The 57,000-nt window shown below is 63.9% G+C and carries 52 protein-coding genes (2 of these 52 only partly in view); 33 read left to right on the top strand and 19 right to left on the bottom strand.

All coding sequences use genetic code 11. The annotated features are described in order from the left end of the window. Positions 1-526 carry the 5' portion of a hypothetical protein gene (locus BLR85_RS28350; RefSeq protein ID WP_139188278.1) on the bottom strand. 59 nt of this gene lie to the left of the window's left edge, so only the first 526 of its 585 coding nucleotides appear in the window; the start codon lies at positions 524-526; its stop codon lies off the left edge, out of view. Here BLR85_RS28350 and BLR85_RS00605 point away from each other — a divergent pair. Genes BLR85_RS00605 through BLR85_RS00615 form a run of 3 tightly spaced genes read left to right on the top strand, consistent with a single transcriptional unit; the run spans position 525 to position 4,860 of the window. Further along, a complete protein-coding gene (locus BLR85_RS00605) occupies positions 525-1,253 on the top strand; it encodes an ABC transporter ATP-binding protein (RefSeq protein WP_093147345.1) in 729 nt (242 codons plus the stop codon). The genes BLR85_RS28350 and BLR85_RS00605 overlap by 2 nt on opposite strands. After that, the gene (locus BLR85_RS00610; RefSeq protein WP_244520564.1) at positions 1,250-3,622 is read left to right on the top strand and encodes an ABC transporter permease; all 2,373 of its coding nucleotides are present in this window, start codon (positions 1,250-1,252) and stop codon (positions 3,620-3,622) included. The genes BLR85_RS00605 and BLR85_RS00610 overlap by 4 nt, the downstream gene beginning before the upstream one ends. 5 nt (positions 3,623-3,627) lie before the next feature. Beyond that, the gene (locus tag BLR85_RS00615) at positions 3,628-4,860 is read left to right on the top strand and encodes an efflux RND transporter periplasmic adaptor subunit (protein WP_093147350.1); all 1,233 of its coding nucleotides are present in this window, start codon (positions 3,628-3,630) and stop codon (positions 4,858-4,860) included. 57 nt (positions 4,861-4,917) lie between these two features. Here the strand turns inward: BLR85_RS00615 and BLR85_RS00620 are convergent, their stop codons facing one another. The 3 genes from BLR85_RS00620 to BLR85_RS00630 form a co-directional block, all read right to left on the bottom strand. After that, on the bottom strand, positions 4,918-5,346 hold the full coding sequence (locus tag BLR85_RS00620) for a universal stress protein (RefSeq protein WP_093147353.1): 429 nt from the start codon (positions 5,344-5,346) through the stop codon (positions 4,918-4,920). 11 nt (positions 5,347-5,357) lie between these two features. Continuing rightward, a complete protein-coding gene (locus BLR85_RS00625) occupies positions 5,358-7,994 on the bottom strand; it encodes a TRAP transporter permease (RefSeq protein ID WP_093147357.1) in 2,637 nt (878 codons plus the stop codon). A gap of 231 nt (positions 7,995-8,225) precedes the next feature. Beyond that, positions 8,226-9,188, bottom strand: coding sequence for a TAXI family TRAP transporter solute-binding subunit (locus BLR85_RS00630; RefSeq protein ID WP_093147361.1), 963 nt, complete (start codon positions 9,186-9,188; stop codon positions 8,226-8,228). 632 nt (positions 9,189-9,820) lie between these two features. Between BLR85_RS00630 and BLR85_RS00635 the strand changes: the two genes are divergently transcribed. The 8 genes from BLR85_RS00635 to BLR85_RS00670 all read left to right on the top strand — a co-directional run bounded on the left by BLR85_RS00635 (position 9,821) and on the right by BLR85_RS00670 (position 17,983). Beyond that, positions 9,821-12,721, top strand: a complete 2,901-nt coding sequence (locus BLR85_RS00635) for a monovalent cation/H+ antiporter subunit A (protein WP_093147365.1) — start codon at positions 9,821-9,823, stop codon at positions 12,719-12,721. 1 nt (position 12,722) lies between these two features. Continuing rightward, on the top strand, positions 12,723-13,139 hold the full coding sequence (locus tag BLR85_RS00640; RefSeq protein ID WP_093147370.1) for a Na+/H+ antiporter subunit C: 417 nt from the start codon (positions 12,723-12,725) through the stop codon (positions 13,137-13,139). Then, positions 13,136-14,671 (top strand): monovalent cation/H+ antiporter subunit D, encoded by a 1,536-nt coding sequence (locus BLR85_RS00645; RefSeq protein WP_093147375.1) that lies wholly within the window; start codon positions 13,136-13,138, stop codon positions 14,669-14,671. Before BLR85_RS00640 ends, BLR85_RS00645 begins: the two co-directional genes overlap by 4 nt. Before the next feature lie 3 nt (positions 14,672-14,674). After that, on the top strand, positions 14,675-15,178 hold the full coding sequence (locus BLR85_RS00650) for a Na+/H+ antiporter subunit E (RefSeq protein ID WP_093147379.1): 504 nt from the start codon (positions 14,675-14,677) through the stop codon (positions 15,176-15,178). Continuing rightward, the gene (locus BLR85_RS00655) at positions 15,175-15,444 is read left to right on the top strand and encodes a K+/H+ antiporter subunit F (RefSeq protein WP_093147383.1); all 270 of its coding nucleotides are present in this window, start codon (positions 15,175-15,177) and stop codon (positions 15,442-15,444) included. The genes BLR85_RS00650 and BLR85_RS00655 overlap by 4 nt, the downstream gene beginning before the upstream one ends. Positions 15,445-15,453: 9 nt before the next feature. After that, on the top strand, positions 15,454-15,837 hold the full coding sequence (locus tag BLR85_RS00660) for a Na+/H+ antiporter subunit G (RefSeq protein WP_093147387.1): 384 nt from the start codon (positions 15,454-15,456) through the stop codon (positions 15,835-15,837). Between the two features lie 128 nt (positions 15,838-15,965). Continuing rightward, a complete protein-coding gene (locus BLR85_RS00665; RefSeq protein WP_093147392.1) occupies positions 15,966-16,901 on the top strand; it encodes a carbon-nitrogen hydrolase family protein in 936 nt (311 codons plus the stop codon). A 137-nt stretch (positions 16,902-17,038) separates the two neighbouring features. Further along, positions 17,039-17,983: an aldo/keto reductase gene (locus tag BLR85_RS00670; RefSeq protein WP_093147396.1), complete on the top strand. Its 945-nt coding sequence runs from the start codon at positions 17,039-17,041 to the stop codon at positions 17,981-17,983. A gap of 73 nt (positions 17,984-18,056) precedes the next feature. Here the strand turns inward: BLR85_RS00670 and BLR85_RS00675 are convergent, their stop codons facing one another. Beyond that, positions 18,057-19,271: an acyl-CoA dehydrogenase gene (locus tag BLR85_RS00675; RefSeq protein WP_093147400.1), complete on the bottom strand. Its 1,215-nt coding sequence runs from the start codon at positions 19,269-19,271 to the stop codon at positions 18,057-18,059. Between the two features lie 186 nt (positions 19,272-19,457). Here BLR85_RS00675 and BLR85_RS00680 point away from each other — a divergent pair, with 186 nt between their 5' ends. Continuing rightward, a complete protein-coding gene (locus tag BLR85_RS00680) occupies positions 19,458-19,697 on the top strand; it encodes an Lrp/AsnC ligand binding domain-containing protein (RefSeq protein ID WP_093147404.1) in 240 nt (79 codons plus the stop codon). On the opposite strand, the gene BLR85_RS00685 is transcribed toward BLR85_RS00680, so the two are convergent. The 6 genes from BLR85_RS00685 to BLR85_RS00710 all read right to left on the bottom strand — a co-directional run bounded on the left by BLR85_RS00685 (position 19,694) and on the right by BLR85_RS00710 (position 26,537). Continuing rightward, positions 19,694-20,425 carry a lysophospholipid acyltransferase family protein gene (locus BLR85_RS00685; RefSeq protein ID WP_170844407.1) on the bottom strand — a complete coding sequence of 244 codons (732 nt, stop codon included), beginning with the start codon at positions 20,423-20,425 and terminating at the stop codon, positions 19,694-19,696. The two genes, BLR85_RS00680 and BLR85_RS00685, sit on opposite strands and share 4 nt — an antisense overlap. Positions 20,426-20,781: 356 nt before the next feature. Continuing rightward, positions 20,782-21,684 (bottom strand): ABC transporter substrate-binding protein, encoded by a 903-nt coding sequence (locus tag BLR85_RS00690; protein WP_425284458.1) that lies wholly within the window; start codon positions 21,682-21,684, stop codon positions 20,782-20,784. 88 nt (positions 21,685-21,772) lie between these two features. Continuing rightward, the gene (locus BLR85_RS00695) at positions 21,773-22,783 is read right to left on the bottom strand and encodes an ABC transporter permease (RefSeq protein WP_093147873.1); all 1,011 of its coding nucleotides are present in this window, start codon (positions 22,781-22,783) and stop codon (positions 21,773-21,775) included. After that, on the bottom strand, positions 22,776-24,284 hold the full coding sequence (locus BLR85_RS00700) for a sugar ABC transporter ATP-binding protein (RefSeq protein WP_093147877.1): 1,509 nt from the start codon (positions 24,282-24,284) through the stop codon (positions 22,776-22,778). The genes BLR85_RS00695 and BLR85_RS00700 overlap by 8 nt, the downstream gene beginning before the upstream one ends. A gap of 52 nt (positions 24,285-24,336) precedes the next feature. Next, entirely contained in the window at positions 24,337-25,482 is a 1,146-nt protein-coding gene (locus tag BLR85_RS00705; RefSeq protein ID WP_093147413.1) for a Gfo/Idh/MocA family protein, read from the bottom strand. A gap of 2 nt (positions 25,483-25,484) precedes the next feature. Beyond that, positions 25,485-26,537, bottom strand: a complete 1,053-nt coding sequence (locus BLR85_RS00710) for a sugar phosphate isomerase/epimerase family protein (protein WP_093147417.1) — start codon at positions 26,535-26,537, stop codon at positions 25,485-25,487. 186 nt (positions 26,538-26,723) lie between these two features. Between BLR85_RS00710 and BLR85_RS00715 the strand changes: the two genes are divergently transcribed. Together BLR85_RS00715 and BLR85_RS00720 are read left to right on the top strand one after the other, a co-directional pair. Beyond that, complete coding sequence (locus BLR85_RS00715; RefSeq protein ID WP_093147421.1) at positions 26,724-27,770, top strand: LacI family DNA-binding transcriptional regulator; 1,047 nt, start codon at positions 26,724-26,726, stop codon at positions 27,768-27,770. A 60-nt stretch (positions 27,771-27,830) separates the two neighbouring features. Next, positions 27,831-29,153, top strand: coding sequence for a cytochrome-c peroxidase (locus tag BLR85_RS00720; RefSeq protein ID WP_093147424.1), 1,323 nt, complete (start codon positions 27,831-27,833; stop codon positions 29,151-29,153). Between the two features lie 172 nt (positions 29,154-29,325). On the opposite strand, the gene BLR85_RS00725 is transcribed toward BLR85_RS00720, so the two are convergent. Beyond that, a complete protein-coding gene (locus BLR85_RS00725) occupies positions 29,326-30,882 on the bottom strand; it encodes a CRTAC1 family protein (RefSeq protein WP_093147428.1) in 1,557 nt (518 codons plus the stop codon). Further along, the gene (locus tag BLR85_RS00730) at positions 30,879-32,138 is read right to left on the bottom strand and encodes an ROK family transcriptional regulator (RefSeq protein WP_093147432.1); all 1,260 of its coding nucleotides are present in this window, start codon (positions 32,136-32,138) and stop codon (positions 30,879-30,881) included. Before BLR85_RS00730 ends, BLR85_RS00725 begins: the two co-directional genes overlap by 4 nt. Before the next feature lie 221 nt (positions 32,139-32,359). Here BLR85_RS00730 and xylF point away from each other — a divergent pair, with 221 nt between their 5' ends. The 5 genes from xylF (at position 32,360) to xylA (ending at position 38,281) form a co-directional block, all read left to right on the top strand. After that, positions 32,360-33,385 carry a D-xylose ABC transporter substrate-binding protein gene (xylF, locus tag BLR85_RS00735; RefSeq protein ID WP_093147435.1) on the top strand — a complete coding sequence of 342 codons (1,026 nt, stop codon included), beginning with the start codon at positions 32,360-32,362 and terminating at the stop codon, positions 33,383-33,385. An 83-nt stretch (positions 33,386-33,468) separates the two neighbouring features. Further along, positions 33,469-34,764 carry a sugar ABC transporter permease gene (locus tag BLR85_RS00740; protein WP_093147439.1) on the top strand — a complete coding sequence of 432 codons (1,296 nt, stop codon included), beginning with the start codon at positions 33,469-33,471 and terminating at the stop codon, positions 34,762-34,764. A 3-nt stretch (positions 34,765-34,767) separates the two neighbouring features. Then, positions 34,768-35,541: an ATP-binding cassette domain-containing protein gene (locus BLR85_RS00745; RefSeq protein WP_093147443.1), complete on the top strand. Its 774-nt coding sequence runs from the start codon at positions 34,768-34,770 to the stop codon at positions 35,539-35,541. Continuing rightward, positions 35,541-36,980: a xylulokinase gene (gene xylB, locus BLR85_RS00750; protein ID WP_093147447.1), complete on the top strand. Its 1,440-nt coding sequence runs from the start codon at positions 35,541-35,543 to the stop codon at positions 36,978-36,980. The genes BLR85_RS00745 and xylB overlap by 1 nt, the downstream gene beginning before the upstream one ends. After that, a complete protein-coding gene (xylA, locus tag BLR85_RS00755) occupies positions 36,977-38,281 on the top strand; it encodes a xylose isomerase (RefSeq protein WP_093147452.1) in 1,305 nt (434 codons plus the stop codon). Before xylB ends, xylA begins: the two co-directional genes overlap by 4 nt. A 109-nt stretch (positions 38,282-38,390) precedes the next feature. Here xylA and BLR85_RS00760 read toward each other — a convergent pair whose 3' ends face one another. Beyond that, complete coding sequence (locus BLR85_RS00760; protein ID WP_212635002.1) at positions 38,391-39,749, bottom strand: metal-dependent hydrolase family protein; 1,359 nt, start codon at positions 39,747-39,749, stop codon at positions 38,391-38,393. 94 nt (positions 39,750-39,843) lie between these two features. Further along, complete coding sequence (locus BLR85_RS00765) at positions 39,844-40,701, bottom strand: helix-turn-helix domain-containing protein (protein WP_093147460.1); 858 nt, start codon at positions 40,699-40,701, stop codon at positions 39,844-39,846. Between the two features lie 152 nt (positions 40,702-40,853). Here BLR85_RS00765 and BLR85_RS00770 point away from each other — a divergent pair, with 152 nt between their 5' ends. From BLR85_RS00770 to BLR85_RS00805, 8 genes are all read left to right on the top strand, one after another. After that, positions 40,854-42,248: a family 4 glycosyl hydrolase gene (locus BLR85_RS00770; RefSeq protein WP_093147463.1), complete on the top strand. Its 1,395-nt coding sequence runs from the start codon at positions 40,854-40,856 to the stop codon at positions 42,246-42,248. Continuing rightward, entirely contained in the window at positions 42,248-43,132 is an 885-nt protein-coding gene (locus BLR85_RS00775; protein WP_093147466.1) for a carbohydrate ABC transporter permease, read from the top strand. Before BLR85_RS00770 ends, BLR85_RS00775 begins: the two co-directional genes overlap by 1 nt. Positions 43,133-43,137: 5 nt before the next feature. After that, a complete protein-coding gene (locus BLR85_RS00780; RefSeq protein ID WP_093147470.1) occupies positions 43,138-44,046 on the top strand; it encodes a carbohydrate ABC transporter permease in 909 nt (302 codons plus the stop codon). Then, positions 44,046-45,176 (top strand): ABC transporter ATP-binding protein, encoded by a 1,131-nt coding sequence (locus BLR85_RS00785; protein WP_093147474.1) that lies wholly within the window; start codon positions 44,046-44,048, stop codon positions 45,174-45,176. Before BLR85_RS00780 ends, BLR85_RS00785 begins: the two co-directional genes overlap by 1 nt. An 18-nt stretch (positions 45,177-45,194) precedes the next feature. Then, entirely contained in the window at positions 45,195-46,457 is a 1,263-nt protein-coding gene (locus BLR85_RS00790) for an ABC transporter substrate-binding protein (RefSeq protein ID WP_093147478.1), read from the top strand. A gap of 73 nt (positions 46,458-46,530) precedes the next feature. Next, complete coding sequence (gene pglA / locus BLR85_RS00795; RefSeq protein WP_093147481.1) at positions 46,531-48,042, top strand: polygalacturonase PglA; 1,512 nt, start codon at positions 46,531-46,533, stop codon at positions 48,040-48,042. Next, entirely contained in the window at positions 48,036-49,133 is a 1,098-nt protein-coding gene (locus BLR85_RS00800) for a glycoside hydrolase family 88/105 protein (protein WP_093147485.1), read from the top strand. Before pglA ends, BLR85_RS00800 begins: the two co-directional genes overlap by 7 nt. A gap of 92 nt (positions 49,134-49,225) precedes the next feature. Further along, positions 49,226-50,485, top strand: coding sequence for a pectinesterase family protein (locus BLR85_RS00805; protein WP_170844409.1), 1,260 nt, complete (start codon positions 49,226-49,228; stop codon positions 50,483-50,485). Between the two features lie 86 nt (positions 50,486-50,571). Here BLR85_RS00805 and BLR85_RS28965 read toward each other — a convergent pair whose 3' ends face one another. Further along, entirely contained in the window at positions 50,572-50,733 is a 162-nt protein-coding gene (locus BLR85_RS28965) for a hypothetical protein (RefSeq protein WP_170844410.1), read from the bottom strand. 192 nt (positions 50,734-50,925) lie between these two features. Here BLR85_RS28965 and BLR85_RS00815 point away from each other — a divergent pair, with 192 nt between their 5' ends. After that, a complete protein-coding gene (locus BLR85_RS00815; protein ID WP_093147497.1) occupies positions 50,926-51,204 on the top strand; it encodes a hypothetical protein in 279 nt (92 codons plus the stop codon). 222 nt (positions 51,205-51,426) lie between these two features. Beyond that, the gene (locus BLR85_RS00820; protein ID WP_170844411.1) at positions 51,427-51,756 is read left to right on the top strand and encodes an AraC family transcriptional regulator ligand-binding domain-containing protein; all 330 of its coding nucleotides are present in this window, start codon (positions 51,427-51,429) and stop codon (positions 51,754-51,756) included. Here the strand turns inward: BLR85_RS00820 and BLR85_RS30410 are convergent. Beyond that, entirely contained in the window at positions 51,699-51,938 is a 240-nt protein-coding gene (locus tag BLR85_RS30410; protein WP_170844412.1) for an integrase core domain-containing protein, read from the bottom strand. The genes BLR85_RS00820 and BLR85_RS30410 overlap by 58 nt on opposite strands. Between BLR85_RS30410 and BLR85_RS00830 the strand changes: the two genes are divergently transcribed. Then, a complete protein-coding gene (locus BLR85_RS00830) occupies positions 51,894-52,211 on the top strand; it encodes a c-type cytochrome (RefSeq protein WP_280138456.1) in 318 nt (105 codons plus the stop codon). The genes BLR85_RS30410 and BLR85_RS00830 overlap by 45 nt on opposite strands. Positions 52,212-52,428: 217 nt before the next feature. Here BLR85_RS00830 and BLR85_RS28970 read toward each other — a convergent pair whose 3' ends face one another. Then, complete coding sequence (locus BLR85_RS28970) at positions 52,429-52,602, bottom strand: hypothetical protein (RefSeq protein WP_170844414.1); 174 nt, start codon at positions 52,600-52,602, stop codon at positions 52,429-52,431. A 188-nt stretch (positions 52,603-52,790) separates the two neighbouring features. Beyond that, positions 52,791-53,228: a porin gene (locus tag BLR85_RS00835; protein WP_093147508.1), complete on the bottom strand. Its 438-nt coding sequence runs from the start codon at positions 53,226-53,228 to the stop codon at positions 52,791-52,793. Between the two features lie 357 nt (positions 53,229-53,585). On the opposite strand from BLR85_RS00835, the gene BLR85_RS00840 reads away from it, so the two are divergent. The 3 genes from BLR85_RS00840 to metG all read left to right on the top strand — a co-directional run. Further along, positions 53,586-54,692 (top strand): AI-2E family transporter, encoded by a 1,107-nt coding sequence (locus BLR85_RS00840; RefSeq protein WP_093147512.1) that lies wholly within the window; start codon positions 53,586-53,588, stop codon positions 54,690-54,692. Between the two features lie 109 nt (positions 54,693-54,801). Beyond that, positions 54,802-55,434, top strand: coding sequence for an ImuA family protein (locus BLR85_RS00845; RefSeq protein ID WP_093147515.1), 633 nt, complete (start codon positions 54,802-54,804; stop codon positions 55,432-55,434). Positions 55,435-55,536: 102 nt separating this feature from the next. Continuing rightward, on the top strand, positions 55,537-57,000 hold the 5' portion of the coding sequence (gene metG / locus BLR85_RS00850; RefSeq protein WP_093147518.1) for a methionine--tRNA ligase. 255 nt of this gene lie beyond the right edge of the window; only the first 1,464 of its 1,719 coding nucleotides appear in the window; its start codon is at positions 55,537-55,539; its stop codon lies off the right edge, out of view.

The following is a 57,000-nucleotide window of genomic DNA, read 5'->3' on the forward strand; positions in this document are numbered from 1 at the left end:
CATTCTTGACCGGCTTGGAACGGAACACCCGGCCCTCGACACGATACACGTTGAAGGAACTCAGGCTGTGTCCGTCCTTGATCAGGTCCCCAATAAGCGGAACACATTTGCTCTGCCGTTCCACGATCACGTCATGGGTGGCTTCACAATAATCGAAAGTATCTTTGTCAACGAGGGCAAGGAGCATTGCAATCCACCATTTGCTTGAAAAATCCGACAGCGATTTACGTAAGGTAACACAGTTCTGCCACTGGCGACAGGAAAGGCCGAAACTGCGCAATTCGGACCCGTCGCGCCGGGCAATACCAAGGATCATGGCAAGCAAAGTCGCGGGTACCGGTGACGGTCGCGGGCAGTGATGTCGCGACCGTAATTGCCGCGTCCTGGACGCCGCGCCGACCAGGCGACATGGCAGCCGGCTCGCAAAAGCCCGCACGGTCAGGCGAAAACGCCCGTCCCTGCCCCCGCAGCGGCCTTGCCAGACGCCCGGCAAGCCCATACCTCTTGCATAGGGAGGTCCGGTCATGCCGAAACCGTCCGATACCAAAGCGCTGCCCGCCTTCCGCACCGCCGGGCTGACCAAGACCTATGGCGAAGGGAAAGCCGCCGTGCACGCGCTTCGCGGAGTCGACCTCGAAGTGCCCACGGGCGAGGTCGTCGTGCTGCTGGGCCCTTCCGGGTCGGGCAAGTCCACGCTTCTGAATATTCTCGGCGGACTGGACCGGGCCACCAGCGGCGATGCCTATTTCACGGACCACGAGCTGACCGCCATGGCCGACAGGGAATTGACGCTCTACCGGCGCGACCATGTCGGCTTCGTCTTCCAGTTCTACAACCTGATGCCGTCGCTCACCGCGGAAGAGAACGTGGAACTGGTTACCGAGATCGCCCATAACCCGATGGATCCGGGCAAGGCGCTGGACCTGGTCGGCCTTGGCGAACGGCGGCACCATTTCCCGGCCCAGCTTTCGGGCGGCGAGCAGCAGCGTGTCGCCATCGCCCGCGCCATCGCTAAGCAACCCGACGTGCTCTTTTGCGACGAGCCCACCGGCGCGCTCGATTCCACCACTGGCCGCGCGGTGCTCAAGGTGCTGGCCGATGTCAATGAAGCGCTCGGCACCACCGTACTCATGGTCACCCATGCCGCCGCAACCGCAGCCATGGCCCACCGTGTCATCCATTTTGCCGACGGCGCCATCCGCGACGTCGTACGCAACGCCGAGCGCCTCCCACCGGAGGAGATCGTCTGGTGAGACTGCTTTCTCCCCTCGACCGCAAGCTCCTGCGCGACCTCTGGCGCATCAAGGGACAGGCCGGCGCCATTGCCGTCGTCATCGCGCTCGGGGTGATGACGCTGGTGATGATGAGCGGCATCGTGAACACGCTGGAGGAGACCCGCGACGCCTATTACGACCGCTACCGGCTGGCTGAGGTTTTCGCCCCCGTCGAGCGCGCGCCGGAACGCACGCTTAAGCGGCTGGCCGAGATCCCCGGGATCTCCGCCGTCGAAAGCCGGGTGACGGGCATGGCGCTGGTAGAGATACCCGGCGAGCTGATCCCGATCCGGGCGCGCGCGGTTTCGCTGCCCGAACACGGCCCGGCACGGCTCAACGACATCTTCCTCGCCGAGGGGCGGATGCCCAACCCCGACCGCGCCGAGGAGGTGCTTCTGCTCAAGGGCTTCGCCGATGCGCGCGGCCTCAAGCCCGGCGCGCGGCTCTCGGCCACGATGAACGGCGCGCGGCGCGGCTTCCATGTAACCGGCCTCGCCCAGAGCCCGGAATTTCTCTACACCACCGCGCCCGGCGAGTTGATCCCCGACGATGCCCGCTTCGCCGTTCTGTGGATGAGCCGGGCCTCACTGGCCGCCGCCTACGACATGGAGGGCGCTTTCAACGAGGCGCTGATCGGGCTGGAGCGCGGGGCTTCCGAGGCCGCGGTGCTCGACGCGGTGGATCGCGTACTCGACCCGCTGGGCGGGCTCGGCGCTTATGGACTGGCCGACCAGCAGAGCAATTTCTTCATCTCAGAGGAGATCCGGGGCGCGCGGTCCACTTCGGTCTCGGTGCCACCCATCTTTCTCGGCGTCTCGGCCTTCCTGCTCTATATCGTTATCAACCGCATCGTGCAGGCCGAGCGCGAGGAGATCGGGCTGCTCAAGGCCTTCGGCTATACCGACTGGGAGGTCTCGGCGCATTACCTCAAGCTGATGCTGGTCATCGCCATCGGCGGCGCGATCCTCGGCTCCGGCCTCGGCATTGTCTCGGGCCGCGCCATGGCGGGTGTCTACCAGGAATATTACAAGTTCCCCTTCCTCGTCTTCGAGCTGGAACCGCGCAGCTTCGTGACGGGCCTCGCCATCTCGGTCATTTCGGCCTGCGCGGGCGGCTTCGGCGTGCTGCGTGGGGTGTTTCGCCTCGCCCCGGCCGTGGCCATGCGCCCGCCTGCCCCGGCCGATTACAGCAGCACCGGGCAGGCCGCCGGCCTCTCCCGCCGCCTGCTGGACCAGCCAGGCCGCATGGTGCTGCGCCGGGTGCAGCGCCAACCGGGGCGCATGTTCGGCGCCGCCATCGGCATCGCCACCGGCATGGCGCTGTCTGTGGGCATGATCGGCGTTCAGGTCGGCTTCAACCAGACGATCGACCTCTCCTTTTCGGTGCTCGACCGGTCCGACGCTCAGATCACCTTCACCCATGCCATGTCGGACAAGGTGATCTACGAGCTCGCCCGCCTGCCCGGTGTCGAGGAGGTCGAACCGATCCGCTATGTCTCGGTCCTGTTGCGGCACGATTTCCATGACCATCGCGGCGCGATCAACGGCCAGCTCTCCGAACCACGACTGGCCCGCGCAATGGATGCAAAGCAGCGCCCCCTGCCCCTGCCAAAGGAAGGGATCGTGCTCTCGACAACACTGGCGCGCGTACTCGATGCGAGCCCGGGCGATACGATCACCGCCGAGATCCGCGAGGGTCGCCGCCCGGTGCTGTACCTGCCGGTGGTCGCCGTGGCCGACTCCCTGCTGGGCTCACCAGCCTACATGAATATCGACGCGCTGAACGGCGCCCTGAACGAGCCCGGGCGTGTCTCCGGTGCCTATCTCAGGATCGACGAGGAGGCCGCGGAGTCGGTCTTTCGCGCCGTGCGCGACATGCCCGGCGTGGCCGGGATCGGGCTGAAGGAGGACATGCGGGACGCGATCCAGTCGATCATGGATAGCGGCATGGGCGCGATGCGCTTCATCATGCTCGCCGTCGCCGGCATCGTCACCTTCGGCATCGTCTACAACGCGGCCCGCATCGCCTATGCCGAGCGCGCGCGGGACCTCGCCAGCTTGAGGGTGATCGGCTTTTCCCGCGCCGAGGCAGCCTTCGTGCTGCTGGGCGAGTTGGGGCTGATCACACTCATCGCGCTGCCGATCGGCGCGCTGATGGGCTATGCCATGGCGGCGCTGGTTTCCGCCGCCTTCTCGACCGAGGTCTACTCGATCCCGCTGATGTTCGATGCCCACACGGTCGGAACCGCCGCGCTGGCGGTGCTGGTCTCGGCAGCGCTGTCGGGCTGGCTGGTGAAGCGGGATCTTGACAGGATCGAACTGGTCTCGGCACTGAAGACACGGGAGTAAGGGGTATGGCGTCAAAGAAGACATCCCGCAGGCTGATCACCTTCGTGGTCCTCGCAGCGCTGGCCGGCGCGCTGGTCTGGGCGTTTCGCCCGCAACCAGTGCTCGTGGACATGGCCGAAGTAACGCGCGGCCCGATGATGGTGACCATCGACGAGGAGGCGCGCACCCGCGTCCATGAACCCTATGTCGTCTCCACCCCGGTGGCTGGCCGCCTGATGCGGGTCGAGGTCGAGCCGGGCGACATGGTCGCGCGCGGCACGACCGTGGTGGCGCAGATGCTGCCGATCAACCCCTCCGCGCTCGACATCCGTACTCGCGAACAGGCCCGCGCCGCGGTGACGGCAGCCGAGGCCGCCCTGCGCGTGGCCCGCGCCGATCTGAACAAGGCCATCGCCGATAACGACCTCGCACAATCGGACCTTGAGCGCGCCGATCGGCTCACAACCAGTGGCACGCTTTCACAAGCCTCGCTGGAACGCGCGCAATCTGTCGCCCGCGCGGCACAGGCCACGCTCGACACCTCCGAGGCCGCCATCTCGATGCGCGAAGCCGAGCTCGACACCGCCCGCGCCCAGCTCATCGGTTTCGACGATCACGGGCTGGCCGCCGCGCTCCAGATCACCCGCGAGAGCGCCACGCCGCTCTTCGCCCCGGCGTCGGGCCGCATCCTGCAGGTGATGCAGAAAAGCGAGACCACTCTGCCCGTCGGTACGCCGATCATGGAGATCGGCAATATCGAGGACGACCTGGAGGTGGTGGTCGAGCTGCTCTCCACCGATGCGGTGCAGGTCGATGTAGGCGACCGGGTGATCATCGACAAATGGGGCGGGGCGGAACCGCTTTCGGGCGAGGTCGTTCGGGTGGATCCGTGGGGCTTCACAAAGTACTCCGCGCTCGGCGTGGAGGAACAGCGGGTCAATGCCCGCATCCGCTTCACCGACCCGCCCGCGACGCGGGCCGCGCTCGGGCATGGCTACCGGGTGGAGGCGCGTATCGTCGTCTGGGAAAAGGAAGATGCCATCATCGTACCGGCCAGCGCGATCTTTCGTTCCAACGGCGGACATGCGGTCTTCGTGGTGAAGGACGGGATCGCGGAGCTGCGCGCGGTGGAACTCGAGCGTTCCAACGGGCTGCAAAGCTCGGTCCTGTCAGGGCTGGCGCCGGGCGAGACGATCATCCTTTATCCGGCACCGGGGCTCAGCGCGGGCACCACGGTCGCCCGCAGAATGGAATCCTGACAGCCCACCTGTCTTCTTCTGTTACGCCGGAGAGAACCTCTTCGACGCTGCTTCCGTTCAGCCACGCACAACGAAGACCGATTGCTTGGCGTGGCGGACGACCCGGGCAGCGTTCGGGCCCAGAAGGTAATCCTCCAACTCCGGCTTGTGAGAGCCGAGCACGATCATGTCCGCCCCGATGCGATCGGCGGTCTTGAGGATATTGTCGTAGATATGCCCCTTGATCACGGTCAGGTCGTACCGGATTTCCTCCGGTACTGTCTCTGCCGCCCATTCGCGGAAGCGCCGTTCCTCGTCCGCGACCATTTTCTTGGTCTGGTCGGCAGAGAAGTAGGAGCCGACGACGGACATGCCGAAATCCGGGATGACATTGATGATATGGAGCCCGGCATCATAGGCACGGGTGAGGCGGAACGCGGCCTCGGCAACACGATTTGCGGAGACCCCATCGTTCAGGTCGATGGCAACGAGGATGGATTTGTACATCTTTCAGGTCCTCAGAAGGCGGGCTGTGTCGCCCGCGGGCGCTGGATCAGGACAATCCCGGCCAGCAGCAGCAGAGCGGGAAAGAAGAAGATCTCCTTGGGCATCCGATCGTTTTCGATCTGGACTTCGCTGATCACGACCGGCGTATCGCCGTAGAAATCATACTGGTTCGCCAGCTCCTCGAAGAAAGGTGTACCAAAGAAGGGCTCTTCTAGCACCAATTGATCGCCTTCCGGCAAAATTTCCAGGCCCTGGGCTTGCAAGGCTGCATCCGCGTCTCCGGAGACCGCCGGGATGACGATGGTGGAACTTCGCGGGTCGCTCGTATCGTAGTCCGGCCCCTCCACGACGAGGCGGATAAACGCGCCATCCTCCTGTTCGGCCATGGCCGAGACCGCCGCCTCGCCGGCGACGTGGGAGTATTTCTCCGTGACCTGGTCGAGGAAGTAACCGGGTCGGAACAGCATGAAGGCGATGAAGAGCAGCACCACACTCTCCCAGACACGCGACTTGGCAAAGAAATAGCCCTGTGTTGCGGCGGCAAAGAGCAGCATGGCCAAAAGGCTGACGCAGAAGACCAGAACCGCCTTGAGCGGCCCGACATTAATCAGCAGCAGGTCGGTATTGAAGATGAACAGGAAGGGCAGAAGCGCCGTCCGGATCGAATAGAAGAACGCCGTGAGGCCCGTGCCCAGCGGATCGCCGCGCGAGATGGCCGCCGCCGCGAAACTGGCAAGCCCAACCGGTGGTGTCACATCCGCCATGATCCCGAAATAGAACACGAAGAGGTGCACCGCGATCAGTTCCACCACGAGGCCGGACTGGGCCCCGACCGTCAGGATCACCGGAACCATGAGCTGGCTGACCACGATGTAATTGGCCGTGGTCGGAAGGCCCATGCCGAGAATCAGCGACAGGACGGCCACGAGGATCAGCAGGATCATCAGGTTCCCGCCCGAGATCACTTCGATCACCTGGCCGATCACCTGGTGGGCGCCGGTCAGCGAGATGGTGCCGACGATGATGCCGACAGCACCGGTAGCAACGCCGATCGAGGTCATGTTGCGGGCACCGGCAATCAGACCCTGGACGAAATCGCCGAAGCCTTCGATCACCTCGTTGCCGATCGCCTCGCCCCGGAAGAACGCCTTGAGCGGGCGGTGGGTGACGGCGATGAAAATCATCGCGATTGTCGCCCAGAAGGCCGAGAGCGCCGGCGACAGCCGGTCGAGCGTGGCGGTGTCGACCATCAGGTTCCAGACCAGAACGAAGATCGGCAGGGCGTAGTACGAGCCGCCGATCATCGTCGGCGTGAGCCGCGGGGCCACCGGCGCCTTTTCGGGGTCGTCCACCTCGATATCGGGGTATTTCGCCGCGACATAGACCAGCGCCAGATAGGCGACGCCGAGAATGCCGACCGAGAGGTAGAGCGATGTGCCGGCCATCACCGGGTCGAGCAGCGAGCGCAGCAGGATCACAGCATAGGTAATGACGCCGAGACCGAGGAAGCCGGTAAGGAACAGCAGCGCAATAAGCAGAACGCCGAGCTTGCGGCCCTGTTTCTCAAGCCCCTGCAACCCGAGCTTCAGGCTCTCCAGGTGCACGATATAGAGCAGCGCGATATAGGAGATTATCGCCGGCAGGAATGCGTGTTTGACCACGTCGATATAGGGAATGTTCACATATTCGACCATCAGGAAGGCCGCGGCCCCCATGACGGGGGGCGTGATCTGACCGTTGACCGAGGAGGCCACCTCGACGGCGCCCGCCTTGTTGGCCGGGAAACCGATGCGCTTCATCAGCGGAATGGTAAAGGTGCCGGTGGTCACCGTGTTGGCGATGGAAGAGCCGGAAATCAGGCCCGTCATCATCGAGGAGAGCACCGCGGCCTTGGCCGGGCCGCCGCGCAGGGCGCCCAGAAGTGCGATCGCGACCTTGATGAACCAGTTGCCCCCGCCGGCACGGTCGAGCACCGCGCCGAAGAGCACGAAGAGGAAGATCATCGTCGTTGAAACGCCGAGCGCCACGCCGAAGACGCCTTCGGTCTGCATCCAGTAATGGCCGAGTGCCTTGGAAACCGAGGAGCCGCCGTAATTGGTCAGCTCGCGCACCCATTGGGAATACCCCCCGAAGAAGGTGAAAGCGACAAAGACCGAGGCGATGACCACCAGCGGCAAGCCGAGCGAGCGATAGACGGCGATCATCAGCACGACCACGCCCATGGCGGAGATGGCGACATCGGTCGGGCTCCACAATCCGGGGCGGTCGGCGATGTCCAACCGGAAGACCACCAGATACAGCGTGGCGATCAGGCCCAGGGCGACGAGCAGCCAGTCATACCAGGGGATGCGGTCATGGTCGGACTTGCGAAGCGGGAAGGCGAGCGTCGCCAGCGTCAACGCGAAGGCCAGGTGGATGAAGCGGGCCTGCGTGACCAGCAGGGCGAAAAACGACATGCCGGTAAATTGGGCCAGCATGCCCGGCACGCGCGAGGCGATATAGAGCTGGAAGACCGACCAGGTGATGCAGATGCCGAGGAACAGGCGCGCCTGCCAGCCTCCCGGGTCGCGCGCACCGGTATCGGCTTCGGCGACGATATCATAGGCGGCGTCATGCGCGGCGCTTTGATGGGTGTCCTTGTCGGTCATGTGCGTCCCCGTTCGCGAGATTTGTGTGTCACGGGCGTTGTGCCCTTGCGGCGATCACGCCGGGTTCGGAGATATTTCAGGGTCTTGCCCCGGTTCCGCGTTGCGGGTCTCCCCCGGTAATTTCTTCAAAAGACTGAAAAGCTGTCGCCGGATTTTGCGCATTGAATTGCGTTTGTGCGGGGGCGCGCGACGTTCGGCGCCCCCGCAGATATCAGGAAGGTGCCACGAGGTTTACTCGATCAGGCCAAGTTCCTTGTAGGCCTTCTCGGCGCCCGGATGCAGCGGGGCGGAGAGGCCGTCCTTGACCATTTCCTCGGCCTTGAGGTTGGCGAAGGCCGGGTGCAGGCCGCGGAAGGCGTCGAGATTTTCCATCACCGCCTTGGCGACGACATAGGCAACTTCGTCCGAGACATCGGCGGAGGTCACGAAAGTGGCGCCCACACCGAAGGTCTTGGTGTCCTTATCGGTACCAGCATACATGCCGCCGGGGATGGTAGCGACACGGTAATAGGAGTTTTCGGCCACGAGTTTGTCGATCGGCTCGCCGACCACGTCCACGAGTCTCACGTCGCAGGTGGTGGTGGCTTCCTTGATGGCGGCGGCCGGGTGGCCGATGGTGTAGATCATCGCGTCGATATTATTGTCGCAGATTTCCTTGGCCATCTCGGCGCCCTTGAACTCGGTAGCGAGACCAAGGTCATCCATGCCGATGCCAAAGGCGGCCATGACCACTTCCATCGTTGCGCGCTGGCCGGAACCGGGGTTACCCACGTTGACGCGCTTGCCCTTGAGGTCTTCGAATTTCTCGATGCCGCTGTCGCCGCGAACCAGCAGCGTGAAGGGCTCGGGATGGACAGAGAACATGGCGCGCAGCTCGGGGAAGGCGTTGCCCTCGAACTTGGAGGTACCGTTCAGCGCGTGGTATTGCCAGTCGGACTGGGCGACGCCGAATTCCAGCTCACCCTGCTTGATCGTGTTGATGTTATAGACGGAACCGCCGGTGGATTCCACGGCGCAGCGGATGCCGTGCTCCTTGCGGTCCTTGTTCACGAGACGGCAGATCGCGCCGCCGGTCGGATAGTAGACGCCGGTCACACCACCGGTGCCGATGGAGATGAATTCGTCCGCAAATGCCGCAGCGCCGGAGATTGCAGTGGTGGCGGCGACGAGCGCGCCGACGAGGTGTTTGTTCATGTAATGTCTCCCTGTCGAAGAGCCGCAACAGATCGCGGCCTGACGAAGAGTGAAACGAGTGATTTAAGAAGGTCAAGGCAGTCGGGCGCAGTAAATTGCTCGCAGAAAGCCGCCTGGCGCGCCGTGGTGGCGAAACAATGCGCCACTTCTTACGCTAGGTAAAGCTTTTTGAGGACGGTGAAATCCGGCGAGATGTAGGACGATTAAATCCTGCCGATATGCCTTTGGGCCGCTCCGGAACGAACAGACACGACATCTGCTCACGGCGTGCATCGCGACCGGAGCCCCCCCCGCGCCCACCGATCCCCGACTACCGCTCCATATGGTCGCAGCAAAGCAAATGCACAAAATTTAGGCAACCAGCATATCGATCGCGGACCCGCCGCAGCGCCGTCTGCACATCAGGTTGCCGCTGCAGGCGATTGAGAAGAGGAAATTAGCGCGTCCGGGCGGCTAACGGCTTTCAACCGTTTCGGGCGCTTGTCCGGCAGAGCGGCCAGTCTCCCGCAACCTGCCAAGTCTTTCATTTGCTCTTTTCGACCGAACTACCTACATATTTTTGCAACGTGATGCGGCGGTCACTGGCCCGGGCGTGAAAAAGGCCGGAAAAGGCGGGAAGACAGGGGGAGAAAGTGACAGAGCAGTCGGATGCGACACTCGCATTGATCGCGGCATTGCCATTTATCGGCGCGTTGTTCCCGGGATTGATGATCCGCGTTGGGCGCAATGCCTGTGCGCTGTCGGCGGGATGGGCGACGCTGTCGGCGCTGATCCTGCTGATGATCCATTCCACCGTCATCTGGCGCGGCGAGGTCGTGGTCTATCGCATCGACTGGATGCCGATGCTGGGGCTGAACGCCAATTTCCGGCTGGACGGGCTGGGGCTGCTCTTTGCCACGATGATCCTCGGGATCGGGCTGCTGATCATCCTCTATGCCCGCTTTTACCTGAGCCGCGAAGACCCGATGGGGCAGTTCTACACCTACCTGATGCTGTTCCAGGGCGCGATGCTGGGCATCGTGCTCAGCGACAACATCCTGATGATGGTGATTTTCTGGGAGCTGACCTCGCTCTCCTCCTTCCTGCTCATCGGCTATTGGAAACATAACAGGGCGGGCCGACAGGGCGCGCGAATGGCGCTCGCGGTGACCGGTTTGGGCGGGTTGGCCCTGATCGGGGGCATGTTGCTGCTGGGCAATGCCGCCGGGTCCTATGACCTGTCCGTCATTCTGACCAAGCGGGAAGAGGTTCTTGCCTCGCCCTATTTCGCGCCGATGCTGATCCTGATCCTGCTCGGCGCCTTCACCAAATCGGCGCAATTCCCGTTCCAGTTCTGGCTGCCGCACGCGATGGCCGCGCCCACGCCGGTTTCGGCCTACCTGCACTCGGCGACGATGGTGAAGGCAGGGCTGTTCCTGATGGCGCGGCTTTGGCCCGTTTTCGCCGGGACCGATCTGTGGTTCTACCTGGTGGCGACGACGGGCCTCATCACCATGCTGATCGGCGCCAAGATCGCGATTTTCAAGGACGACCTGAAGGCGCTGCTGGCCTACTCGACGGTCAGCCACCTCGGGCTCATCACCATGCTGCTGGGCTTCGGCACCACGGCGGCGGCGACGGCGGCGGCGTTTCACATCATCAACCACACGATCTTCAAGGCCGCGCTCTTCATGACCGCCGGCATTGTCGATCACGAGGCGCATACGCGCTCGATCAAGCGGCTCGGGGGCTTGCGGGTGCTGATGCCGATCACGGCCACGCTCGCGATCATCACGTCGCTCTCCATGGCGGGCCTGCCCTTCTTCAACGGCTTCCTGTCCAAGGAGCTGATGCTGGAGGAAGCCGCGCATACCTCCTGGCTCGGCAATCCCTGGCTGGTGCCGGTTCTGGCGACGCTCGGCGGGCTGTTCTCGGCCGCCTATTCCTTCCGCTACATTGGGCACGTCTTCCTTGGGCCGGAGCGTAAGGACTACCCCTCTCATCCGCATGACCCGCCCTTCGGCATGTGGGCCGCGCCCGCACTGCTGGCGGCGATGGTCGTCGTGATCGGGGTGATCCCGCAGGCCGTTGTCGGCGGGTTCCTGAACGTGGTGGCCGATGCGATCACGCAGGAGCACCTGCACCTGCACAAGCTCAAGATCTGGCACGGCTTCACGCCGGCGCTCGGCATGAGCGCCATCGCCACGCTGGGCGGCCTCGCCGTGTTCTATTTCTTCACACCGCTGGAGCGGATCTGGGTGGCCACGCCCAAGCCCGACGCCAAGCGCATGTACGACGCGCTGGTGATGTTCCTGCATCGCAACCTCGGCCGCATTTCCAACAACCTGCATGACGGCCGCCTGACCAAGTTCCTCGGCATCTTCGGCGCGACCACGGTTGCGCTCGGGCTCTTTGCCTATGTCTCGGGCAGCCACACGCCGGGCACGCGCGAGATGATCGCGCCAACGCTGGTGGATTACATCGGGACAATCCTGCTGATCGCCTCCACCATGGCGATCATGAACTATCACCGCTCGCGCCTGCTGGTGCTGGTGCTGATCGGGATCAACGGGCTGATCGTGTCGGTGATCTTCGTGCGCCTTTCCGCGCCCGACCTCGCCATGACGCAGGTCACGGTCGAGGTGGTCACGCTGATCCTCATGCTGCTGGCGCTGCACTTCCTGCCCAAGCATACGCCGCGCGAGTCGAACTGGTCGCGGCGCTCCCGCGACGCAACCATCGCCGGCGCGGCAGGCTTGTCCGTCGCGGCGCTTTCCTGGGCGCTGATGACGCGCGATTTCGAGACGATTTCCGGCTATTACCTTAAGCACGCCAAACCCGATGGCGGCGGCACCAACGTGGTCAACGTGATCCTCGTGGACTTCCGTGGCTACGATACCTTCGGCGAGATCATTGTGCTCGGCATCGCAGCACTGCTGATCTTCGCGCTGGAAGAGGCGCTGATGGATGGCCGGGCCAGCCGCAAGCTGGCCAACTGGATCCACGAGATGCGCTATTCCAAGGACCGCCACCCGCTGATGATGGTGGTCGCAACCCGGATGATGATGCCGACCTCGCTCATGGTGGGCGTCTACATCTTCCTGCGCGGGCATAACGATCCGGGCGGCGGCTTCATCGCCGGTCTCGTGGTCGCCATCGCGCTGTTGATGCAATACATGGCCTCGGGCTTCGCCTGGGCGAGCGACCGGATACAGTTCCCCTATCACGCCTTCATCGGCTGGGGCGTGCTGACCGCAGGCATCACCGGGATCGGCGCCTGGTTCAACGGTTTCCCCTTCCTCACCTCGGATTTCGGCTATGTCCACCTGCCCCCCATCGAGGAATTCGAGCTGGCCACGGCGATGGCCTTTGACCTCGGCGTCTTCCTTACCGTGGTCGGCGCTGTGATGCTGGCGATCTACTCGCTCTCGCGCATTGCCCGCCGCACCGGGGAATCGGTGAACGTTTCGCCGATGGATTACGACCCCTCCACGGTCGACCCGTTCGAAGAGGGCCACATTCGAAACGTCAGAACCACCGGGGAGGAGCGCTGAGATGGAAGCCCTACTCGCCATCGTGATCGGGTTGCAGACAGCCGGCGGCCTCTACCTTGTCCTGCGACGCCGGACCTTCTCGGTCATCATCGGAACCGCGCTGCTGACCTATGCGGTCAACCTGTTCCTCTTCGCCTCGGGCCGGCTGGCCATCGACATGCCGCCGATCTACACCCCCGGGGTCGAAAACTATACCGACCCCCTGCCCCAGGCGCTGGTGCTGACCGCGATCGTCATCTCCTTCGGCATGACAGCGGTGGCGGTGCTGATCGCGCTCGGCGCCTACCTGGAATCCGATATTGACCATATCGACCTGCGGCGCGATCCGAACGATCTCGACCTCGATCCCGACGAGATCCCGTGGGAACAGGATCCGCGCGATCCGGGCCTCGAAGCACCGAGGGGGGATTTCGGATGACCCCCAATCACTGGATAATCCTGCCCGTCGTCATGCCCGCGATCATGGCCGCCGTCATGGCCATGGCCATGCGCCACGACGTGGTTCTGCAACGGGTCTTCTCGCTGACCGCCACGGTGGCGTTGATCGCCATTTCGGCGGGGCTCTTCATCTCGACGCTGGACGGCACGATCCACACCTACCAGCTCGGCGACTGGGTGCCGCCCTTCGGCATCGTGCTGGTGCTGGACCGGCTCTCGGCAATGATGCTGCTGCTGACCTCGTTGCTGGCCGCGGGCGTGATCCTCTATGTCGCCGGTTCCGGCTGGGACACGCGCGGCTGGCATTTCCACGCGCTTTTCGCCTTCCAGGTCATGGGCGTGAACGGCGCGTTCCTGACCGGCGACGCCTTCAACCTCTTCGTCTTCTTCGAGATCCTGCTCATCGCCTCCTATGGCCTGATGATCCATGCCGGCGGCGGCGTCCGGCTCAGGGCGGGACTGCAATACGTGGTGATGAACCTTGCCGGCTCAACGCTGTTCCTCTTTGCCATGGGCACGCTCTACGCGGTAACCGGCACGCTCAACATGGCCGACATGGCGCTCAGGGTGCGCGAGCTGGACCAGGGCGACCAGGCGCTGTTGCGGGCTGGCGCCACGATGCTGCTCGTCGTCTTCGGCATCAAGGCCGCGGCCTTCCCGCTGCAATTCTGGCTCCCGGGCACCTATGCCAACGCGCCCGCGCCGGTTGCCGCTTTCTTCGCCATCATGACCAAGGTCGGCGCCTATGCGATCCTACGGATGTATTCGCTCGTCTTCTCGCCCGAAAGCGCGGCCATCGGCAGTTTCTTCCTCGACCTTCTGCTGCCCGCCGGCCTGCTGACGCTGTTCTTCGGCGCCATCGGGGTGCTCGGCGCCAAGCAACTGCCGCGGCTCGCCTCCTTCTCGGTGCTGGCCTCGATGGGCACGCTGCTCATCGCGCTCTCCATCGGCACCCAGACCGGGCTGACGGCGGCGCTGTTTTACCTGATCCACTCCACCTTCGCCGCCGCCGCGCTCTTCCTCGTGCTCGACCTGGTGGCCGACAGCCAGGGCCCGACCATCCGCGCCCCCGGCGGGCTGGTTGCCGCACTGTTCTTTGCCGCCGCCATCGCCGTGGCCGGTATGCCGCCGCTTTCGGGTTTCGTCGGCAAACTGCTGATCCTCGATGCAAGCCGCGACGCGCCCCAGATGGCGCTGATCTGGAGCATGATCCTGGGCAGCTCGCTGCTGATCATCGTCGGTTTCGCCATGCGCGGCAGCCGCTATTTCTGGAAACCCCTCGATCCCGGATTTGCCAATCCCGAGAATCTCGACCCCGACGGAAACCCGGTCGCCGCCCACCCGATCCGGCCGCTGGCGATCACCGCCGGCTTTGTTCCGTTTGCCCTGCTGGTGCTGCTGACCATCGCCGCCGGGCCGATCACCGCGGTCCTGTCCGACACGGCCGCGCAATTGCTGGAGCCCGACAGCTATATCGAGGCCGTCCTTGGCCCGCAGTCCGGGGAGCACTGAGCCATGATCCGCAAGATCCTCTATCGCCTCTTCCCCCACCCGCAGCTGACCTTCTTCCTGCTGCTGATCTGGCTGCTGCTGGTCAACAACCTGACGGTGGGCAATGTCGTGCTCGGCCTGATCCTCGGCGTGCTGATCCCCGGCATCACCCAGCCCTTCTGGCCCAACCGGCCCAAGGTCGCCCGCCCGCTGAAGGCGGCGCAGTATATCCTGCTGGTGTTGTGGGATATCTGCGTGGCCAATGTCGCGGTGGCCCGGATCATCCTGTTCAAGACCAACGCGAACACACACAGCCAATGGATCGTCGTGCCGCTGGACCTGCGCTCGCCCGAGGCCATCACCGTGCTCGCCGGCACAATCACCATGACGCCGGGCACCGTCACCGCCATGCTCTCCGCCGATGCCCAGCACCTGCTGGTGCATTGCCTCGACAGCGAAGACCCCGACGCGGTGCGCGACGAGATCAAGCACCGTTACGAACGCCGGCTGAAGGAGATCTTCGAATGATCCACTACGCGCTGCTCTTCGCATCCGGGTGCTTCTCCATCGGCATGCTTCTGAATCTCTGGCGGATCCGTTTTGCCCCCGGCGTGGTGGATCGCATCCTCGCCCTCGACACGCTGGTCGTGAACGCCATCGCGCTGCTCAATGTCTATGGCATCATGCAAGGCACCGCGGTCTATTTCGAGGTCTCGCTGCTCATCGCCATGTTCGGCTTCGTGTCCACCGTCGCCTATTGCCGCTTCATCCTGCGCGGCAACATCATCGAATAGGAGGAAGCGATGGAAATTTTTGCCGAAATCGTGATTTCCCTCATGCTGGTCATCGGCGGCCTGTTCGGCCTGCTAGGCAGCTTCGGCCTGATCAAGCTCGACGACACGATGCGCCGCCTGCATGCGCCCACGAAGGCCACGACTTTGGGGGTCGGCGGGGTGCTCATCGCCTCCATGCTCTATTTCGCCGTGTTCATGGGAGACGTGTCCTATCACGAGTTGCTGATCACGGCCTTCCTCTTCATCACCGCGCCCATCACCGCGAATTTCGTCGCCAAGGCCCATATGCATCGTGACGTGAAAGAGCGGGACCTTCCGCGGACCGGCGGCAGATATGGCTGGGCCGGCTATGACGAGATCGGCGACGAGGAACAGCCCATCGACACGAAGTGACGGTTTTCGCAGCTTGCGACGATCCGGGCCGGCCGAATCCGGGGCCCGGTCCCGGAAACTATTCGCGATCATAAAAAAATGGTAAGGAGGTCCTCTTTCAAAACAAGAAATATCGGAGGGGATGTCTCATGAAGGTCGCGATTGTCCAGGAGCCACCAGTCTATCTGAACCTGCCAGAAACCATGGAGCGGGCCGTTCAATTGGTGGAACAATCCGCCCGGGAGGGGGCCAAGCTGATGGTGTTTCCGGAGGCGTGGTTTCCCGGCTACCCGACCTTCGTCTGGCGGCTATCGCCCGGCGCGGGCATGGGCAAGACGGACGAGCTGTTTGCCCAGCTGCAGGCCAATTCCATCGATCTGAGCCGCAACGGCATGGCGCCGCTTCAGGCGGCCGCGGCCGAGAACGGGATGGTGATCGTCGCCGGCTACCAGGAACTGGACGGGGCGGTGAGCGGCTCGACGCTGTTCAATTCCTGCGTGATCATCGACGCCGACGGGACGATCGCCAACAATCACCGCAAGCTCATGCCGACCAACCCGGAGCGCATGGTCTGGGGGTTCGGCGATGGCTCTGGCCTCAACGTGGTCGAGACAGCGGTGGGACGCGTCGGAGCGCTGCTGTGCTGGGAAAACTACATGCCGCTGGCGCGTTTCGCGCTCTACGCCCAGAATGTCGATATCTATGTCGCACCGACCTGGGACAGCGGAGACACCTGGCTGGCGACCATGCAACATATCGCGCGCGAGGGCGGCTGCTGGGTTCTCGGCTGTGCGACTTCGCTGGAAGTATCTGATATTCCAACTGACATTCCGCATTACGACGAGCTGTTTCCCAACAAGGGCGAGTGGGTCAATCCCGGCGACGCGGTTATCTATCGCCCCTTCGGAGGCCTTGCCGCGGGCCCGATGCACAAGGAGAAAGGCTTGCTTGTCGCCGATATCGACGTGGACGCCGCTCGGGCGTCACGGCGGAAATTCGACGTGGCCGGCCATTATTCGCGCCCGGATGTATTCAGCCTGTCGGTCGACCGAAGCCGGAAGCTGCCAGTCGCCTTCGAAGACTAGGGCAGGCGCGCCGGGCACAGGCTCGGCAGATCGGGTTTTCCTCCCTGATTGACCCCTTGCGCATCTGACAGATCGACTCCACTCGTGCAAAGGTGGCAGAACGAAGCCACGTAACGAAATCGGTCTGGGAGCATGGCATGGCGATCGAATTGACGACTCTGGATGGAACAGCAATTTCCGCATTCTGTTTTGGCGCCATGCAATTCGGCATCGGGGCGGACCGGGCGGCCTCGGAAGAGATGTACGCCGCCTGCCGGGGCGCCGGCATCAATTTCTTCGATACAGCACATGGCTATTCCGACGGCCTCTCCGAGACCTGGCTCGGGGACATGGTCCGGAGCGAAAGGGACGCCGTCTTCTTTGCCAGCAAGGTCGCGGTCTCCGGTGGTTCGGGACGGAAAAACATCCTGGCGCAATTCGACGAGAGTTGCCGCCGGCACAAACTTGAGTGCGTGGATGGTCTGTACCTCCACCGCTGGGATGCACAGACACCGCTCGAAGAGACGTTCGAGACCCTCGCCGGCCTGAAAGAGGAGGGGAAAGTCCGCTACATCGGCGTTTCCAACTTCGCGGCCTGGCAGGTCATGAAGTCGGTCGCGGTCGCCGAACGGTTCGACCTCAAGATCTCGCTTCTGCAGCCGATGTACAACCTGGTGAAGCGGCAGGCCGAAATGGAGCTTTTGCCGATGGCGGCGGATCAGGAGATCGCGGTTGCGCCCTACTCTCCGCTCGGCGGCGGATTGCTGACGGGGAAATACCGCGGCGGCGCAACCGGGCGGCTCGATACCGATCCCAGCTACAAGATCCGCTATGGCGAACAATGGATGCGCGACGTTGCCGTGGCATTGACCGATCTTGCCGAGGAGATGGGACAGTCCCCGGCAACGCTCGCGGTGGCTTGGGTGGCCAGCCATCCCGCCGTGACGGCGCCGATCATCAGCGCCCGTTCGCTCGATCAGCTGAAACCGTCGCTGGCCGCGGTCGGGTTTGAAATGGATGCGGCCTTGCGCGCGCGGATGACGGCGCTCACGCCGACACTCGAACCCGCGACAGGCCGCCTGGAAGAAGCCGCAAAGACATAACGCGATTATCCGACGGCCCAACCAGCGCAAGCTTCGCTTTCATTGGGCCGCCGGTGATCTGTCCTCAGATGGTTTAAACGAAGGCCTGAATGCCCGTCTGCGCCCGACCTAAGATCAGCGCGTGGATGTCATGCGTGCCCTCGTAGGTGTTGACCGCTTCGAGATTCATCACGTGGCGGATCACGCCATATTCGTCCGAGATCCCGTTGCCACCGAGCATGTCGCGCGCCTCGCGGGCGATGGCCAGCGACTTGCCGCAATTGTTGCGCTTCATCATAGAGACAAGCTCGCCCGGCGCGCGATGCTCGTCCATCAAGCGGCCAAGCCGCAGAACACCCTGCAGGCCGAGCGCGATCTCGGTCTGCATGTCGGCGAGTTTCTTCTGGATCAACTGGTTGGCGGCGAGCGGGCGACCGAACTGCTTGCGGTCGAGCGTGTACTCGCGCGCCATGTGCCAGCAGGCCTCCGCCGCGCCCAGGGCGCCCCAGGCGATGCCGTAACGCGCCCGGTTCAGGCAGCCGAACGGGCCTGCCAGCCCGCTGATTTCCGGCAGCAGGTTCTCCTCCGGGACGAAAACCTCGTCCATCATGATCATGCCGGTGACGGAGGCGCGCAGGGAGAACTTGCCCTCGATCTTCGGCGTCTCCAGCCCCTTCATGCCGCGCTCCAGCAGGAAGCCCTTGATCTTGCCGTCATGCGCTTCGGACTTAGCCCAGACAACACAGATATCGGCGATGGGCGAGTTGGTGATCCAGTTCTTGGAGCCCGAGAGCAGGTAACCGCCGTCCGTCGGCTTGGCGCGCGTCACCATGCCGCCCGGGTCGGAGCCGTGATCCGGCTCGGTCAGCCCGAAACAGCCAACCAACTCGCCGGTGGCCAGTTTCGGCAGGTATTTTTGCCGCTGCGCCTCGGTGCCATAGGCAAAGATCGGGTGCATCACCAGCGAGCTTTGCACCGACATCGCCGAGCGATAGCCTGAATCGACCCGCTCCACCTCGCGCGCGACCAGCCCGTAGGAGGTGTAATTCGTCCCTGCCCCGCCATATTCCTCGGGGATCGTGCAGCCCAGCAAGCCCAGCTCGCCCAGCTCCGTCATGATCTCGCGGTGAAAGATCTCGTGCCGGTTCGCCTCCAGCACCCGCCGCGCCAGCCCGTCCTGGCAATAGGCGTGGGCGGCGTCGCGGATCATGCGTTCTTCCTCGCTCAACTGCTCGTCGAGCAGGAACGGGTCCTGCCATTGCAGGTCCGCGGGGCGCGCACGCGCTGTCTCGGGGGTGTTGCTCGCCATGTCTCCTCATCCCTCTGCTGGCACATCCGAATCCCTCGTGCTTACGGCCAAAGCGATCCGGTTTCCATGCCGCTCTTTTCACGGGAGAGAATGTCCCGCAAAGAGGGTGGCAGAGACCCGGTTTTAAGCTGCGCCCCCCGTGGTGCTGTGCTAGGACTCGCCGAGGCAAAGCATGCGAGGAGTGAAATGAACAACTGCGTCTTCGTCCAGATCCGTTGTGCCCCTGGAACCACCTACGAGGTGGCCGATGCCATCGCGCTGCGGGAAATCCACTCGGAGCTGTTTTCGACCTCGGGCGAATATGACCTGCTGCTCAAGCTCTACGTGCCCGAAGGCGCCGATGTGGGCCATTACATCAACGAGAATGTCGCCTGCATCCCGAACGTCCAGCGCACACTCACCACGATGACCTTCCGCGCCTTCTAGGCCTGCGCCTGCAGCGCCGCATAGGCGCGCGACATTTCCCCATGGAGCCGCTCCAGATCGGAATCGACCTCCGCCTCCGGGTCGCAGTGGAAGCTTTCCAGCACATCGATCCGGATCACGCCGGGCCTTGGCATTTTCCTGTTGCGCGGCAACAGGCGGTCCGAGCCGGATATGACCACCGGCCGAATGCTCCGCCCCGTCTCGCGTGCCACCAACACCACACCCGCCTTCAGCGGCGCCAGCCCTTCCTCGCCGCTGCGGGTTCCCTCGGGAAAGAGGATCAGCGACCGGCGTCGAGGCATGGCGGCGACCGCTTCGGCCAGATGCCGGCGCGCATCGCTGCCGCGGGCGCGGTCGATGGAGACCAGACCGGCGGCTCGGAATCCTCTTCCGACGAAGAAGTTGGAGAAAAACTCCTTCTTGGCACCGAAAGTAACCCATTTTCCGGCCGGCACATTGGACAGCAGCGCGAAGCCATCGAGATGGCTGCGGTGATTGACGGCAAAGATGGAATTTTCGTCGGCGGCCATACGTGCAACCGCGGTCGGGCTGATCTCCACCCGGATATCGAGGAACCAAAGCAGCCAACCACAGCTACGCGGGACAAGCCTCCAGTACCAGCTGCGAAAGCCGCGCCGCTTCTCGCAGAAACGTGGGGCGATGCAGATAAAGAGAAACAGCACCGGCCCGACAACGAGCAGCGCCAGACGCTTGAGCAATGTGAACAAGGGGTCCCTTTCCGATCCGGGCAACGGGCGGGAAGAGGCTCCTTCGGTCGCATCCAAGTTGACAGAGGCTGTCTCGCGATTCCGGCTGCCTGTCAAGCAAGGGGATCCTGCGCCGCCGCCCATTTCGACGATCGGAATGGGGGCTTTGCCCCCCGCGCTCTTGCGAGCGCTCCCCCTAGGATATTTGCAGAAAGAGGATGAAACACGCTATCCACTTTCCTCTTTCCCCAAATATCCCCGCCGGAGGCACGATCCACAGGATCGTTCGCGCGAAAGGCGGCGTTTGCCGGAACAGGAAAGCGCCCGGCGAAACCGCCGGGCGCTCCATGCTGCTGTCCCTCGAGATTTCTACGCGATCAGAACGGGCTGTCGGGATAGTAGAACTTCTCGGCATTCTCCTTGGTGATCAGGACAGAACCGATCACGAACTTGCCGGAGACCGGGGCGTTTGAGACGAAGTTCAGCGCCGTCATCTCGATCGCCGTGGCCGACATCGAGGGCGGATAGGTCACGTTGGCCTTGATCGTTGCGTCGCCATCGGCCACGCGCTTGATCATCTCCTTCATGCCGGCGCCGCCAAGCACCCACATCTCGTCCATGCGGTCCGCTTCCTTCATCGCCCCCAGCACACCGATGGCCATGTCGTCGTCAGAGGCCCACACGGCGTCGATTTCCGGATACTTGGACAGGAAGTCCTGCATCACGGTGAAGGCGTCGTCACGGTTCCAGTTGCCGTGCTCCATGCCGAGGATCTCGATGCCGGAGCCTTCGATCGCAGCCTGGAAGCCCTCGACGCGCTCGTTGTCGATGGTTGTCGGGATCCCGCGCAACACGACGATCTTGCCGCCATCGGGCATCATTTCCTTGAAGAACATGCCGGACGTGTAGCCGAAGCCGGGGTTGTCGCCGGCAACATAAAGGTCCTCGATGCCCTCCTCGCTCAGGCCGCGGTCGATGACCGTCACCCAGGCGCCGCTATCCTTCACGCGCTTCACGGGCGCGGTCAGCGGCTCGGATTCGAAGGGCAGAACCACCAGCGCGTCGATATTGCGGGTGGCCATCATGTCCTCGATGTCGTTGACCTGCTTGGCCGGGTCGGAGGCGGTCGCAAGCACGAAGTCGAGCTCGGGATAGGTGGCTTCCAGCCGGTCGATCGCTTCCTTGGCGTGGAAGTTCATGCCGCCGGCCCAGCCATGGGTCGCGGCCGGAATGGACACGCCGATGATCGTATCGGCGGCCATTGCCACGCCTGCGGCCATCAGGGTCGCAATCGCCGTGGCGCCGAAGAGATGCTTCATTTTCATGGTCTTCCTCCCTTGAATGCCCCGCGACGGGGCAGTGTTCCCGTCAGCGGGATGACTTCCTGGCGCGTTGCAGCACGACCGCCAGAATGATGATCACGCCCTGGATCGCCCCGTTGAGATAGGGGCTCACGAGGTCCGTGAGATTGAGAATGTTGTCGATCAGCCCGAGGATCAGGACACCGACGACGGTGCCCCAGACGCGCCCGAAACCACCAGACAACAGCGTGCCACCGATGATGACCGCCGCGATGGTCTCCAGCTCCCACAGCAGGCCGGTGGAATTGGAGGCCGAACCGAGCCGAGGCACGTAGAGCACGGAGGCCAGGCCCACCAGGATCCCGAGCACGACATAGGTCATTAGGCGGACATTCTTGACATGCACCGCCGAGTACCGCGCGACCTGCTCGTTGGAGCCGATGGCGGCGCAATGGCGGCCATAGGCCGTGTGGCGCATGGCGATCTCGCCGAGAATGGCGACCACGGCAAAGACGATGATCGGCCAGCGGATGCCGAACAGCCCGCCGTAATAGACCGGCTCATAGATCGAGCCGATCGAGAAATTGAGCGAGATGGTTCCCCCATCGGCCATCCATGTGACAAGGCTGCGGAAGATCACCATCATGCCCAGCGTCACGATGAAGGCCTCGATCCCCATTCGGGTGATCAGCAACCCGTTCACCGCACCGGCAATCGCACCGAGCATGAGCCCCGTCCCCATGCCGATGAGGATCACCCCCCATCCCGTGCCAAGCGCGGGGATGAGCGCGTTCATCACCATGATCATGATCCCGGCGATGAAGGCGGTCATCGAGCCCACCGAGAGGTCGAGGCCCCCGGCGGTGATCACGAAGGTCATGCCGACGGCCATGATGCCGATGAAGGCCGAGCGCGAGAGCACGTTGGTGATGTTCTTGGAGGCGAGGAAATCGGGGTTCAGCAGGTAGCCGATCACGATCAGGACAACGAGCGCCAGGATCGGCCCGAGCGCCTGAATGTCGAATTTGAACCCGGTGCCCTTGCCATTGGCCGGGGCATTGCTGGTCGTGTCAGTCATGGCCATTGCCCTTCTTCTCCAGTCCCATTGCGAGGCGCACGATCACGTCCTCGTTGACCTCCTGCCCCGTCACCTCGCCCTCGATCCGACCGCGCCGCATGACGCAGACGCGATCGCAAAGTCCGATCACCTCCGTCATCTCGGAGGAAATGACGATCACCGAATGGCCCGCTTCCGCGAGCTTGTGGATGAAGGTGTAGAATTGCTGCTTGGTGCCGACATCGATGCCGCGTGTCGGCTCGTCGATGATGACGATCTGCGGTTCGGCCAGCATGATCTTGGCCAGCAGCACCTTCTGCTGGTTGCCGCCCGACATGTTGCCCACCAGCACATCGCGCGAGGGCGCGCGGATGTCGAATTCCACGATCGCCTTGTCGAGCGCGGCCTCCTCGGCCTTGCGGTCGATAACGATGTTCGAGAACTTCTTGAGCGCCAGCAGAGTCAGGTTGCGCCTCATGTCCTGGGTCAGGATCAGCCCGTTTTCCTTGCGGTCCTCCGGCAGGTAGACGAGCCCCGCCGTCATCGCCTCCTCGGCATTGTGAATGCGTACCGGCCTGCCATTGATCGCGACCGAGCCGGTGGAGGAGCGAACGCCGAAAAGCCCCTCCATCAGCTCGGTCCGGCCGGACCCGACGAGCCCGGCAAAGCCAAGGATCTCGCCCCGTGCAAGGGTAAAGGAAACATCCTTCACGAGCGTTCCGATGGTAAAATTCTTCACCTCCAGAACCGGTTCGGCCCCATCGGCCGGACGTTTGGGCGGGAACATGTCGGAGAGGTCGCGCCCGACCATCGCTTCGGCCATCTGGTCTTCGTTCAACTCGCCCCGAAGGGCGGTGCGCACGATGTGCCCGTCGCGCATGACCGTGATCCGGTCGGCGATGCGGGCCACCTCGTCCAGCTTGTGCGAGGTATAGAGGATCGCGGTCCCCTCCTCCTTGAGCCGGTCGATCTGACGGAACAGCACTTCCGTCTCGCGCGTGGTCAGCGCGGCGGTCGGCTCGTCCATGATCAGCACCCGCGCCTTGCGCGAGAGCGCCTTGGCAATCTCGACCATCTGTTTCTCGGGCACGGAAATGTCGGCGGTCTTGGCCCGCGGGTCGAGCGGGGTTTCCAGCCGGTCAAGCAGCTCGCGGGTCTGCGCGCGCATCGTCGCGTGATCGAGCAGCCAGCCCTTCTTCAGCTCATGGCCGAGGAAGATGTTCTGCTCCACGCTCAGAAGCTGTGCGAGGTTGAATTCCTGGTGGATGAGGGTCACGCCGCGGGCTTCCGCCTCGCGGGAGCGGGCAAAGGTGACGGGTTGGCCGTCCAGCACGATCTCGCCGTCGGAGGCTTCCAGATAGCCCGACATGATCTTCATCGCGGTCGATTTGCCGGCGCCGTTCTCGCCGATCAGGGCATGGACCTCGCCCGGATGCAGCTCGATCGAGATATCGAAGAGGATCTGGATCGGGCCGAAGGAGCGTTGCACATTGCGCAGCGCGAGTATGGGGGCCGCAGACATCTCTGCCTGCGGCGGTTCCGATTGAATTGCGGCGTTCGCGCTCATCGGTTCCTCACGCCAGCTTGACCCAGGCCGCGTCCCGCGCCGAGCTGCGCACGCAGGCATCGACGAAGGACACGCCGGCCAGCCCGTCCTGCACAGTCGGGAAGACGACATCGGCCGGGATCGGCTCGCCCGCCATCTTCGCCCGGATCGCGCGTGCGGCCTCGGCATAGATATTGGCGAAGCCTTCCAGGTAGCCCTCGGGGTGTCCGCCCGGCGTGCGGGAGACACGGTTGGCCACGTCGCGCGCGCCGGAACCGGAGCGGGTCAGCAGCCGCTTGGGCTCGCCGAACGGCGTTAACCAGAGGTAGTTCGGGTCCTCCTGCGACCATTCCAGCCCGCCCTTGGCGCCGTAGACGCGCAGCTTGAGCGCGTTCTCGTTGCCCGGCGCCACCTGGCTGCACCAGAGCATCCCGCGCGCGCCGCCCTTGTAGCGCAGCATGACGTGGCCGTTATCGTCCACGCGGCGACCATCGACGAAACTCTGCAGATCCGCCGAAAGGCTCTCTAGCTCGAGCCCGGTCACGAAACCGGCGAGGTTGAAGGCGTGGGTGCCGATATCGCCAGTCGAGCCCCCTGCCCCCGTGCGTTCCGGATCGGTGCGCCATTCGGATTGCTTGTTGATGCCGGTCTTCTCGACCGCCTCCGTCAGCCAGTCCTGCGGGTATTCGACCTGCACGACGCGGATTTCACCCAGCTCGCCATTGGCGACCATCTCGCGCGCCTGCCGCACCATCGGGTAGCCGGTATAGTTATGCGTGAGCACAAAGAGCGCATCGCTCTCCTCGGCCAGCTTCACAAGCTTGCGGGCGTCCGGCAATGTCGAGGTCAGCGGCTTGTCGCAGATCACGTGGATGCCACGCTTGAGGAATTCGCGCGCCGCCGGGTAGTGGACGTGGTTCGGGGTGACGATCGCCACGGCGTCGATACCGTCCTTGATCCGGTTCTCGCGGATCGCCATCTCGCGGAAATCGCCATAGATCCGGTCCGGCGCGAGGCCGAGCGCCTCGCCACTCGCCTTCGCCTTCTCCCGCGTCGAGGAAAGCGCCCCGGCGACCAGTTCGAATTCCCCGTCAATGCGGGCGGCGATGCGGTGCACGGCGCCGATGAAAGCGTCATTGCCGCCACCGACCATGCCAAGTTTCAGTGGTGCCATTATCAGATCCCCAGCATCTTGCGGTTGCCTGCCTCGTCGGTCCCGCCATCGGCGAAATCGTCGAAGGCTTTCTCGGTGACGCGAATGATGTGTTCCTTGACGAACTGCGCCCCCTCGCGCGCGCCGTCCTCGGGGTGCTTCAGGCAGCATTCCCACTCGACCACGGCCCAGCCGTCGAAATCATTCGCAGCCATTTTCGAGAAAATCGCGCCGAAATCGCACTGGCCGTCACCGAGGCTGCGAAACCGCCCGGCACGATCGACCCAAGGTTGATAACCGGAATAGACGCCCTGTTTTCCTGTCGGGTTGAACTCGGCATCCTTGACGTGGAACATGCCGATCCGGTCCTTGTAAATGTCGATATTGTCCAGGTAATCAAGGCATTGCAGCACGTAATGGCTGGGATCGTAAAGCATCATCGCGCGCGGGTGATTTTTCACGCGCTCAAGGAACATCTCGAAGGTGACGCCGTCATGAAGGTCCTCGCCGGGATGGATCTCGTAGCAGACATTCACGCCGCAATCGTCGGCATGATCGAGGATCGGCTTCCAGCGCCGCGCCAGTTCGTCGAATGCCGTCTCGATCAGGCCCGCGGGCCGCTGCGGCCAGGGATAAATGAAGGGCCAGGCCAACGCGCCGGAGAAGCTCGCATGCGCCGTGATCCCCATGTTCCTAGATGCGGTCAGCGCCTTTTTCACCTGGTCGACGGCCCATTCCTGCCGGGCCTTCGGGTTGCCGCGCACTTCCGGCGCCGCGAAGCCGTCAAAAGCGGTGTCATAGGCGGGATGAACGGCCACGAGCTGCCCTTGCAGGTGGGTGGAAAGCTCGGTCACCTCCACACCATTCTCTGCCGCCACCCCTTTGAACGTGTCGCAGTAATCCTTGCTCTCGGCGGCCTTGGCCAGATCGATGAGCCGACCGTCCCAACTTGGCACCTGCACGCCAAGATAGCCGCAGTCGGCGGCCCATTTCGTGATGCTGTCCCAGGAATTGAACGGCGCCTCGTCACCGGCGAACTGCGCCAGGAAAAGGGCCGGGCCCTTGATCGTCTTCATCGCACAACCTCCTCGGCCGGCGAAGCGGCGCGCCTTTCGCGCAGCCCCTCCCCGGCATTTGCGAATCGCTTATGTAATCCTTTACATCGTGAGTGTAGGCGGTGTGTAATCGATTACAAGAAGTAACTTCGGCAATGTATACGTTCACGCCACCCCGACTCGAAACGCGAACAAGGCCACGAAACCATGGGAAAATCCGGCTCAAAAGCGCCCTCCATCCGGGACGTGGCCCATGCCGCCGGAGTGTCCACTGCGACGGTGAGTCGTACCCTGTCCAACCCGGACGTAGTGAGCGAAACCACCCGGGAGGCGGTGTTCCTGGCAATCCGGGAAACCGGCTACACAGTCAATCTCGCCGCGCGAAACCTGCGCAAGCGCGAGACCGGCGCGGTGGCTATTCTCTTGCCAAACCTCGCCAACCCCTTCTTCTCCCGCATCCTCTCGGGCATTGCCGAGGTAATGTCGGAGGCCGGGCTGAGCGTTTTGATCAGCGACACCACCCCAATGGCAAAGGACGACCATCGCCTGCCGGAATATGTCAACCAGAACAATGTGGACGGCATCATCGTTCTGGACGGAAACCTGCGGCAGGACGCGCTGCTCAATCGGGGCAGCCCGGAGGTGCGCGCGCCGATGGTATTTGCCTGTGAGTGGATCTCCCAGATCGACCGCCCCATTGTGACCGTGGACAACCAGGAAGCCTCCGTTCGCGCCGTGCAGCACCTTCTGTCGCTCGGGCACAGGCGGATCGGCCATATCTGCGGTCCGCCCGACAACGTACTCACCGCCAGCCGGCTGGAGGGCGCGCGCGGGGCGATGCAGTCGGTCGGGTTGCGGATGAAACCGGAATGGATCTATCCGGGCGATTTCTCGCTGCAATCGGGATCCGAGGCGGCGAAGATCTGGCATGGCTCAAGTGACCGGCCGACGGCGGTCTATTGTGCCTGTGACGAGATGGCCCTGGGCTTCATCGGCGAGCTTACCCGCCGCAAGGTGGCCGTTCCGCAAGAGGTGTCGGTCGTCGGCTTTGACGATCTGGACATGGCGGCGCATTTCGTGCCGTCCCTCACCACAATTTGCCAACCCCGCGTCACCATCGGGCGCACGGCTGCCCGCTTGCTGCTTGAACGCATGCGCATGACACCCCAGGAGCGTAGCGCAAGGCCTGCTCCCCGCGTCGTTCTCCCGGTCAAACTCGCCGTTCGCGAAAGTACGGCGCCACCGCCGGGGTGACCCGGGCCGGTTTCGCCGGCATAACTGTGACAAACGCCCTCTCAAGTCAGGCAAGCCCAGATGACCCGCTTTTTGCCCCTCGCCTTCACCGCGTTCCTCGCCACGCCCGCGTTGTCCGGAGAACTGCCGCCTGCCGTCACCGACGACATGTTTGCCGCGACCTCGCCCGCGATGGTCGAGGTCGGCCGCCTCCTGTTCTGGGATCCGATCCTGTCGGGTAATCGCAACATCTCCTGCGGCACCTGCCATCACCCGAAATTCGGCACGTCGGACGGGATGTCGCTTTCGCTCGGCGAAGGCGCTAACGGGCTCGGTCCGGAGCGCGTGCCAGACCCGGCGAACATGCCCGAGCAACGCATTCCACGGAATGCACCGGCCATGTTCAATCTCGGCGCGATGGAATTCACCACGCTCTTCCACGATGGCCGCATCCAGGCCGACCCGTCCCAACCCAACGGGCTGCGCACGCCGCTGGACCAGGAGATGGTGCAGGGGTTTACCGGCGTGCTCTCGGCCCAGACCATGTTCCCGGTGCTGAGCCAGGACGAGATGGCCGGCCATTACAGCGAGAACGAGATCTCCAAGGCGGTGCGCTCTGGACGGCTCACGGGCGAGAATGGCGCCTGGGACCTGATCGCGCAGCGGGTGCGAGCCATTCCGGAATACCGGGCGGCCTTCGAGGCAGCCTTGCCGGAAGTCGCCGCCGGTCGGCCGATCAGCTTCACGGATATCTCTAACGCGATTGCCGAGTTCATCAACTGGGAATGGCGCTCTGATGACAGCGCTTTCGACCGCCACCTGCGGGGCGAGGCACCGCTGGAGGGCGCGGCGCTGCACGGCATGGAGCTGTTCTATGGCAAGGCCGGCTGCAACGACTGTCACTCCGGCCCTTTCCAGACCGACCATGCGTTTCACGCCATGGCGGTTCCGCAATTCGGCCCCGGCAAGGCGGAACGGTTCGAGAGCCATTCCCGCGACGAGGGACGTTTCCGGGTGACCGGGCAAGAGGCCGACCTCTACGCCTTCCTGACACCCAGCCTGCGCAATGTCGCCCTGACAGCGCCTTATGGGCATACCGGCTCGCACCGCGACCTCCCGGCTTTCGTCGCCTACCACCTCGATCCGGTCGCCGGGCTTGCTGAATTCGACCGGGCACAGCCGATTCTGCATGATTTCGAGGGCAAGGAAATCTGGGCGGCGCTGGATGACGGCGCCGAGGCGGAACGGATCGCGCAAGCCGCGGAGAAGGCGACCGTTTCGCTGTCGGAAGAAGAGATTTCCGCGTTGGTGGCGTTTCTCGACAGCCTGACCGGGGCGAATGGCGCCGAGGGACGGCTTGGCATTCCAGACAGCGTTCCGAGCGGGTTGCCGGTGGACAGGTAGCGCCCCATTTGAGCGCAAGATGGAGGCGCTGCCCGCACGCACTCAATCGAGCGCTTCCCCCGGAGGATGCCTGCCAATATGAAAGGACAGCTTCACAATTCCTCTAGGCAAAGTTACTCCGACAGAGGCACGATCCGAAGGGTCGTTCACGCAAAGCGCACCTCCGGATGCTTCAATCCACAGGGCGCAATTCCGTTGCCCCGCCATCCAGCCGCCAGATTTCGTAGCTCTGCCCGGCTCCGGCCTGCATCCAGTCACTTTGCTGACCTGACGGCCAGATCACGCGAAGCTCGACCGTTTCGACCCCGCCCAGCCCGAAATGCTCGGGCAGGTTTCGGCCCGAGACATGACCGCCGCCAGAGGTGATCTCGCGCGCGGTGATACGCCCGTCCGGCCATCGCAGTTCGATCCAGGCGCCGATAGCAAAGCCGTTCACACCTTCCTGTCGTGGCTGTAGGCCGAGCCAGTTTCCCGTGCCCTGGGTAGCATTGCGATAGAGTTCCAAGGGGGCGCGGCGGTTCACGACCACCAGGTCCAGCAGCCCATCCCCATCAAAATCCGCCAGCGCGGCGCCGCGGGAGCGGTCCGTGGTGGCGATTCCGGCCGAAACGGAGGATTCGACGAATGTCCCATCCTCCTGCTGGATCAGCAGGTTGTTCGGGTCGTTGATCGCATTGGTGGGCATCTGGTCGACATTGCCCTTGGCGATGAAGAGGTCATCGCGCCCGTCATTGTTCACATCGCCAAATTGTGCCGTCCAGCCGGTGGAGGGGCGGCCATCCTCGCCGATATGTGGCCGCTGGGCGAAGGTTCCGATGGAGAACGGCGCCTGAACATAGCCGGACTCTCCGTCCGACAGCAGCGTCAGCTGGTCGGCCATGGAGGTCAGCACCAGATCGGGGCGGCCGTCGCCGGAGATATCCCGACTGGCGATCCCCATGCCCCAGATCGAAATCCGCTTCCAGCCATCCTCCTCGCCGAGCAGGCGCGGCACGGTTTCCATGCGCCACATCTGTTCCTCGCCCGCGCGCACGTAATAATGCCGGTCATTCGAGACCCGCAGATCCGCACGGCCCGAACGGGTCCAGTCGGAAAACAGCATCGAGAGGGCGCAGAAGCCAGGCTCCAGAACCAACGCCTCGCCATATCCGTCGCCATCTGGGCGGTGCAGCTCGTTCGTGTCGCAGGCCTCGAAGGGGCCTTCCGGGTCGGTCCGGTCGACGTAATTGCCGATGGCGAGGGTCGGGTAGCGATTGCCAGGCTCCCAGGTCGCGGAGAAGGCGGTGGACCACTTGTCGCCCGCGTGGAACCCGAGCCTGTCGCCGGCATCCTCGAAACGGCATGCGCCCTGCCCCAGCAGGAGCTTGTTCGGCCCGACCCGCAGGACCGCGAGATCGAGCAGGCCGTCACTGTTGATATCGAGCGGGTAGGCGCCGGTCACGCCGGTCATCTCGGGGATCTCCGCGCCGAGATCGAAGGCGAAGGCGTCGCCGGGCGCTGCGGTCCGGTTGATGAAAAGCCGCGCGGGCGCGCTGCCACCGGCGGCGAATATCTCGGGACGGCGGTCGCCGTTGCAGTCGAAGACCGCCACGCCACCGCCGACGAAATGTTCCCAGCCGCCGGAATAGACATGCTCGACCGGCAGGCCCGCGCGCTCATCGAGAAAACGCACCTCGCTCGCCGCGGCGGGCATGGCCACCGTCAGCGCAAAAAGCACAATCCAGTTCATCCGCCCGACTCCCCTGCCCGTTTCTCCGTGACAGCCGCCAGCGCGAGGGTCGCCGCGCCACGGGCCCAGACGAGATCCCCCCAGGCGTTGGTTTCCATGCGCGGCAGCGTGCGGGCCTTGTTGAGCGTCATGGCGCGCGCTTCCGTCAACACCTCTTCGGCATAGAGATAGTCGTATTTCATCCGCGCGCCGGAGAGGATCACCAGCGACGGGTCGAACAGGTTCACCACATTCGCCAGCCCCGCTGCGAGGAAGCGGCCGGCGCGACGGAAGATGGTACGCGCGGCCTCGTTGCCGGCCTTGGCCTGATCGTAGAGGCTTTCGAGGATGACTTGCGCGGAATCCGAGGAGGTCCGGTGCAGGTCCAGCGCGACAGAGGCTTCGCGCACCAGCGCGTAATCGGAAACATAGGCTTCCAAGCAGCCGCGCTGACCGCAACGGCAGAGCGCGCCGTCGAGCTGCACCTTGATATGGCCCAGCTCCATGCCGACCGAATGGGCACCGCGATAAAGCTTGTGATCGATGACCAGGCCCATGCCGACACCGTATTCCAGCGTAACCACGGCGAAATCCGCAAGCCGCCGCCCGCCGCCGTACCAGAGCTCCGCAAGCGTCACCATGTTGGCGTCATTGTCCACCTGGACCGGCACGCCGAGCCGCTCGGTCATGCGCTCCGCGATGGGCAGTTCGGTGCCGCGAATGATCGGCGACCAGAGCGCCACCCCGCGCGGGTGATCGACAATGCCGGGAACGCCCAACCCGATCGCGGAGAGCTGCGAGCGCTCCATGCCGGCCTCGACCAGCATGCGCGTGAGCAGTTCCTCCGCCTCCTCCACCAGCAGGTCGAATTCGCTGCGCAGGCTTTGCCGGTGCAGCCTGGCCTCCGCCACCACTTGGCCGGCGAAGTCGATGATCACACCTGTATGGAAGACGTCGCTGAGCTTGATGCCGGCGACAAAGGCGGCCTCGGGCCGGACGGCCAGCGCCACCGGGGGGCGGCCGCGTCCTCCGGGTTCGCGCGGCGCCTCGACCTCGCAGAGCAAGCCGGCATTTATCAGGTCGGAGACCAGCGTGCTGACCGAGGCGGGGCTGACATCGAGATGCTTGGCGACATCGATTCGCGACATTTGGCCATGTGAGCGCACGGCTTCGAAGACCTGCTGGCGCAACGGCGGCGCGGTCGTGCCATGTGGCGGCAGAATCGGACCGCAACCGGGCAGAGGTTGGGCCGAAAGATCCGGATCGCGTGCGCTCATCAGGCTATTTCCTTCACCAAACCAACAAATTTGTTTCTGCATTGCAGAATTTGTGACCACATACACACATATTACGCTAGTTCACGGCAGTCATTTGCCCACTTATCGGGATTCCAGTCAATTTTTATTTTGACAAATAAAATAAATAAGGGGATTGTTTGTTCGGAGTGGTCCACAGGGCCCTCCGCCCAAACGCAGGGCAAAAAATTCGGGAGGAATTCATGCGTAACCTTTTCATTGCGGCTGCCGCACTGACGACCGCTTTTACCACGACCGCACTCGCGCAAGACCTGACGGTCGGCGTTTCCTGGTCCAACTTCCAGGAGGAGCGTTGGAAAACCGACGAGGCCGCCATGGTCGCCGCTCTTGAAGCCGCCGGCGCCACCTATGTTTCGGCCGACGCCCAGTCGTCCTCGTCCAAACAGCTTTCGGATATCGAAGCGCTCATGGCCCAGGGCGTGGATGCCCTGATCGTGCTCGCTCAGGACACCGAAGCCGTCATTCCCGCCGTGCAGATGGCCGCCGACGAAGGCGTGCCGGTCGTGGCCTATGACCGCCTGATCGAAGACCCGCGCGCCTTCTACCTGACCTTCGACAACGTCGAGGTCGGCCGGATGCAGGCCCGCGCCGTTTTCGCCGCCCAGCCCAAGGGCAACTACGTGATGATCAAGGGTTCGCCCACCGACCCGAACGCAGACTTCCTGCGTGGCGGTCAACAGGAGATCATACAGGCAGCCGTGGATAGCGGTGACATCACCATCGTCGGCGAAGCCTATACCGACGGCTGGCTGCCGGCCAACGCGCAGCGGAACATGGAACAGATCCTGACCGCGAATGACAACAAGGTCGACGCTGTCGTGGCCTCCAATGACGGCACCGCCGGTGGCGTCGTCGCCGCGCTGACCGCGCAGGGCATGGAAGGGATCCCGGTCTCCGGCCAGGACGGCGACCATGCCGCGCTGAACCGCGTCGCCAAGGGCACGCAGACGGTTTCGGTCTGGAAAGACGCGCGTGATCTCGGCAAGGCCGCGGCGGAAATCGCCGTTGCGATGGCCGGTGGAACCGCCATGGCCGATATCGACGGTGCGATCGAGTGGACCTCACCCTCCGGCACCACGATGACCGCCAAGTTCCTGGAGCCGATCCCGGTGACGGCCGAGAACCTGACCGCTGTGACCGATGCTGGCTGGATCTCTGTCGAGACCCTCTGCCAGGGCGTCGAGGGCGGCCCGGCCCCCTGTAACTAAGGCCACCTTCACTCATCAAGACCAATCAGCCCCCGCCAGCAAGGCGGGGGCACTCTGAACGCGCACCCCGGAGAGCGCCAATCATGGCTGAACAGAACGCCCCCCGCGACCTGCCGCAGCACCGCCGGAACATCCTCGACACACTTGAAATCGACACCCGCCTGCTTGGCATGATCGGGGCCTTTGTCGTCATTTGTATCGTTTTCGATGTCTGGACGGGCGGCCGGTTCCTGACCCCCCGCAACATCTTCAACCTGACCATTCAGACCGTCTCCGTCGCCATCATGGCAACCGGCATGGTCTTCGTCATCGTTACCCGCCATATCGACCTCAGCGTCGGCGCCCTGCTGGCCACCTGCTCGGCCTTCATGGGCATGACCATGACCAACTGGCTTCCGAACATGTTGGGCGTCGAGCTTGGTGCATCCATCATCGCGCCGGTCGCGATCCTTGTCGGCGTGATCGTCGGAACCGCCATAGGCGCCTTCCACGGCTGGCTGATCGGTTATCTGACCATCCCGGCCTTCATCGTCACGCTGGGCGGGCTCTTCGTCTGGCGTAACGTCGCCTGGCACCTGTCCAGCGGCCAGACGCTCGGCCCCCTCGATCCCAACTTCCTGAAGCTCGGCGGGATCTCGGGCACGCTCGGCGCTTCGGCAAGCTGGATTCTCGGCATCCTCGCCACCGGCTTCGCGCTCTACATGCTCTGGAACGCGCGCCGCTCCAAGCTCGCCCATGGTTTCCCGATCAAGCCTGTCTGGGCCGAAATGACCATTGGCGGCATCGTCGCTGCCACCATTCTCGGCTTCGTCTGGATCCTCAACTCCTACGAGGTCCCGACCCGCAAGCTCGCTCGCGATTTTCGAGAAGCCGGCATGGAGATGCCGGAGGGCTATACCGAGGTTTACGGCGTCCCCTACTCGGTGCTGATCCTGATCGTCGTGGCGCTCGTCATGACCATCATCGCCCAGCGGACCCGGCTCGGCCGTTATATTTTCGCTACTGGCGGCAACCCCGAAGCGGCACAGCTCTCGGGCATCGACACCAAGCTCCTCACGGTCAAGATCTTTGCCATCGTGGGCTTCCTCTGCGCCATCTCGGCGGTCGTCGCCTCCGCGCGCCTGACCTATCACACCAATGATATCGGCACGCTGGACGAGCTTCGCGTCATCGCGGCGGCCGTCATCGGCGGCACGGCCCTCTCGGGCGGTTTCGGCACGATCTACGGCGCCATCCTCGGCGCGCTGATCATGCAGTCGCTGCAATCGGGCATGGCCATGGTTGGAGTCGAGGCGCCCTACCAGAACATCGTCGTCGGTGTCGTGCTGGTCTTCGCCGTCTATGTCGACATCCTCTATCGCAAGCGGACGGGAGATTGACCCATGCCACTTGATACCTCTGATCGCGGCACGCCCCTTCTGGAAATGCGCAACATGCGCAAGTCCTTTGGCGGTATCCACGCCGTGGAAGACGTCTCCATAAATCTCTGGCCCGGCGAGGTCGTCGGCATTCTCGGCCACAACGGCGCCGGCAAGTCGGTGTTGATGAAGATGCTCTCGGGCGCCTATCCGCGCGATGCGGGCCAGATCCTCATCAACGGCCAGGAGGCGCATATCGAGAACCCGCGCGATGCGCGCAAATACAATATCGAGACCATCTACCAGACGCTCGCGCTGGCCGACAATCTCGATGCCGCATCGAACCTGTTCCTCGGGCGCGAACTGGTCACGCCCCTTGGCCTCGTCAACGACGCCAAGATGGAAGCCGAGACGCGCAAGATCATGAACCGCCTCAACCCCAACTTCCAGCGTTTCCACACGCCGGTTTCGGGGCTCTCGGGCGGCCAGCGCCAGTCGGTGGCGATCTCCCGAGCGGTCTATTTCAACGCCAAGATCCTGATCATGGACGAGCCCACCGCGGCGCTCGGCGTGGAGGAAACGGCGATGGTGGCCCGCCTGATCGACGAGCTGAAGGCGCAAGGCCTCGGCATCCTGCTGATCGACCACGACATCCACCAGGTGAAGGCGCTCTGCGACCGGGCCTCGGTGATGAAGAACGGCAAACTCGTGGGCACCGTGCGCGTCAACGAGGTCACAGAGGACGACATCCTCGGCATGATCATTCTGGGCAAGAACCCGGAGACTGGAGTGGAATAATGTATATCGGTCTGGATCTGGGGACCTCCGGTCTCAAGGCGCTCCTGATCGACGAAGACCAGAAGGTCGTCGCCGAAGCCGCCGCACCGCTGACGGTCTCGCGACCGGCGGCGGGGTGGTCGGAGCAATCGCCAGCGGATTGGCTGGCGGCCGCTTCGGCGGCCATGGACGGGCTGGCCGCCGCGGCCTCTCTTGGCCAGGTCAAGGGGATAGGACTGTCGGGCCAGATGCACGGGGCAACCCTGCTCGATGCCTCGGGGGACGTGCTGCGCCCCTGCATGCTCTGGAACGACACCCGCTCCTACAAGCAGGCCGCGGCGCTCGACGCGGCCCCGCTCTGGCGCGAGGTCTCCGGTAATATCGTGTTCCCCGGCTTCACCGCGCCAAAGGTGATGTGGGTGCAACAGAACGAGCCGGCGGTATTCGAGAAGATCGCCAAGGTACTGCTGCCCAAGGATTACCTGCGTCTCTGGCTCACCGGAGAGGCGGTTTCCGAGATGTCGGACGCCGCCGGCACCTCCTGGCTGGACACGGGCAAGCGGGACTGGTCGGACGCGCTCCTGGCGAGCTCCGATCTCTCGCGCGACCACATGCCGAGCCTTGTCGAGGGCTCCGAAATCTCCGGCAAGCTGCGCAAGGAGCTGGCTGATCGCTGGGGCCTGCCCGATGGCGTGGTCGTCGCCGGGGGCGGCGGGGATAATGCCGCCTCGGCCGTCGGCGTCGGCGTGGTCAATGCCGGCGAGGCCTTCATCTCGCTCGGCACCTCGGGCGTGCTCTTTGCCGCCTCCGATGCCTATCAGCCGGATCCGGAAACGGCCGTGCACACCTTCTGCCACGCCCTGCCCGACACATGGCACCAGATGGGCGTGATCCTTGCGGCAACAGATGCGCTCAACTGGTACGCGGGCCTTGTCGGCTCGGATGCCGCCTCGCTCACCGGCGAGTTGGGAGAGCTGCGGGCGCCGGGCCGGGCTATGTTCCTGCCCTATCTGGGCGGCGAGCGGACCCCGCATAACGACGCGCAGATCCGCGGCTCCTTCACGGGGCTCGAACATGCCACCGACCGCACCGCCGGCGCTGTGGCCGTGCTCGAAGGCGTCACCCATGCAATCCGGGACAGCTATGACGCGCTCGCCTCCACGGGGACGAAGTTCGAACGTCTCATCGCCGTGGGCGGCGGCTCGCGCTCGGTCTACTGGCTGCAGGCCATCGCCACTTCGCTCGACATGCCGGTGCAGGTGCCGGTTGCGGGCGATTTCGGCGGCGCCTTCGGTGCAGCAAGGCTGGCATTGATGGCGGCGACGGGCGCGGGCGCCGAGGTCGCCTCGATCCCCGAGATATCCAAAGTGGTCGAGCCCGTGAAGGACCTGACCCAATCCTTCGCCGATGCGCACGGGCGCTATCGCGAAACCTACCAAGCCCTCAGAGGTCTCTCATGACAAACTTCTTCGACGGGATCTCCCCCGTCAAATTCGACCCCGCGAGCGACAGCGACCTCGCTTTCCGCCACTACAACCCCGACGAGATTGTCATGGGCAAGCGGATGGAAGACCAGCTGCGCTTTGCCGTCGCCTATTGGCACAGCTTCGCCTGGGAAGGCGGCGACCCGTTCGGCGGGCGCACCTTCGACCGGCCTTGGTATCCGCAGGACAGCATGGCCATGGCCAAGGTCAAGGCCGACGCGGCCTTCGAGATGTTCGATATTCTTGGCCAGCCCTTCTTCTGCTTCCACGATGCCGATGTCTGCCCGGGCGGCGAGAGCTTTGCCGAGTACAAGCGCAATCTCGACGAGATCGTCGAGTATTTCGCCGGCAAGATGGAGAGCAGCAAGACGAAGCTCCTCTGGGGCACGGCCAACATGTTCACCCACCGCCGCTTCATGTCGGGTGCCGCGACCAACCCGGACCCGGATGTCTTCGCCTGGTGCGCGGCGACGGTAAAGGAATGCATGGACGCCACGATGAAGCTCGGCGGGCAGAACTACGTGCTCTGGGGCGGGCGTGAAGGCTACGAGACGCTGCTCAACACCGATCTCGTGAAGGAGCGCAACCAGGCCGGCCGCTTCCTGCAAATGGTCGTGGAATACAAGAAGAAGATCGGCTTCAAGGGCACGATCCTGATCGAGCCCAAGCCGCAGGAGCCCTCCAAGCACCAGTATGACTACGACGTCAACACGGTCTATTCCTTCATCAAGGAATTCGACCTCGAAGGCGAAGTGGCGATGAATATCGAGCAGGGCCACGCGATCCTTGCCGGGCACAGCTTCGAGCATGAACTGGCCATGGCCGCCGCTTTCGGCATCCTCGGCTCCATCGACATGAACAAGAACGACTACCAGTCCGGCTGGGACACCGACCAGTTCCCGACCAACGTGCCGGAAGTCGCGCTGGCCTATTACGAGATTCTCAAGATGGGCGGTTTCACCACTGGCGGCACCAATTTCGACGCCAAGCTGCGGCGCCAGTCGCTGGACGCCGAAGACTTGATCGCCGGCCATGTCGGCGCGATGGATGTCTGTGCACGCGGCCTCAAGGCGGCGGCGGCGATGCTGGAAGATGGCGGGCTGGAAGCCGCTCGCGACGCGCGTTACGCCGGCTGGGACAGCGCGGCGAACAAGGACATGCTGGCCAATGGCACGCTGGAGAGCATCTCCGCGCGGGTGATGGCCGAGAACATCAACCCCGAGCCGCGCTCGGGGCGTCAGGAACGGCTGGAGAATTACGTCAACCGTTTCGTTTGATGGAAAGCCCGAACAAACGAGAACGGGCGCCCTCCGGGCGCCCGTTTTCAGTTGGCGTCGGGCTATGACGGCACAAGGACGCAAGAACCTTCGCCGCCGAGATCACCCGTTATTCAAGAGTGTTCTTGTAAATCACACCGTCTTTCATGATGACGTCGAAATTCCCGATGGGATCGCTGACGAGATCGAGATCCTCCAAGGGGTTGCCATCGACGAGGATCATGTCCGCATAGGCCCCCTCCTCGATCACTCCCAGCGGTCCGTGCGGATAAGGGGTCAGGGCACCTGAAAGCCCAAGCAACTCGGCATTGTCGCAGGTAGCCATCTTCAGGGCTTCATAGGGCGTGAACCAATTCTGCAATTTGGCAAGTTGCGCGCCCTGACGGCTGGCCAGATCGGCGCTGAACAGGGTGTCCGTGCCAAAAGCGATCTTGACGCCAAGCTCCTTCGCCGTTCGGTACACGAAATCGGTGCCGTCGGTCACGAACTTGTATTTTGCTTTCTGGAATTCGTTCAGCGCCGGGGCGTCCTCGTCGTCAAGGAAGGGTTGCATGCTGAGCCACACGTCTTCTTCAACGAAGCGCTGAAGGGTCTCGCGTGTCGACATGTGGCCATGCTCGACGCTCTTCACCCCGGCATCGATGGAATGGTTCACCGCCTCGTCGTTGATGGCGTGGGTCAGAACGTATGTGCCCCAGTTCTCCGCCTGCTCAACCGCCGCTTCCAGTTCGGCCTTGGTGTATTGAATCGTGTGGATCGGGTCATAGCTTGACGTGACGCCGCCACCGGCCATCAGCTTGATCTGTGTCGCGCCCTGCATCAGGTTTTCGCGAACACGCTTGAGCACCTCGGGAATGCCATCCGCGATGTAGAACATATCGGAGGTCTCGAACGGGTTCAGCTTGTCCGGCGTGGCAGGCACGTCCTTCGTCGTGCGGAAATCCATATGGCCCGCTGTTTGCGAAATGGCGGGCCCCGAGGGAAAGACCCTTGGCCCTTCAATCAGGCCCTCATCGGTGGCGCGGGCGATGTCGAACATCGGTCCCGCCGTATCGCGCACGGTCGTAAAACCGCGATAGAGCGTGTCGCGCTGCGCAGCGGCCGTCTGAAGATTCCAATAGCCTTCGTTGGTCGTCAGGAGCTTGGCAATCGTCGCTGTCGCGAAGACACCATGCCAGTGGGCGTCGATGAGTCCGGGCATAAGCACCCGTCCGTCGGCTTCAATGATTGTCGCGAATTCAGGCGGATCGAGATCCGGTCCGATTCGGGAAATCATGTTTCCCGCGATGAACACGTCCTGTCCCTCCAGCAAGTCCGGCGAACAGCCGGTAAATACTTTTGCCCCCCGGATCAGAACGGCATTGGGCGTGCCATTTGTCCCCATGTCTTCCGACTGCGCCTGAGCGGAGCAAACGGACAGCGAGCACCCCAATACGAGCCAAAGCCCGGATGCGAATTGTACTTTCATTATGATTACCTCGAAAAAACCATTCGGAACACGCTTCAACCGCAACCATCCGAACCGGAACCCGCCAGAACTAACACCCGGGTCCTTGCGTGTTTCACCCCTCCCCATCGCGGGAAGGCCGGCCGCGATAGGTCGATGGGCTTGCGCCGAGATAGCGTTTGAACATGCGGCTGAAGAAATAGGGATCCGCATAGCCAAGCTCCGCCGCGACCAGTTTGACCGAGAGCCCCTGCCCCAGGCGGTTTGCGGCGAATTCCATGCGCTTCAGCTCGCGGTATTTCTGAGGTGTCAGCCCGATCCGCTCCTTGAAGGCGCGTCGGAAGTAGTCTCCGTTATACGGCACCGCCGCGAGTGCCTCCTCGACGCCGGCACCCAACGGATCGGCGGAGAGCCGCGAGGCAACGAGCATGATCTGCATCGACAGGTGGTCCTTGCTCTCCGGAACGGACCGCTCCACCTGCCATTCCACGAACGCCTCTTCGAGATAGGCCAGCAACAGCACCATGAACTGGTGGTGCTGGGCAAGCGTTGTCCGGTCCCTCGGTGCATTCTCCCTGAAATGCCGGATCAGCGGCTCCAGCACCTCCCAGTCCGGCATCCGGACGACCGGTCGCAGGGCCATCTGCCGGATCAGGTCGCCCTGGCGGAAGAATTCCAGCGTGAAATGCTGCGCGATCCCGACGATGGGCCCGTCGCCCGCATTCACGCCGCGAAACCGCGTCAGCGCCGGGATAAGCATCCCGTCGCCGGGGGTGAGCAGCACCGGTTCGGCCGCATTGCCCACCTGGTAGCTGATCTGGCCGGACAGGCAGATGATCAGGTCATGCACCGGGTTGAGCTTGTCGATTTTCCAGCCCGCATCATGCTGCATCCGGATGGTGGAGCGCGCCAGGCGGAGCGACAGAGAGCCCACGGGGATATGGCTCAAAGGCGAATGTTCGATTTTATCCATCCTTTTGTCAGATTAGCACCATTCCGAACTCAAAACTAGCATAGTAGTTTTCCAGGAACGGTGCGAAACGCCTTGAGGAAGGGGCATTCGCATGCAAACAGGAGGAGAGGACGGGGTTCTGGCCAAAGGTCGGAACGTCGGCCACCAGTTAAATGGACGATTCCGATCAGAAAATTCCTGTAAGCATTGCCTTTGTCGGCGGTGGCTCGCTCAACTGGGCGACAGGGCTCATGGCAGACCTCGCCCATGACAGGCAACTCGCCGCCGAGGTCCGGCTCTACGACATAGACCATGCGGCGGCCTGCCGGAACGCCGAGATAGGGTCGCGCCACGCGGCAGCCTCCCGTGGCCGCGCCGCGACCTACACCGCCTGCGAGAGCCTTGCCGAGGCTCTGGAGGGGGCCGATGTCGTCGTGATCTCGATCCTGCCCGGCAGTTTCGAGGACATGGCTCAGGACATCGCCATCCCCGCCGCTTTCGGCATCCCGCAGGCGGTGGGAGACACGGTCGGACCGGGCGGCTTCGTGCGCGCACTGCGCGCGATCCCGATGCTGGCCGAGATTGCCCGCGCCATCCGCGCGCATGCCCCGAACGCCTTCGTCTGCAACCTGACCAACCCGATGAGCGTGCTGACCGGCACCCTGCACGCGGTCTTTCCGGATATCCGGGCCTGGGGCGAATGCCACGAGGTCACCAAGATCCGCCGGCAGGTCGCCCATATCGCCAACACGCAAGCGGGCGCGGAGCGCTACGGCCACCGCGATGTCGAAGTGAACGTGCTCGGGATAAACCATTTCACCTTCGTGAACCGGATCTTGCTGGATGGCCGGGACATGATGCCGACCTACGAGGAGTTCGTCCGGGCGCATATGCAAAGCGGCTGGGCGCAGACCGAACCCGGCAAGGACGCCGATTACGCGACCTATTTCGGCACCCGCAACCTCGTCGCCTTCGACCTCTTCCGCCGCTTCGGCATTCCCGCCGCCGCCGGCGACCGGCATCTGGCCGAGTTCCTGCCAGTGGCCGAATACCTGCACGATCCGGAACAATGGGGTTTCACCCTGACGCCGGTCGATTACCGTGTCCGGGACCGGGCGCAGAAACAGCAACGGGCCGAGGCACTGCGTGCAGGCGACATCGCTCCCGAGGCCGTCCGTTCCGACGAGGCGCTGATCGAGCAGATCGTGGCCCTGCTGGGGGGCGAGATGCATATCGGCAACGTGAACCTGCCCAATCGCGGCCAGATGACCGACCTGCCAGAAGGCACGATCGTGGAGACCAACGCGGTCTTCTCCCGCCGCGGAGTGGAACCGATCTGCGCCGGACGGCTGTCGCAAGCGCTCGCCGCGCGGGTGCGCGACCACGCGGCCCGGCAGGATGCGCTGCTGCGGGCCGTGCTGGAATGCGATCACGCGGCGCTCTTTCCGCTGTTCCGCGAAGATCCGCTGGTTGCGCCTTTGCCTGACAGCGCGGCACGGGAGATGTTCGCACAGATGCTGGCAGCAACGGCACATGTGCTGCCGGACGAACTGAAAGGAGCGGCCTGATGGGTGGTGACAGCAAGTTTCTGGGGCTGTGGTACGTGGCGCCCTACGTGATCGGGCTGCTGCTCTTTACCGCCTTCCCCTTCGTGGCCTCGTTCTTTCTGAGCTTCACCGATTACGACCTGCTCTCACGCCCCGAATGGGTCGGCACGAAGAATTACGAGAAGCTCTTCACCCGCGACCGCACCTTCGACAAGTCGCTGAAGGTGACGCTGATCTATGTCTTCACCACCGTACCGCTGAAACTCACCTTCGCGCTCTTCATTGCGGTGGTGCTGAATTACCGGCTGAAGGCGATCAACCTGTTCCGCACCGCCTATTACGTGCCCTCGATCCTCGGCGGATCGATCGCCATCGCCGTGCTGTGGCGCTACATCTTCGCCGATACCGGCCTTGTGAACATGATGATCGAGGGCTTTGGCGGCGATCCGATCAACTGGTTCGGCGAACCCGCGAACGCGCTTTTCACCATCACGCTGCTGCGCTGCTGGCAGTTCGGCTCGGCGATGGTGATCTTCCTCGCCGCGCTGCAATCGGTCGACAAGTCCCTCTACGAGGCCGCGGCCATCGACGGCGCCGGCCCCTGGAGCATCTTCCGCCACGTGACGCTGCCGCTGATCACGCCGGTGATCTTCTTCAACCTGATCATGCAGACCGTGCAGGCCTTCCAGGAGTTCAACGGACCCTACATCATCACCCAGGGCGGGCCGCTGAAATCGACCTACCTGCTGCCGCTCTACATCTATGACGAGGCCTTCAAGAGCTTCGACATGGGCTACGCGTCGGCCATCGCCTGGGTGCTCTTCTCCATCATCATGGTGCTGACCCTGATCGCCTTCTGGTCGTCGAAGAAATGGGTCTACTACGCCGGCGACAAGCGGAGCTGATCGACATGGCACATATTTCCGAAGTCAACGTTCAGGCGGCCGCGGTTCCACCCACGGAAATCGAGGTCAAGCTGCGCCGCCAGCGCCGGATCTCGGCCACCCTGCGCTACGGCCTGCTGGTCATCGTCGGGCTGATCATGATCTACCCGCTGATCTGGATGATCGGCGCCTCCTTCAAGACCAATGCGGAGATGTTCTCCTCCGCGGGCTTCTGGCCGAAGGAGCCGACGATCCAAGGCTATATCGATGGCTGGAAGACCTCCACGCCCTACACGTTCGGGCATTTCTTCCTCAACTCGCTCTGGATCGTCCTGCCCAAGGTGATCGGCACCGCGATCTCCTGCACGTTGGTGGCCTATGGATTTGCGCGCTTCGATTTTCCCGGCAAGAAGATCCTCTTTGTCACCGTGATCGCGACGCTGCTGCTGCCCAACGTGGTGACCCGCATCCCGCAATACCTGCTGTTCCGGGAACTGGGCTGGCTCGACAGCTTCCTGCCGCTCTGGGTGCCCTCGGCCTTCGCGGGGGATGCGTTCTTCGTCTTCATGGTGATCCAGTTCCTGCGCGCCATCCCGCGCGACATGGAAGAGGCCGCCCGTGTCGACGGGGCGAGCACGCTGCAGACGTTGATCTACATCGTCGTGCCGATGCTGGCGCCCGCGATCATCTCCGTCTGCCTGTTCCAGTTCATGTGGACGATGAACGACTTCCTCGGGCCGCTGATCTACATCTCCTCGGTGGAAAATTACCCGGTGAGCCTGGCGCTCAAGCTGTCCATCGACACGACCGAGGCCTTCAACTGGAACCAGATCCTGGCGATGTCGGTGCTCACCCTCACACCTTCGCTGATCGTGTTCTTCATGGCCCAGAAATACTTCATCGAGGGCATCTCGTCGGGAGGAGTCAAAGGCTGATGGCTGAACTGCAACTCAAATCGCTCGTGAAGACCTATGGCAACGGGTTCAAGGCGGTCCATGGCATCGACCTCGACGTGAAGGAAGGCGAGTTCATGGTACTGGTCGGTCCCTCCGGCTGCGCCAAGTCGACCACGCTTCGCATGATCGCCGGGCTGGAGACCATCACCGGCGGAGAGGTCCGCATCGGCGACCGAGTGGTCAACGACCTCGTCCCCGGCAAGCGCGGCATCGCCATGGTGTTCCAGAACTATGCTCTCTACCCGCATATGAAGGTGCGCCGGAACCTCGGCTTCGGCCTGCAACTGCGCCGCACGCCCAAGGACCAGATCGAAGCCGCGACCAACGAAGTCTCCGGCGTGCTGGAGATCGAGGAACTGCTCGACCGGCTCCCCAAGCAGCTCTCGGGCGGACAGGCACAGCGGGTCGCGCTCGGCCGCGCGCTCATCAAGCAGCCCGAGGTGTTCCTCTTCGACGAGCCGCTCTCCAACCTCGACGCCAAGCTGCGCGCCTCGATGCGCGTGCGGATCACCGACCTGCACCAGCGCCTGCGCCAGGAGGGGCGGCCGGCCACGGTGGTCTACGTCACCCACGACCAGGTCGAGGCGATGACGATGGGCGACCGCATCTGCGTCATGAAGGACGGCTACATCATGCAGGTGGCCGATCCGGAGACGCTCTATGAGCGCCCCGCGAACGCCTTCGTCGCGGGCTTCATCGGCATGCCGGAAATGAACCTTTTCCCGGCCGTTCTGACCCGTGAGGGGAACATCCCCTGCCTGACGGCGGACGGGCAGACTATCAAGGTCACGGATGGCCTTTCCCACCGGATCACCACCGGCGACGGGCCAGTAACCTTCGGCATCCGGCCGCAACAGCTGCATGTTGTCGCCCCCGGAACCGACGGCGCCTTTACCGCCACGATCAGCCATATCGAGTTCATGGGCCACGAGATCAACCTGCACGTCAGGTTGGGCGACGCACAGCTCGTCGCCGTCGTGCCCACGGATAGCTTCGACACGCATTTCGCGCGTGGCGACCGCGTCGGACTGCGGCCCTCGGGGTCCCATGTCCACCTTTTCGACGCCGAGACCGGCGAGAATGTCTCGCTCGGCCAAGGATCTAACTGAGTTCAAGGGAGGAAGAACATGAAACTGAACATCCTGAGCCTCGCGCTCGCCACCACCGCGCTTGCGACCGCCGCAAATGCCGCCGATCTGCGGATGAGCTGGTGGGGAGGCGACAGCCGGCATGTTGCCACGCAGGAGGCCCTGAAGGTCTGTGGCGAGAAGTACGGCCACACGATCAGCCCCGAATTCACCGGCTGGTCCGGCCATTTCGAGAAGCTGACGACGCAGATCGCCGGCGGCACCGAGGCCGACATCATGCAGGTCAACTGGCCGTGGTTGTCGATCTACTCGGCGCGGGGCGATGGTCTGGCGGATCTCAACGAGTTTTCCGACATCATCGACCTGTCCAACTGGGGTGAGGCCGAACTCGCGGACGGCTCTATGAAGGGCAAGCTGAACGGCCTGTCGGTATCGACCACCGGTCGCCTCTTCGTGTTCAACAAGATCACCTGGGCCAAGGCGGGCCTGGAGCTTCCCAAGACCTGGGACGACCTGATCGCTGCCGGCCCCGTCTTTGCCGAGAAGCTGGGCGAGGATTACTACCCCTTCGAGGCCGCCGCGCTCGACGCCTCGCTGATCATGACGCTCTACGGCACCCAGAAAACCGGCAAACCGCTGATCGACCCGGCCACCAACGAAATCTCCTGGACCAAGGATGAGCTGGTCGATGCGATCGGCTTCTACAAGACGCTGGTCGACAACCACGTCATCATCCCGTGGAAAAAGGTCGCCGCGGCTGGCAACCTGCCATTGCACGAGAACCCGAACTGGTCCTCGGGCAAGATCGGCGGCACCTATCAGTGGGATTCGACCTATTTCAAGATCTCCGACCCGCTTCAGGAAGGTCAGGAGCTGGCCTATGTAGACCTGCTGAGCCAGGACGGCCAGAAGACGCCGGGCATCTATCGCAAGGCCTCCATGGTGTTCTCGATCTCGAAGAATTCCGAGAACCAGGAAGCCGCCGCCCAGATCGTCAACTGCCTGCTGAACGAGCCCGAGGGCGTGGCTGCACTCGGATCCACCCGCGGTGTGCCCGCTTCCAAGGCCGCCCGCCAGCAACTGCTCGATGCAGACGCGATCAAGCCGATCCAGATCGAGGCCCAGGCCCGCGTGCTCGACGCCGAGGGGCCGGGGATCCACCCGATGATGGAATTCCCCGACGTTCGCTCGGCGCTGCAGGATAATCTCGAACTCTTCGCCTATGGAGAGATCGATGCCGAGACCGCAGCCGACGAGATGATCTACGCGATCGAGGAAGCCCTCGAGGACATCAAGTCCTGACCTGACGACCACCACTCCGGATGCCGGGCCATTAACGGCCCGGCACTCCTTTGATTTCAAACGGATATCCCTTATGGCCGGTCTCCGCGTTCTCGCAGCAACCGCGAGAACCCTCTCCTTCCTCGTCGCCCCCGATGGCACGCGCTTCGCGCTGCCCGCGCCGATCTCCTGGACGCTCCGGGATGCGGCTGGCCAGCCCGTGGCCGACGGAGAGGCGCACGTCGCCCCCCTCTTCCTCGAAGGTCTGGAGCCCGACAGCGCTTACCGGCTGGAGACCGACATCGGCAGCCTCGCGCTGCGGACGCTGCCCTGTGCGGGGCTGATCGAAGCGACAGATTTCGGCGTCGACACGGAGGCCCCCGACAATGCCGAAGCCCTTGCCCGCGCCGTGGCAGCGGTGCCGTCGGGCGGCACGCTGCGGCTCGCCCCCGGCCGCTATACGAGCGGGCCAGTCTTCCTGAAATCGCAGATGACGCTCTATCTCGAAGACGGGGCCGAGCTTGCCGCCAAATCCGACCGCACAGGCTGGACGATCCTGCCCGAACGCAGGCCGGATGGACGCGCGCTGGGCACCTGGGAAGGCCTGCCCGAACCCTGTTTCGCCGCCCTTCTCACCGCCATCGACGGCCACGGCCTCGCCATTACCGGGCGCGGCGTGATCGACGGCGGCGGCGATCGCGGCGACTGGTGGCACTGGCCGAAGGAGCGCCGCGACGGCGCCCGGCGCCCGCGCACGCTCCACCTCGCTCATTGCGACGGTGTGAACCTCACCGGCTTCACCATTCGCAATTCGCCCTCCTGGACGGTGCATCCCTATGGCTGCCGCCAGCTCCATGCCTCCGCCCTGAGAATCGAGAACCCGCCCGACAGCCCCAATACCGACGGGCTCAACCCGGAAAGCTGCGAAGCGGTCGAAATCACCGGTGTCGATTTCTCCGTCGGCGACGATTGCATCGCCATCAAGGCCGGCAAGCGCGCGCCGGGACAGACCGACCACCTCGCGCCGACCCGCGACGTGCGCATCTCTCATTGCCGGATGCAGCGCGGCCATGGCGCTGTGGTGTTCGGCTCTGAAATGTCGGGCGGCATTTACGATATCGAGATCGCAGATTGCGCCTTTCACGCCACCGACCGTGGCCTCCGGCTCAAGACGCGGCGCGGGCGGGGCGGCGCGATCGAGGGGGTGCACATGCGCAATGTCGAGATGTGGGATGTGCCGACCCCGCTCGCGATCAACGCCTTCTATTTCTGCGATCCCGACGGCAAGGAGGACTGGGTGCAGAACCGCGCCCCTGCCCCCGTCGACGATACGACCCCCGTCCTGCGCGACATTACGCTCTCGAATGTCCGCGCCCATGGCGTCTCGCTCGCGGCGGCGGCCCTTCTCGGCCTGCCGGAGGCGCCCATCGAGGCCCTGCGCCTGGAAGATTTCCGGGTCTCCTACCGACCCGATGCAATTGCCGATGTGCCGCTCATGGCGCTCGGCGTCGAAGCGGTGCGCCACGCCGGGCTTCTCGCCGAGAATGCCGAGGTTTCCGGCACCGTTACCTGCTTCACCGAAGACGAGGATATGGCCCCATGCTGATGGAATATTTCGAGACCTATCTGGGGCGCTACGAGCCCTACAAGAACGGGGCATGGTGCTACGAGGATGGCTGCATCTATCGTGGGCTCGAATGCCTCCACCGGGCCACGGGCGAAGCGCGCTGGCGCGCGCAGCTCGTGCGGATGGTGAACGCCCGCATGGAGGACGGCCCCGCGCTCGCGGGCTACGATCCCAACGAATACAATATCGACAATGTCCTGCCGGGCCGCGCGCTGCTCTACCTGCACGAGATCACCGGCGAGGCGCGGTATCTGGATGCCGCCGCCCTTCTGGCCGGTCAACTTTCCTCGCAGCCGCGCACCCGCTCGGGCGTTTACTGGCACAAGCTCCGCTACCCATGGCAGGTCTGGCTCGACGGGCTCTACATGGGCGCCCCCTTCCAGATTGGCTACGGCCTGCGGGTCGGGGACGACGCGCTGATCGCCGACGCGCTGGCCCAGGTCGGCTCGGCGCTCGACATGACATACGTGCCCGCCACCGGGCTCTATGCCCACGCGGTTGACGAGGCGCGCAAGCAGCCATGGGCCAATGCCGAGACCGGCCATTCCCGCGCCCATTGGGCCCGCGCGCTCGGCTGGCTCGCCATGGCGCTCGTCGATATCGCGGAGCTTGTGGGGCCGGAACGCTTTGCGCCCCTGCAAGCGCGCACGCGTGCCCTGCTCGACCGGATCGCGGAGCTGCGCCAACCCGAAGGGCTCTGGCTGCAGGTTGTCGACCGCCCCGATCTCGCCGGGAATTACGAGGAGAGTTCGGCCTCGGCCATGTTCATCTACGCCCTGCTGCGCGGCAATGCGCTCGGGCTTTCGGACGGAGATCCGGAGGGGCTGTTCGAGCTGCTGACGGAAAAGACCCTGCGGCCGGCGCAGAATGGCGGACTGGAATTCGCGGATATCTGCGAGGTCGCCGGTCTGGGCAAGTTCGGGGACCGGTTCCGGGACGGATCGGCCGAATACTACCTTTCCGAACGGCGGGTGGCCGATGATGCCAAGGGTGTCGGGCCGCTGATGATGGCGGCCGCGAGCGCGCTGGAGCGGGAACAGAGCCGGGCACCGTTGCGCGCCAGCCGATGAGCCGCTTTCCGGACTGGCCGTCGAATGCAACGGCTGGGCCCCCGCGCCCGGTTTCGCGGGAAGACGTGCTGTCCGGATCAGGCCCAAGGGGCGTGGCACTTGCCGCCCCCTGGGACCCCGTGCCGCCGGGACCTCCGGCAGATGTCGATTACATCGTCGACAGCGAGGCGCCGGAAGACCCGCCTCGCCGCTTCCGCACGCTTCAGGCGGCCATCGACCGCGCCCTTCGGGACGGCGCCGGGATGCGGGCCGACGGGCGGCGGGTGATCCGGGTGCACCCCGGTTTCTACGAAGGCCCGGTCTTTCTGCCCGCCGAAGGCCCGCCAATGGCGCTCTTCGGCGCGGGCCGTGAAGCCGTGACGCTGGCCGCGCGGATCGATGCACAGATGCCCGGCCGCGAGTTTGAACAGCGCTTTGGCGCTGGCTTCGCCACGGCGCATCCCGCGATCCGCGCGCAATTCGCGCGCATTGCCGCGCGGGAGCGGGTGACGACCGGAAATTCGGCCGTTCTTCGGATCGAGCGGGACGATACCATCGTCGCCGGCATGACGATCCGGAACGATTACGCCTGCGACCGCGCCGGGGCCGCGCCGCTGGGGGCCGAACCGGATGTCGCCGGTCGATACGCGGAAGGCCAGCACCAGGCCGTTGCCTGCCATGTCGCCGGCGCCGACCGGGTCCAGTTGAGCGCGCTGCGTCTCGAAAGCTTCCAGGACACGCTCTACCTGCAGGCGCCGAGCCAGGGCATCGGGCGCAGCGTCGTATCGGATTGCGCGATCGAAGGCGATGTCGATTTCATCTTCGGCGGGGCAACGGCCTATTTCGAGCAATGCGAGATCCGCTCGCGCGGCCTGCGCGGTGCGAAAAGCTGGGCAGTCGCGCCAAGCACGAACCTGTGGATGCCGCACGGCTTCGTCTTCGAGCGCTGTCACTTCACGCATGACGGGGCAGAAGCCGGTCGGGACGCAACAAGCTTCCTCGGCCGGCAGTGGTTCGAAGGCGTGCGCGCAACGCCCTATTCAGCCCCGAACGAGGCCGGCTATGTCAGCAATTTCGGAGACGTGAACCGCTTCGAGGCGCCACAAGGCCGGATCAGCCGGCGCTGCCTTGAAGCAGTCGGGAAATGCACGGTCCAGAACTCCGCGCTCGGCACGCATATTTCAACAGACACACCCTGGGACGACTGGTCTGCCGGCGCATGGTCCCCTCGGTACCGCCCGGTGCAGGCAACGGCCGGAGATTTCCTGTCACATCTGGGCGGTTGGCTCCAGGACAATGGCCTTGATTACTCCGATCTGGAAGCGCGGGATTTCTGGCTCCGGATCGTGACCTGCACGACGGGCATCACTTGACGGCATTGAGCGGGGCATTGCGCGGAGCGCTTCGGAGACCGCTCCCGGGATCCTCAACAGGAGGCTACCCCCGGCAGCGAACCAGCTCAGGCACCGAGGACGGAGCGTCCGGCGACGATCGCCACATTTCCGAAGAAAATCAGGATCGAGACCGCACCCAGCACGAGCATTCCGCCCGCTACGACCCAGAGGGTGAGGGTGAGGAGGCGAGAAACGACGGCAAAAAGTGCGTCTTTCAGGGTTCCCATTGGCATTTCCTTCTCGGTTGGCGGTGCGCCAACGCAAATCATGCGGGCTTCCCGACGGTGGTCTGTGCGATTTGCGTGAACAGTCGGGCGGCGGATCCTGCGACCGGGCTTGCCTTAACTATGCGGCGTACATTTAAATAGATGGCCTCTCGTCGGAGGGTTTCAAGATATGGGTTCAAGGGCATATCAGCTATGTCGGGATGCCGGGGCGCGGGGGCGCGGCAGCGCTGGCTGGAAGCCTGGGAAGACGGGCAGCGGTTGGAACAGCTCGATCCCGGCAATTTCGAATGGTGGTCCATGGGGGGCCATGCAATCGCCTCCGACGAGGGCTGGGAAACCTGGCATGTTCGTTTCACGGCGATCATCTCGCTTGACGTGAAGAGCGACGGGTTCGAGTTCAGCGGCAAGACACTCTCGGTGCTCGAAAACATCGACGATTACGGCCGGCCCAGTCCCCCTGCCACCCTTTGACCGCTCCCGGTTCGTCTCCGATCAGCCGCCGCCCGTCCACATCGGGGCGTACCGGATGGTGAACCGGCACCCCGAAAAAGCCCGGGGTGCGTGCCCTCTCCGGAAGTCACCGTGCTTCCCTCTTCTTTCCCGCGAATTTTCGGCGTCCGCATGAAACGGCGCCGAACGAAATGGCCAACGAACCCTATCACCCTGTCCCGACAGTTCCCTCCCCCATCGCCCATGACAGACCTGCAGCATAAGCCGGTACGCCTGCAGCAGCTGATCGCCCAGATGGAAAGACAGGGCCACCCGGCGCGGAAGATCCTGCATCAGGCCGGGCTCTGCGCGGCAGAGCTGGATGCGGACAGGACGTCCCTGCCCTTTCGCAAGGTTGTCGCCATTTGGAAAAACGTCGCGAGGGCGACAGGTGACGATCTCTTCGGCCCGCATTTCGCCAAGCAGGAAACGGCACCGATCCCGACACCGCTCTTTTGTCACGTCCAGCCCCATTTCTATGGGCCATTTCCAAGTAGAGTTTCGGGCACCGGAGGGCGCATTCCGAGCGCCTGATGTGGTCGGGTGTGATTGTACTCTCTGAGCCAACAATTGATGACGACCTGAGCCTGTCTGGTTGTTGTGAACCATTCGGCGTTCAGGACTTCTCTGCGTAGAGTGCCGTTGAAGCGCTCATTGCGGCTGCCGATCCGGTGCGCGGTCGTGAACTGGCAACCACCCGCTGCGTGAAATGTCACGTGGTCGAATCGGGCTCGGATGCCGGCGCAAGCAGCGACTACAGCGGCCCGCCCATCGTGGCGATATTTGGCCGCCCCGTCGCCGCAGCCGATGGATTTGCATATTCGCGCGCGCTCTCAGCCTTCGGTGGAGAGTGGACCGAGGATCGCTTGTTCGCTTGGATACTGCACCCGATGCTGACCGTGCCCGGCGCTCTGATGCCGGAGGTCAAGAGCCTTGCGGAGGGCGATATCGCCGACATCGTCGCCTATCTCAAAACCGTGGCGGACTGACGTCAGATCGTCCCGGAAAGCCATCGTCGGGAGGATTGCACGCCCCGGATCGCAAGGAGTCCCGGCAGGATCTACGAACGTCTGCGGAACAAAATGCGGAAGGGGGCGAGGAACCCAAGCCCCCCTCCGCGATAGGGAAAATGCTATCTGGACGACGCATTTTCCGCTGAACCGAGGGCAGCCTGCGGCCTGTCTCCCCCGGCTGTCGGCGACTTCTTCAGAAGACCATGCTTAGCCCCAGCGAGAAGCTCTCGCTATCGAGGTTGATCTTGTTGCCGATCCCGTTGCTGTTGAAGTCGCCCCGTGCAGTCGCTTCGCTGCGTCCGTAGCCGGCCAGTACGGACATGCCTCCGCCCAGATCGTAACCGGCGGACACGCCCCAGCCACGCATGTCGAGCTTCTCGCCGTAGTAGTTCTTGAAGGAATGCTCACCGTAGTTGGCGTGGAACGAAATGTTGTCGAACGCATTGCCGACACCAATCCTCCATTAATCGCCCCGCTTGAGCTGATCGCTGTCGAAATAGGTGTAGACGCCGCCGACGGAAAGGCCGCGAAACCGAAATCGCCCTGGCTGTAATCTTAGCGCAGAACCTGGCCATCTTCGGAACCCTTGAGCCAATCATCCTGGAAACCCCAATGCGCCGTCTCGTTATCGGCGATCGAGCCGGGATTTCCCCAGGCGTCAACGGCAGAGACCGCGAACTGGAAAGCGGAATCGGTATCGCCCATGGTCACGGTGCCGAAGCCGCCGCTGATGAACACCTCGTAGCCGATATCGCCGGTGGTGTTGCCGAGGGTGTCGGCGTCGCTCAGGTCGACCGAGGCCCCGAAGGAAAGCCCGTTATCGGCCTGCCCGATGAAGCTGAACTCGATATCGAGATCCTGGTAGAATTGCGTCGCTTCACCGGTTGCACAGGCGATGCCCATCTTGGCTTCCCCCTGCAAGGTTATCTCCGCGGTCGCGGCGGTGGCCGCCAGCATGGACCCCGTTGCAAGCGCTATTGATCTGGCTCTCATCTCTTTCACTGTCCTTCCGTCGCCGTTCGATGATCGGCATCTAAGGACGAAGGCCGCCTGCAACTTGGCAGGCGCGGCCAGAGAGTTTTGATCCGGTGCCAAACTGGACCGGAAGCACGCATCACCGGCCTTGCACCGAGGCGGCGCGTCGCGCTCCGGGGGCTACTGGAGATCGCGCCCGGTCCGTCAACTCCCCGGTGACATGGCTCCGGTCATGGCATGTGCTTTCGGTGCGGCCAGGTTGCCCTCCTGCTCCTGCGCGCCTATCTACATCGGGCCGGACGCGGTTGGTCGCGCACGGCCCATAATGATGCCGGGTCGCCAGCCTCCCCTGCGAACAACCGAGAGTACTGCCCAATGCAAAGCGAGATGCATCGCCTCCAACTCTGGTTTCTGGGCATCATTGCATTCGCCGTTATCCTGTTCCTGCTGGTGCAGGCGAAGTTCCTGCTGATTTCCTTCTCGATCGCGTTGATGCTGTTTTCGCTGACCTCCGGCGCAATCGGCTACCTGCAGACACTTCGCATCGGTCAGGCCAGGCTTTCGGTTCTGCTGGCCTCCATTCTCGCGGTGTCTCTCATCGCGGCGGTTCTGATCTTGCTCTCTGTCCTCGTGCTGACGCAGACCAACGTGGTCGTCTCCACCGTTCTGCAATATTCAGGCCCCTCTCAGGAAGCCGTGGCCGAAATCTTCGGCTGGATCGGAGACGATGCCGAGGCCGCCGTGCTCTCCTGGCTGTCGGAAGTGAAAATCGCGCCCTGGCTGGCCACCCTGGCCGGACAGGCGGGCAACCTGGCCTCCGGCACGGTCCTCGTGATCCTGTTCATCGGCTTTTTGTTTCTGGAGCGGGTCTGGTTCTCGAACAAGCTCGAGAACCTGCTCGACGACCCGGCGCGCGCCCAGCGCATCGAAGGGATCCTCTCCTCCATCGTCCATCGCGTGAACCGCTACCTTGTCGTCAAGGCGGCCATCAGCACGATCACCGGCGCGCTGGTCTACCTGATGATGCGGCTGCTCGGGCTGGAGTTGGCCTTTGCCATGGGCGTGCTGACTTTCATCCTGAATTTCATCCCGAATATCGGCTCGATCGTGGCAACCCTGGTTGTCGCGCTCGTCGGCTATGTGCAGACGGGTGAGCAATTCACCGGCCTGGCGCTGCTGTCGGTCATCGGCGCTCTCCAGTTTTCCGTCGGCCAGGTGTTGGAGCCCCTGTTGCTCGGCAACACGCTGCAATTGTCGTCGTTGGGAATCATCCTGTCGCTGGCCTTCTGGGCGGCGGTCTGGGGCGTTTTGGGAATGTTCCTCGCGGTCCCGATCATGGTCGCGATCATGATCATCTGTTCCCATGTCCCGCGGCTGCGCCCGATTGCGATCCTGTTGTCGCAAAAGGGACTGCCAGACCTTGCGGGCCACAAGGAAGGCACCGGGTCGGACGATACCGAGATCGACAAGAAGGCCGCCTGAGAAGGGTTTCCGGCCCAGGCCAGCACCATGTGCCTGCGCCCTGAAGCGCGCCTTCGGCCATTCCATCTCGACCATTGAGAACAAATAAAGAACACACTACATTGCCCGCATGTCCCGCCATGCTGCCCTGCTCTCCCGCGCGCGCCATTCCGGCCGCCCCGCCCTGCCCGTTCTGGGCGAGATGACCCTGACGCTTGCCCGCGCCCACGAGTTCTGCGGCCCCGCCCGGCGCACGCTCGCGCTGGAGGTCGCCGCGGCGCGGGAGGGGCCGGTACTCTGGATCGCGCCGGCCTGGCGGGCGGAATGGCTCAATGGCGACGGGCTGACGGGGCGGTTCGACCCCGGCCGTCTGCTGCTGCTCCGGCCGCAGCGGGCCGAGGACCTGCTGTGGTGTATGGAGGAGGCGTTGCGCAGCGGCGCGGTTCCGCTGGTGGTGGCCGACCTTCCCGGCCCGCCGGGGCTGACGCCGGTACGCCGGCTGCACCTGGCCGCCGAGGCCGGAGCCGAGGCCGCGGGCGGGCGCGCCGCCCCGCTCGGCCTTCTGCTGACCCCGGGCGATGGTGGCGCGGCTGGCGTGGAGAGCCGCTGGGCGCTGCTGCCCCGGCACGGCAAGGGGCAGAGCCGCTGGCTGCTGGAACGCCGCCGCAGCCGCAACGCGCCGCCCGCAAGCTGGGAGCTGGAGGAACGGCCCGGCGGCCGGGATGACCGGATGCGCCTGCGCCCGGCCCCTGCCACGAAATGAGCCCGCCCGCCCGACAATCCGCCGCCCGGCCAAGGCTGTGCTGGCACTCCGCGCCCGCATCGGCTAAAGCCTCGCGCAAGTCGAAACGGAGCCGCTAAGCATATGTCCCGCATTCTCATCACCTCGGCCATTCCCTATATCAACGGGATCAAGCACCTGGGCAATCTCGTCGGCAGCCAACTGCCCGCAGACCTTTATGCCCGCTACATGCGCGCCCGCGGCAACGAGGTGCTGTTTCTGTGCGCCACAGACGAGCATGGCACACCCGCCGAGCTTGCCGCGGCCAAGGCCAACATGCCGGTGGACGAATACTGCCAACAGATGCACCGCACCCAGGCCAAGCTGGCGGCCGGTTTCCGGCTCAGCTTCGACCATTTCGGTCGCTCCTCCAGCCCGCAGAACCACCGCCTTACACAGTATTTCGCCGGCCTGCTCGCCGAGAACGGCTTCATCGAGGAGGTGAGCGAAAAGCAGGTCTACTCCCATGCCGATGGCCGCTTCCTGCCGGACCGGTATATCGAGGGCACCTGCCCCAACTGCGGCTATGACAAGGCGCGCGGCGACCAGTGCGAGAACTGCACCAAGCAACTCGACCCGACCGACCTGATCGACCCGCGCTCCGCCATTTCCGGCTCGACCGATCTGGAAGTGCGCGAGACCAAGCACCTCTACCTGCGCCAATCCGCGCTGAAGGACGAGTTGGACGCCTGGATCGATAGCAAGACCGACTGGCCGGTGCTGACCACCTCGATCGCCAAGAAATGGCTGCATGACGGCGACGGGCTGCGCGACCGGGGCATAACCCGCGACCTCAACTGGGGCATCCCGGTGAAGAAGGGCGAGGAAGACTGGCCCGGCATGGAGGGCAAGGTCTTCTATGTCTGGTTCGACGCGCCGATCGAATATATCGCCTGCTCGGCCGAATGGGCCGAGGCGCAGGGACTGGAAGAGGCCGACTGGAAGCGCTGGTGGCGGACGGATGCGGGCGCCGAGGATGTGCGCTACGTGCAGTTCATGGGCAAGGATAACGTGCCCTTCCACACGCTCTCCTTCCCGGCCACGATCATGGGCTCGCGTGCGCCGTGGAAACTCGTCGACTACATCAAGTCGTTCAACTACCTCAACTACGATGGCGGCCAGTTCTCGACCTCGCAGGGCCGGGGCGTTTTCATGGATCAGGCGCTGGAGATCCTGCCGGCCGATTACTGGCGCTGGTGGCTGCTCTCCAACGCGCCGGAGACCTCCGACAGCGAATTCACCTGGGAGAAGTTCCAGACCGGCGTGAACAAGGACCTGGCCGATGTTCTGGGCAATTTCGTCTCCCGCGTGACCAAGTTCTGCCGCTCCAAGTTCGGCGAGGGGATACCCGCCGGCGGCGAGCTGACCGAGGAGGGCCGCAAACTCGTGGCCGATCTCGACGCGCGGCTGAAAGCCTATGCCGGGCATATGGAGGCCATCGACGTGCGCAAGGCGGCTGCCGAGCTGCGGGCGATCTGGGTCGCGGGCAACGAGTTCCTGCAAACCGCCGCTCCGTGGACCTCGTTCAAGACCGACCCGGAACGCGCC

Origin of the sequence: Aliiruegeria lutimaris, from assembly GCF_900099935.1 — a bacterium.
Lineage (GTDB): Bacteria > Pseudomonadota > Alphaproteobacteria > Rhodobacterales > Rhodobacteraceae > Tropicimonas > Tropicimonas lutimaris.

Excerpts from the sequence above, each read along its gene's own strand:
- BLR85_RS00835 (WP_093147508.1), bottom strand. The coding sequence starts at position 53,228 with ATGAGAGCCAGATCAATAGCGCTTGCAACGGGGTCCATGCTGGCGGCC.
- BLR85_RS00705 (WP_093147413.1), bottom strand. The coding sequence starts at position 25,482 with ATGGCACCACTGAAACTTGGCATGGTCGGTGGCGGCAATGACGCTTTC.
- BLR85_RS00650 (WP_093147379.1), top strand. The coding sequence starts at position 14,675 with ATGATCCGCAAGATCCTCTATCGCCTCTTCCCCCACCCGCAGCTGACC.
- BLR85_RS00665 (WP_093147392.1), top strand. The coding sequence starts at position 15,966 with ATGAAGGTCGCGATTGTCCAGGAGCCACCAGTCTATCTGAACCTGCCA.
- BLR85_RS00725 (WP_093147428.1), bottom strand. The coding sequence starts at position 30,882 with ATGAACTGGATTGTGCTTTTTGCGCTGACGGTGGCCATGCCCGCCGCG.
- BLR85_RS00715 (WP_093147421.1), top strand. The coding sequence starts at position 26,724 with ATGGGAAAATCCGGCTCAAAAGCGCCCTCCATCCGGGACGTGGCCCAT.
- BLR85_RS00780 (WP_093147470.1), top strand. The coding sequence starts at position 43,138 with ATGGCACATATTTCCGAAGTCAACGTTCAGGCGGCCGCGGTTCCACCC.
- BLR85_RS00760 (WP_212635002.1), bottom strand. The coding sequence starts at position 39,749 with ATGAAAGTACAATTCGCATCCGGGCTTTGGCTCGTATTGGGGTGCTCG.
- BLR85_RS00645 (WP_093147375.1), top strand. The coding sequence starts at position 13,136 with ATGACCCCCAATCACTGGATAATCCTGCCCGTCGTCATGCCCGCGATC.
- BLR85_RS00605 (WP_093147345.1), top strand. The coding sequence starts at position 525 with ATGCCGAAACCGTCCGATACCAAAGCGCTGCCCGCCTTCCGCACCGCC.
- BLR85_RS00615 (WP_093147350.1), top strand. The coding sequence starts at position 3,628 with ATGGCGTCAAAGAAGACATCCCGCAGGCTGATCACCTTCGTGGTCCTC.
- BLR85_RS00690 (WP_425284458.1), bottom strand. The coding sequence starts at position 21,684 with ATGGCCGCAGGCGTGGCAATGGCCGCCGATACGATCATCGGCGTGTCC.
- BLR85_RS00740 (WP_093147439.1), top strand. The coding sequence starts at position 33,469 with ATGGCTGAACAGAACGCCCCCCGCGACCTGCCGCAGCACCGCCGGAAC.
- BLR85_RS00770 (WP_093147463.1), top strand. The coding sequence starts at position 40,854 with ATGGACGATTCCGATCAGAAAATTCCTGTAAGCATTGCCTTTGTCGGC.
- BLR85_RS00790 (WP_093147478.1), top strand. The coding sequence starts at position 45,195 with ATGAAACTGAACATCCTGAGCCTCGCGCTCGCCACCACCGCGCTTGCG.
- BLR85_RS00670 (WP_093147396.1), top strand. The coding sequence starts at position 17,039 with ATGGCGATCGAATTGACGACTCTGGATGGAACAGCAATTTCCGCATTC.
- BLR85_RS00745 (WP_093147443.1), top strand. The coding sequence starts at position 34,768 with ATGCCACTTGATACCTCTGATCGCGGCACGCCCCTTCTGGAAATGCGC.
- BLR85_RS00765 (WP_093147460.1), bottom strand. The coding sequence starts at position 40,701 with ATGGATAAAATCGAACATTCGCCTTTGAGCCATATCCCCGTGGGCTCT.
- pglA (WP_093147481.1), top strand. The coding sequence starts at position 46,531 with ATGGCCGGTCTCCGCGTTCTCGCAGCAACCGCGAGAACCCTCTCCTTC.
- BLR85_RS00845 (WP_093147515.1), top strand. The coding sequence starts at position 54,802 with ATGTCCCGCCATGCTGCCCTGCTCTCCCGCGCGCGCCATTCCGGCCGC.
- BLR85_RS00630 (WP_093147361.1), bottom strand. The coding sequence starts at position 9,188 with ATGAACAAACACCTCGTCGGCGCGCTCGTCGCCGCCACCACTGCAATC.
- BLR85_RS00800 (WP_093147485.1), top strand. The coding sequence starts at position 48,036 with ATGCTGATGGAATATTTCGAGACCTATCTGGGGCGCTACGAGCCCTAC.
- BLR85_RS00820 (WP_170844411.1), top strand. The coding sequence starts at position 51,427 with ATGACAGACCTGCAGCATAAGCCGGTACGCCTGCAGCAGCTGATCGCC.
- BLR85_RS00785 (WP_093147474.1), top strand. The coding sequence starts at position 44,046 with ATGGCTGAACTGCAACTCAAATCGCTCGTGAAGACCTATGGCAACGGG.
- xylA (WP_093147452.1), top strand. The coding sequence starts at position 36,977 with ATGACAAACTTCTTCGACGGGATCTCCCCCGTCAAATTCGACCCCGCG.
- BLR85_RS00775 (WP_093147466.1), top strand. The coding sequence starts at position 42,248 with ATGGGTGGTGACAGCAAGTTTCTGGGGCTGTGGTACGTGGCGCCCTAC.
- BLR85_RS00840 (WP_093147512.1), top strand. The coding sequence starts at position 53,586 with ATGCAAAGCGAGATGCATCGCCTCCAACTCTGGTTTCTGGGCATCATT.
- BLR85_RS00675 (WP_093147400.1), bottom strand. The coding sequence starts at position 19,271 with ATGGCGAGCAACACCCCCGAGACAGCGCGTGCGCGCCCCGCGGACCTG.
- BLR85_RS00625 (WP_093147357.1), bottom strand. The coding sequence starts at position 7,994 with ATGACCGACAAGGACACCCATCAAAGCGCCGCGCATGACGCCGCCTAT.
- BLR85_RS00640 (WP_093147370.1), top strand. The coding sequence starts at position 12,723 with ATGGAAGCCCTACTCGCCATCGTGATCGGGTTGCAGACAGCCGGCGGC.
- BLR85_RS00730 (WP_093147432.1), bottom strand. The coding sequence starts at position 32,138 with ATGAGCGCACGCGATCCGGATCTTTCGGCCCAACCTCTGCCCGGTTGC.
- xylB (WP_093147447.1), top strand. The coding sequence starts at position 35,541 with ATGTATATCGGTCTGGATCTGGGGACCTCCGGTCTCAAGGCGCTCCTG.
- BLR85_RS00620 (WP_093147353.1), bottom strand. The coding sequence starts at position 5,346 with ATGTACAAATCCATCCTCGTTGCCATCGACCTGAACGATGGGGTCTCC.
- BLR85_RS00660 (WP_093147387.1), top strand. The coding sequence starts at position 15,454 with ATGGAAATTTTTGCCGAAATCGTGATTTCCCTCATGCTGGTCATCGGC.
- BLR85_RS00655 (WP_093147383.1), top strand. The coding sequence starts at position 15,175 with ATGATCCACTACGCGCTGCTCTTCGCATCCGGGTGCTTCTCCATCGGC.
- BLR85_RS00710 (WP_093147417.1), bottom strand. The coding sequence starts at position 26,537 with ATGAAGACGATCAAGGGCCCGGCCCTTTTCCTGGCGCAGTTCGCCGGT.
- BLR85_RS28970 (WP_170844414.1), bottom strand. The coding sequence starts at position 52,602 with ATGCGTGGCTGGGGCGTGTCCGCCGGTTACGATCTGGGCGGAGGCATG.
- xylF (WP_093147435.1), top strand. The coding sequence starts at position 32,360 with ATGCGTAACCTTTTCATTGCGGCTGCCGCACTGACGACCGCTTTTACC.
- BLR85_RS00680 (WP_093147404.1), top strand. The coding sequence starts at position 19,458 with ATGAACAACTGCGTCTTCGTCCAGATCCGTTGTGCCCCTGGAACCACC.
- BLR85_RS00695 (WP_093147873.1), bottom strand. The coding sequence starts at position 22,783 with ATGACTGACACGACCAGCAATGCCCCGGCCAATGGCAAGGGCACCGGG.
- BLR85_RS00720 (WP_093147424.1), top strand. The coding sequence starts at position 27,831 with ATGACCCGCTTTTTGCCCCTCGCCTTCACCGCGTTCCTCGCCACGCCC.
- BLR85_RS00815 (WP_093147497.1), top strand. The coding sequence starts at position 50,926 with ATGTCGGGATGCCGGGGCGCGGGGGCGCGGCAGCGCTGGCTGGAAGCC.
- BLR85_RS00700 (WP_093147877.1), bottom strand. The coding sequence starts at position 24,284 with ATGTCTGCGGCCCCCATACTCGCGCTGCGCAATGTGCAACGCTCCTTC.
- BLR85_RS28965 (WP_170844410.1), bottom strand. The coding sequence starts at position 50,733 with ATGGGAACCCTGAAAGACGCACTTTTTGCCGTCGTTTCTCGCCTCCTC.